56 protein-coding genes and 1 pseudogene (2 of these 57 only partly in view) are annotated in these 55,199 nt (G+C 71.7%); 35 read left to right on the top strand and 22 right to left on the bottom strand.

All coding sequences use genetic code 11. From position 1 onward, the window contains the following. Positions 1-536: the 3' portion of a helix-turn-helix transcriptional regulator gene (locus tag ACFYY1_RS13150; RefSeq protein ID WP_388584113.1), read on the top strand. It extends 463 nt beyond the left edge of the window; 536 of the gene's 999 nt are visible here — the last part of the coding sequence; its start codon lies off the left edge, out of view; the stop codon is at positions 534-536. A 57-nt stretch (positions 537-593) separates the two neighbouring features. Here ACFYY1_RS13150 and ACFYY1_RS13145 read toward each other — a convergent pair whose 3' ends face one another. The 3 genes from ACFYY1_RS13145 to ACFYY1_RS13135 form a co-directional block, all read right to left on the bottom strand. After that, positions 594-815 (bottom strand): helix-turn-helix domain-containing protein, encoded by a 222-nt coding sequence (locus ACFYY1_RS13145; RefSeq protein WP_388584111.1) that lies wholly within the window; start codon positions 813-815, stop codon positions 594-596. After that, positions 815-1,306: a DUF2975 domain-containing protein gene (locus tag ACFYY1_RS13140; RefSeq protein WP_388584108.1), complete on the bottom strand. Its 492-nt coding sequence runs from the start codon at positions 1,304-1,306 to the stop codon at positions 815-817. The genes ACFYY1_RS13145 and ACFYY1_RS13140 overlap by 1 nt, the downstream gene beginning before the upstream one ends. A 61-nt stretch (positions 1,307-1,367) precedes the next feature. Then, positions 1,368-2,348, bottom strand: a complete 981-nt coding sequence (locus tag ACFYY1_RS13135; RefSeq protein WP_388584106.1) for a hypothetical protein — start codon at positions 2,346-2,348, stop codon at positions 1,368-1,370. A gap of 443 nt (positions 2,349-2,791) precedes the next feature. On the opposite strand from ACFYY1_RS13135, the gene ACFYY1_RS13130 reads away from it, so the two are divergent. Continuing rightward, positions 2,792-3,535: a dienelactone hydrolase family protein gene (locus tag ACFYY1_RS13130; protein ID WP_388584102.1), complete on the top strand. Its 744-nt coding sequence runs from the start codon at positions 2,792-2,794 to the stop codon at positions 3,533-3,535. Positions 3,536-3,911: 376 nt separating this feature from the next. Next, positions 3,912-6,116 carry an MMPL family transporter gene (locus ACFYY1_RS13125; RefSeq protein ID WP_388584100.1) on the top strand — a complete coding sequence of 735 codons (2,205 nt, stop codon included), beginning with the start codon at positions 3,912-3,914 and terminating at the stop codon, positions 6,114-6,116. A gap of 47 nt (positions 6,117-6,163) precedes the next feature. Here the strand turns inward: ACFYY1_RS13125 and ACFYY1_RS13120 are convergent, their stop codons facing one another. Further along, on the bottom strand, positions 6,164-7,210 hold the full coding sequence (locus ACFYY1_RS13120; RefSeq protein ID WP_388584097.1) for an SGNH/GDSL hydrolase family protein: 1,047 nt from the start codon (positions 7,208-7,210) through the stop codon (positions 6,164-6,166). Positions 7,211-7,415: 205 nt separating this feature from the next. On the opposite strand from ACFYY1_RS13120, the gene ACFYY1_RS13115 reads away from it, so the two are divergent. Together ACFYY1_RS13115 and ACFYY1_RS13110 are read left to right on the top strand one after the other, a co-directional pair. Next, a complete protein-coding gene (locus ACFYY1_RS13115; RefSeq protein ID WP_388584094.1) occupies positions 7,416-8,669 on the top strand; it encodes a sensor histidine kinase in 1,254 nt (417 codons plus the stop codon). After that, positions 8,666-9,355 carry a response regulator gene (locus ACFYY1_RS13110; protein ID WP_388584092.1) on the top strand — a complete coding sequence of 230 codons (690 nt, stop codon included), beginning with the start codon at positions 8,666-8,668 and terminating at the stop codon, positions 9,353-9,355. Before ACFYY1_RS13115 ends, ACFYY1_RS13110 begins: the two co-directional genes overlap by 4 nt. Before the next feature lie 67 nt (positions 9,356-9,422). Here ACFYY1_RS13110 and ACFYY1_RS13105 read toward each other — a convergent pair whose 3' ends face one another. Continuing rightward, positions 9,423-9,851, bottom strand: a complete 429-nt coding sequence (locus ACFYY1_RS13105; protein WP_388584089.1) for a hypothetical protein — start codon at positions 9,849-9,851, stop codon at positions 9,423-9,425. Further along, on the bottom strand, positions 9,848-10,297 hold the full coding sequence (locus ACFYY1_RS13100) for a MarR family winged helix-turn-helix transcriptional regulator (RefSeq protein ID WP_388584086.1): 450 nt from the start codon (positions 10,295-10,297) through the stop codon (positions 9,848-9,850). Before ACFYY1_RS13100 ends, ACFYY1_RS13105 begins: the two co-directional genes overlap by 4 nt. A 179-nt stretch (positions 10,298-10,476) precedes the next feature. Here ACFYY1_RS13100 and ACFYY1_RS13095 point away from each other — a divergent pair, with 179 nt between their 5' ends. Then, positions 10,477-11,274, top strand: a complete 798-nt coding sequence (locus ACFYY1_RS13095; RefSeq protein ID WP_388584084.1) for a VOC family protein — start codon at positions 10,477-10,479, stop codon at positions 11,272-11,274. Positions 11,275-11,278: 4 nt separating this feature from the next. Here the strand turns inward: ACFYY1_RS13095 and ACFYY1_RS13090 are convergent, their stop codons facing one another. Then, positions 11,279-12,082 carry an HAD-IIA family hydrolase gene (locus ACFYY1_RS13090; protein ID WP_388584081.1) on the bottom strand — a complete coding sequence of 268 codons (804 nt, stop codon included), beginning with the start codon at positions 12,080-12,082 and terminating at the stop codon, positions 11,279-11,281. Between the two features lie 84 nt (positions 12,083-12,166). Between ACFYY1_RS13090 and ACFYY1_RS13085 the strand changes: the two are divergent. Then, positions 12,167-12,793: pseudogene (locus ACFYY1_RS13085) on the top strand (phosphoribosyltransferase); the annotation flags it as partial. Positions 12,794-12,870: 77 nt separating this feature from the next. On the opposite strand, the gene ACFYY1_RS13080 reads toward ACFYY1_RS13085, so the two are convergent. From ACFYY1_RS13080 to ACFYY1_RS13070, 3 genes are all read right to left on the bottom strand, one after another. Then, on the bottom strand, positions 12,871-14,376 hold the full coding sequence (locus ACFYY1_RS13080; protein WP_388584079.1) for an alpha/beta hydrolase: 1,506 nt from the start codon (positions 14,374-14,376) through the stop codon (positions 12,871-12,873). Between the two features lie 64 nt (positions 14,377-14,440). Then, positions 14,441-14,656 carry a DUF397 domain-containing protein gene (locus ACFYY1_RS13075; protein WP_388584076.1) on the bottom strand — a complete coding sequence of 72 codons (216 nt, stop codon included), beginning with the start codon at positions 14,654-14,656 and terminating at the stop codon, positions 14,441-14,443. After that, complete coding sequence (locus ACFYY1_RS13070) at positions 14,653-15,489, bottom strand: helix-turn-helix domain-containing protein (RefSeq protein WP_388584074.1); 837 nt, start codon at positions 15,487-15,489, stop codon at positions 14,653-14,655. The genes ACFYY1_RS13075 and ACFYY1_RS13070 overlap by 4 nt, the downstream gene beginning before the upstream one ends. 107 nt (positions 15,490-15,596) lie before the next feature. Between ACFYY1_RS13070 and ACFYY1_RS13065 the strand changes: the two genes are divergently transcribed. The 8 genes from ACFYY1_RS13065 (at position 15,597) to ACFYY1_RS13030 (ending at position 19,654) form a co-directional block, all read left to right on the top strand. Continuing rightward, positions 15,597-15,770: a hypothetical protein gene (locus tag ACFYY1_RS13065; RefSeq protein ID WP_388584071.1), complete on the top strand. Its 174-nt coding sequence runs from the start codon at positions 15,597-15,599 to the stop codon at positions 15,768-15,770. Further along, positions 15,767-15,958 (top strand): hypothetical protein, encoded by a 192-nt coding sequence (locus tag ACFYY1_RS13060; RefSeq protein WP_388584068.1) that lies wholly within the window; start codon positions 15,767-15,769, stop codon positions 15,956-15,958. Before ACFYY1_RS13065 ends, ACFYY1_RS13060 begins: the two co-directional genes overlap by 4 nt. Positions 15,959-16,257: 299 nt before the next feature. Beyond that, the gene (locus ACFYY1_RS13055) at positions 16,258-16,461 is read left to right on the top strand and encodes an EF-hand domain-containing protein (protein ID WP_388584701.1); all 204 of its coding nucleotides are present in this window, start codon (positions 16,258-16,260) and stop codon (positions 16,459-16,461) included. Positions 16,462-16,841: 380 nt separating this feature from the next. Next, a complete protein-coding gene (locus tag ACFYY1_RS13050; RefSeq protein ID WP_388584065.1) occupies positions 16,842-17,297 on the top strand; it encodes a carboxymuconolactone decarboxylase family protein in 456 nt (151 codons plus the stop codon). Between the two features lie 72 nt (positions 17,298-17,369). Continuing rightward, entirely contained in the window at positions 17,370-17,780 is a 411-nt protein-coding gene (gene crcB, locus ACFYY1_RS13045) for a fluoride efflux transporter CrcB (RefSeq protein ID WP_388584062.1), read from the top strand. Then, on the top strand, positions 17,777-18,145 hold the full coding sequence (locus ACFYY1_RS13040) for a DUF190 domain-containing protein (protein WP_388584060.1): 369 nt from the start codon (positions 17,777-17,779) through the stop codon (positions 18,143-18,145). Before crcB (ACFYY1_RS13045) ends, ACFYY1_RS13040 begins: the two co-directional genes overlap by 4 nt. Next, on the top strand, positions 18,142-18,516 hold the full coding sequence (crcB, locus tag ACFYY1_RS13035) for a fluoride efflux transporter CrcB (protein WP_388584057.1): 375 nt from the start codon (positions 18,142-18,144) through the stop codon (positions 18,514-18,516). The genes ACFYY1_RS13040 and crcB (ACFYY1_RS13035) overlap by 4 nt, the downstream gene beginning before the upstream one ends. Before the next feature lie 373 nt (positions 18,517-18,889). Continuing rightward, positions 18,890-19,654: an SDR family NAD(P)-dependent oxidoreductase gene (locus ACFYY1_RS13030; RefSeq protein WP_388584054.1), complete on the top strand. Its 765-nt coding sequence runs from the start codon at positions 18,890-18,892 to the stop codon at positions 19,652-19,654. 164 nt (positions 19,655-19,818) lie between these two features. On the opposite strand, the gene ACFYY1_RS13025 is transcribed toward ACFYY1_RS13030, so the two are convergent. Both ACFYY1_RS13025 and ACFYY1_RS13020 read right to left on the bottom strand, forming a co-directional pair. After that, complete coding sequence (locus tag ACFYY1_RS13025; protein WP_388584052.1) at positions 19,819-21,273, bottom strand: DEAD/DEAH box helicase; 1,455 nt, start codon at positions 21,271-21,273, stop codon at positions 19,819-19,821. A gap of 266 nt (positions 21,274-21,539) precedes the next feature. After that, positions 21,540-21,743: a cold-shock protein gene (locus ACFYY1_RS13020; RefSeq protein ID WP_093547863.1), complete on the bottom strand. Its 204-nt coding sequence runs from the start codon at positions 21,741-21,743 to the stop codon at positions 21,540-21,542. Between the two features lie 759 nt (positions 21,744-22,502). Between ACFYY1_RS13020 and ACFYY1_RS13015 the strand changes: the two genes are divergently transcribed. From ACFYY1_RS13015 to ACFYY1_RS12995, 5 genes are read left to right on the top strand one after another with little or no spacing between them, the layout of a single operon-like run. Then, positions 22,503-22,964 carry a hypothetical protein gene (locus ACFYY1_RS13015; RefSeq protein WP_351254155.1) on the top strand — a complete coding sequence of 154 codons (462 nt, stop codon included), beginning with the start codon at positions 22,503-22,505 and terminating at the stop codon, positions 22,962-22,964. 6 nt (positions 22,965-22,970) lie between these two features. Then, positions 22,971-23,582: a toxin gene (locus tag ACFYY1_RS13010; RefSeq protein WP_388584049.1), complete on the top strand. Its 612-nt coding sequence runs from the start codon at positions 22,971-22,973 to the stop codon at positions 23,580-23,582. A gap of 53 nt (positions 23,583-23,635) precedes the next feature. After that, a complete protein-coding gene (locus ACFYY1_RS13005; protein ID WP_388584047.1) occupies positions 23,636-24,946 on the top strand; it encodes an MAB_1171c family putative transporter in 1,311 nt (436 codons plus the stop codon). After that, entirely contained in the window at positions 24,943-25,551 is a 609-nt protein-coding gene (locus ACFYY1_RS13000; protein ID WP_388584045.1) for a hypothetical protein, read from the top strand. The genes ACFYY1_RS13005 and ACFYY1_RS13000 overlap by 4 nt, the downstream gene beginning before the upstream one ends. A gap of 42 nt (positions 25,552-25,593) precedes the next feature. Next, a complete protein-coding gene (locus tag ACFYY1_RS12995; RefSeq protein ID WP_388584043.1) occupies positions 25,594-26,442 on the top strand; it encodes a GNAT family N-acetyltransferase in 849 nt (282 codons plus the stop codon). 21 nt (positions 26,443-26,463) lie between these two features. Here the strand turns inward: ACFYY1_RS12995 and ACFYY1_RS12990 are convergent, their stop codons facing one another. From ACFYY1_RS12990 to ACFYY1_RS12980, 3 genes are all read right to left on the bottom strand, one after another. Continuing rightward, positions 26,464-28,278 carry a SpoIIE family protein phosphatase gene (locus ACFYY1_RS12990; protein ID WP_388584041.1) on the bottom strand — a complete coding sequence of 605 codons (1,815 nt, stop codon included), beginning with the start codon at positions 28,276-28,278 and terminating at the stop codon, positions 26,464-26,466. A gap of 101 nt (positions 28,279-28,379) precedes the next feature. Beyond that, positions 28,380-28,652, bottom strand: coding sequence for a DUF1876 domain-containing protein (locus ACFYY1_RS12985; RefSeq protein ID WP_388584038.1), 273 nt, complete (start codon positions 28,650-28,652; stop codon positions 28,380-28,382). An 82-nt stretch (positions 28,653-28,734) separates the two neighbouring features. Continuing rightward, the gene (locus ACFYY1_RS12980) at positions 28,735-29,445 is read right to left on the bottom strand and encodes an alpha/beta hydrolase (protein ID WP_388584036.1); all 711 of its coding nucleotides are present in this window, start codon (positions 29,443-29,445) and stop codon (positions 28,735-28,737) included. Between the two features lie 98 nt (positions 29,446-29,543). Here ACFYY1_RS12980 and ACFYY1_RS12975 point away from each other — a divergent pair, with 98 nt between their 5' ends. From ACFYY1_RS12975 to ACFYY1_RS12965, 3 genes are all read left to right on the top strand, one after another. Next, positions 29,544-30,047, top strand: a complete 504-nt coding sequence (locus tag ACFYY1_RS12975) for a peroxiredoxin family protein (protein WP_388584033.1) — start codon at positions 29,544-29,546, stop codon at positions 30,045-30,047. A 145-nt stretch (positions 30,048-30,192) separates the two neighbouring features. Then, entirely contained in the window at positions 30,193-30,702 is a 510-nt protein-coding gene (locus tag ACFYY1_RS12970) for a hypothetical protein (RefSeq protein ID WP_388584031.1), read from the top strand. A gap of 91 nt (positions 30,703-30,793) precedes the next feature. After that, the gene (locus ACFYY1_RS12965; protein ID WP_388584030.1) at positions 30,794-32,290 is read left to right on the top strand and encodes a flotillin family protein; all 1,497 of its coding nucleotides are present in this window, start codon (positions 30,794-30,796) and stop codon (positions 32,288-32,290) included. Positions 32,291-32,349: 59 nt separating this feature from the next. Here the strand turns inward: ACFYY1_RS12965 and ACFYY1_RS12960 are convergent, their stop codons facing one another. Further along, positions 32,350-32,745 carry a nitroreductase/quinone reductase family protein gene (locus ACFYY1_RS12960; RefSeq protein ID WP_388584028.1) on the bottom strand — a complete coding sequence of 132 codons (396 nt, stop codon included), beginning with the start codon at positions 32,743-32,745 and terminating at the stop codon, positions 32,350-32,352. Positions 32,746-33,033: 288 nt separating this feature from the next. Between ACFYY1_RS12960 and ACFYY1_RS12955 the strand changes: the two genes are divergently transcribed. Together ACFYY1_RS12955 and ACFYY1_RS12950 are read left to right on the top strand one after the other, a co-directional pair. Beyond that, on the top strand, positions 33,034-33,816 hold the full coding sequence (locus ACFYY1_RS12955; protein WP_388584025.1) for a polysaccharide deacetylase family protein: 783 nt from the start codon (positions 33,034-33,036) through the stop codon (positions 33,814-33,816). A 192-nt stretch (positions 33,817-34,008) separates the two neighbouring features. Next, positions 34,009-34,545, top strand: a complete 537-nt coding sequence (locus tag ACFYY1_RS12950; protein ID WP_388584022.1) for a hypothetical protein — start codon at positions 34,009-34,011, stop codon at positions 34,543-34,545. A gap of 298 nt (positions 34,546-34,843) precedes the next feature. Here the strand turns inward: ACFYY1_RS12950 and ACFYY1_RS12945 are convergent, their stop codons facing one another. Next, positions 34,844-35,356 carry a DinB family protein gene (locus ACFYY1_RS12945; protein WP_388584020.1) on the bottom strand — a complete coding sequence of 171 codons (513 nt, stop codon included), beginning with the start codon at positions 35,354-35,356 and terminating at the stop codon, positions 34,844-34,846. A gap of 245 nt (positions 35,357-35,601) precedes the next feature. On the opposite strand from ACFYY1_RS12945, the gene ACFYY1_RS12940 reads away from it, so the two are divergent. From ACFYY1_RS12940 to ACFYY1_RS12930, 3 genes are all read left to right on the top strand, one after another. Next, positions 35,602-36,072: a cation:proton antiporter regulatory subunit gene (locus ACFYY1_RS12940; protein WP_018553765.1), complete on the top strand. Its 471-nt coding sequence runs from the start codon at positions 35,602-35,604 to the stop codon at positions 36,070-36,072. A gap of 2 nt (positions 36,073-36,074) precedes the next feature. Beyond that, on the top strand, positions 36,075-37,358 hold the full coding sequence (locus ACFYY1_RS12935) for a cation:proton antiporter (protein ID WP_388584019.1): 1,284 nt from the start codon (positions 36,075-36,077) through the stop codon (positions 37,356-37,358). Positions 37,359-37,490: 132 nt separating this feature from the next. After that, positions 37,491-38,036: a nitroreductase family deazaflavin-dependent oxidoreductase gene (locus tag ACFYY1_RS12930; RefSeq protein ID WP_388584016.1), complete on the top strand. Its 546-nt coding sequence runs from the start codon at positions 37,491-37,493 to the stop codon at positions 38,034-38,036. Here the strand turns inward: ACFYY1_RS12930 and ACFYY1_RS12925 are convergent. Both ACFYY1_RS12925 and ACFYY1_RS12920 read right to left on the bottom strand, forming a co-directional pair. After that, a complete protein-coding gene (locus ACFYY1_RS12925; RefSeq protein ID WP_388584014.1) occupies positions 37,984-38,931 on the bottom strand; it encodes a M56 family metallopeptidase in 948 nt (315 codons plus the stop codon). The two genes, ACFYY1_RS12930 and ACFYY1_RS12925, sit on opposite strands and share 53 nt — an antisense overlap. 7 nt (positions 38,932-38,938) lie before the next feature. Next, entirely contained in the window at positions 38,939-39,415 is a 477-nt protein-coding gene (locus tag ACFYY1_RS12920; protein ID WP_388584012.1) for a BlaI/MecI/CopY family transcriptional regulator, read from the bottom strand. A gap of 169 nt (positions 39,416-39,584) precedes the next feature. Between ACFYY1_RS12920 and ACFYY1_RS12915 the strand changes: the two genes are divergently transcribed. After that, entirely contained in the window at positions 39,585-40,040 is a 456-nt protein-coding gene (locus ACFYY1_RS12915; RefSeq protein ID WP_388584009.1) for a tellurite resistance TerB family protein, read from the top strand. 260 nt (positions 40,041-40,300) lie between these two features. On the opposite strand, the gene ACFYY1_RS12910 is transcribed toward ACFYY1_RS12915, so the two are convergent. Continuing rightward, positions 40,301-41,371, bottom strand: coding sequence for a PucR family transcriptional regulator (locus ACFYY1_RS12910; protein ID WP_388584007.1), 1,071 nt, complete (start codon positions 41,369-41,371; stop codon positions 40,301-40,303). A gap of 273 nt (positions 41,372-41,644) precedes the next feature. Between ACFYY1_RS12910 and ACFYY1_RS12905 the strand changes: the two genes are divergently transcribed. From ACFYY1_RS12905 to ACFYY1_RS12890, 4 genes are all read left to right on the top strand, one after another. Next, a complete protein-coding gene (locus tag ACFYY1_RS12905; RefSeq protein ID WP_388584006.1) occupies positions 41,645-42,310 on the top strand; it encodes a hypothetical protein in 666 nt (221 codons plus the stop codon). Positions 42,311-42,481: 171 nt separating this feature from the next. Beyond that, positions 42,482-44,659 (top strand): flotillin family protein, encoded by a 2,178-nt coding sequence (locus tag ACFYY1_RS12900; RefSeq protein ID WP_388584005.1) that lies wholly within the window; start codon positions 42,482-42,484, stop codon positions 44,657-44,659. Between the two features lie 99 nt (positions 44,660-44,758). Then, positions 44,759-49,798 (top strand): DNA repair ATPase, encoded by a 5,040-nt coding sequence (locus ACFYY1_RS12895; protein ID WP_388584003.1) that lies wholly within the window; start codon positions 44,759-44,761, stop codon positions 49,796-49,798. A gap of 28 nt (positions 49,799-49,826) precedes the next feature. Next, positions 49,827-51,818: a potassium channel family protein gene (locus tag ACFYY1_RS12890; protein WP_388584002.1), complete on the top strand. Its 1,992-nt coding sequence runs from the start codon at positions 49,827-49,829 to the stop codon at positions 51,816-51,818. Between the two features lie 15 nt (positions 51,819-51,833). On the opposite strand, the gene ACFYY1_RS12885 is transcribed toward ACFYY1_RS12890, so the two are convergent. Next, complete coding sequence (locus tag ACFYY1_RS12885) at positions 51,834-52,073, bottom strand: hypothetical protein (protein WP_388583999.1); 240 nt, start codon at positions 52,071-52,073, stop codon at positions 51,834-51,836. Between the two features lie 168 nt (positions 52,074-52,241). On the opposite strand from ACFYY1_RS12885, the gene ACFYY1_RS12880 reads away from it, so the two are divergent. Continuing rightward, complete coding sequence (locus ACFYY1_RS12880; protein ID WP_388583997.1) at positions 52,242-52,850, top strand: exonuclease domain-containing protein; 609 nt, start codon at positions 52,242-52,244, stop codon at positions 52,848-52,850. A gap of 94 nt (positions 52,851-52,944) precedes the next feature. Here ACFYY1_RS12880 and ACFYY1_RS12875 read toward each other — a convergent pair whose 3' ends face one another. Continuing rightward, positions 52,945-53,661, bottom strand: a complete 717-nt coding sequence (locus ACFYY1_RS12875) for a TetR/AcrR family transcriptional regulator (protein ID WP_388583995.1) — start codon at positions 53,659-53,661, stop codon at positions 52,945-52,947. Positions 53,662-53,853: 192 nt separating this feature from the next. On the opposite strand from ACFYY1_RS12875, the gene ACFYY1_RS12870 reads away from it, so the two are divergent. Next, positions 53,854-55,199: the 5' portion of a CocE/NonD family hydrolase gene (locus ACFYY1_RS12870; protein ID WP_388584698.1), read on the top strand. 262 nt of this gene lie beyond the right edge of the window; 1,346 of the gene's 1,608 nt are visible here — the first part of the coding sequence; it begins with the start codon at positions 53,854-53,856; its stop codon lies beyond the right edge, outside the window.

Genomic DNA, 55,199 nt, shown 5'->3' with positions numbered 1-55,199 from the left:
CGTGCCGCGACGAGGTCGAGGCGGGCTTCGCCTACCCGTCCGGGGGCGAGGTGCGACAGCGGCGGGTCGAGCCCTACCGCCTGGTCGCCTCCGACCGGCGCTGGTACCTCTTCGCGTACGACCTCGATCGCGCCGACTGGCGCACCTTCCGCGTCGACCGGATGACCGAGGTCTCCGCACGGACCTGGTGCTTTTGCCCACGCGCGGCACCCGACGCGGCGACGTACGTGCAGGAGGGCGTGGCGAGCCGGGCCTACCCGCAGCGGGCGCGCTTCCTCGTGCACGCGTCGGCCGACACGGTGCGCGCGCAGGTTCCGGCGTCGGCGGCCGTCGTACGGGAGCGCGGGAGCGATCGCTGCGAGGTGCTCAGTGGTGCCGAACGCCTCGACGCCATGCTCATGCACGTACTCCTGCTGGGACACGACTTCGAGGTACTCGACCCGCCGGAACTCAGGGCGCGCTGCCACGCGCTGGCGCAGCAGCTGGCGTCGGCCGGCGCGGCGAGCTCACCGGCGCCGGACGCTCAGGAGCGATGAGCCGCGACCGCGCCGTCCGTCCCCTTCTGCGGCGGCGGCGCGTCGGCAGGCACGGGTTCATTCGTCCTCGGTGTCCTCGGCCTCCCAGCGGAGCAGGTCGCCCGGCTGGCACTCAAGTACCTCGCAGAGCGCGGCGAGCGTCGCGAAGCGCACCGCCTTGGCGCGGCCGTTCTTGAGTACCGCCAGGTTGGCGGGCGTGATCCCCACGCGGTCCGCGAGTTCGCCCACGGACATCTTCCGCCTGGCCAGCATCACGTCGATGTCGACGGCGATCGGCATCAGATCACCTCGTCCAACTCGGCCTGCATCCGGGCTGCTTCGACATCGCGGGCGACGGCCTGGGCGAGCAGCGCCCGCAGTACGAGCACGATGAGCGCGACTCCCAGGATGGCCAGGCCCACCCCGCCCATGATGAGGGTGACGCCCGGGTCGTCCCGCTGGCCGGGCGCGTTCAGGGCCGTGACCGTGAACCACACGAGAGCAGCCGCGACGATCGCGCCGATGATGCCGTCCACGTACCGGAAGGCGGCGTGGGAGAACACGGTTCCGCGTCGCACCATCGTCACCAGTCGCCATACACAGACCAGGGCGACCTGGGCCGTCCCGATGCCCAGGATCGTGATCAGGCGCAGCGGGGTCAGCGGGAGCGACCCGTCCTCCGGGTCACTGCCGCTGGCCAGCGCCCACACCATCAATGCCTGTACGCACACGGTGCCGGTGAGCACCACCACGAGCACGGCGCGCAGCGCGCGCACTGTCAGCTTTCCCACGCCTCATCCTCCCATCGAGCTACGATAAGAATCTATCGAATCTCGATAGGTGAGGCAAGGGTCAGGTCTCAACCCGTGCAGCCGCCGGTGTGCCGTTGATCCTGGCGACGCGTTCGCGCCAGGAGATGGGTTCGGGCTCGGGTTCGTGTTCTGCGGCGGCAGCGATGCGGCAGGAGGGGCATTCGGTTTCGTCGAACAGGGGGCGGAAGGTGTGCGGGTCGCCGGGGCCCGTGCATTCGACGAGTTCGGGGAGGGGCGGGCGTTCGTGGGGCCGGTGCCGGACCGGAGGTTCGGGGAGCTTGTGCACGAGGCGGTAGCGCAGGAAGCCGACGGCCGATCGGACACCGTCCTGGGGGCGTTCGGCGAGCAGGGCATGGCGGAGGTCCGATTCACTCAGGCCGCGTTCGAGCCACTTGACGGCCTCCACGGCGAGGGAGCGGGCCTCGCGTACACCCAGGTGCAGTTCGCGGCGGGCGTGGCGCAGGGAGAGCAGGACCCGTTCGGCGCGGGCGAGTCGGGCGGAGTCCGCCTCGCTGACCACCCCGCCGACCGTCCCGCCGGCCACCTCGCGACCTGTCTCGGCCTCAGCTTCGGGGGGTGGGTGGGGAGTTGTCTTATCACTGAGATCTTCTGCGGGTTTATAGCCACCGACCGTCCGAGGGGCCGGTTGGCCGACCGCCGGAAACCGCGTACTCGGCGGCGGGGTTACGGGCGGGGCTCCGCGTAAGTGACCTGCCTGCTCACCCGTCAGCGGGTTGTTCGCGACGAGCTGCTCGGTCAGCCAGCGGCCGCCCTCGCCCTGGCTCCGCCACTCGTGCACGTAGCCGTTCTCGACCAGTTGCCCCTTCGCCTTCTGGTACGCGCGGCCCTTGATGCCCGCCTTGCGGGCGAGTTCGCTCAACGGCTTGCACACGGCATCGCCCGGGAGGCTCTGGACGTAGAGAAGCAGGATCTTCGCGTCGCTGTTCAGACGCGGATGGCGGATGACATCGTTCGATGCCTTCGTATAGCGCACGGACGGCGCGATAACATGACGCAACATTTCCGGTGGTGCCTTCCGGTGAGCCACTGGTGGTGTAGGCCCTCGGAGTTGGTGTTGACGGCACCGCCGAGGGCCGCCCCATGCGCGCGTGAACACACGGAGCGTGATGACGCGGTCACGGTAGCGCACTTTCTTCATCTCCCGCCACGCGAACGGAACTTCACCCCGGCCGCAGGATTGAAACGTATCAATCACTCACTGCGGCGACCGAGGCGCGAGGAATTCATCCATGACCGGGGGACGGACGTCACCACCCCGGCGGCAAAAACCCGTTGGCGGACCACGGCGGCCACCTGCTAGCTTTCTGGCGGCCGTGCGAGAGAACGAGGAGGTGGTACCCGTGAACGCAGTATCGACATGGGTGCTCCCCTCCGGGGTCACGGTCGGGCGATAGGCAGGTCGTCCGGGAGCGCCGTCCACGCGCACTCCCGAAAGGCACGACCATGCACTTCACTTCCGAACAGCGCCTCGACGACAACAACGTCCTCGAACGCGAATTCACCCTCGGTGAGATCCCCGGCATCCTCTGGACGCCTGAATCCGCTTCCTCATCCGCACCGGCGCCGCTGATCCTGCTCGGCCACCCTCCCCTCGGGCTGGGCAAGATGTACCCCCGGCTGGTGGCCCGGGCCCTGCACTCCGCGGCGGACGGCTTCGCCGCGGCCACCATCGAACTCCCCGGAAGCGGTGACCGGCCCCGTTTGCCCGTCGTCGATCAGGCCCGCGCCGACCTGCGCCGGGCGCTGGAGGCGGGCGAGCCGGTCGGCGACGAGATCGTGGACCGGCTCGTCCTCCCGCTGGTCGACAAGGCGGTCCCGGAATGGCAGGCCGCCCTGGACGCCCTCCTCGCGCTGCCCGAGATCGTCGGCCCGGTCGGGTACTCGGGGGGACTGATCTCCATCGGGACCCGGCTGGCGGTGGTCGAGCCGCGCATCTCGGCCGCCGTTCTGTTCGCCGGGAGTCTCGTGCCTCGCACCATCTTCGACGAGGCCCGGCAGGTCACCATTCCGCTGCACGTCCTGTTGCAGTGGGACGACGAGGGGAACGAGCGACAGCAGGCCCTGGACCTGTTCGACGCCTTCGGCTCCGAGGAGAAGACGCTGCACGCCAACATGGGTGGGCACACCGGCGTCCCGCAGTTCGCGGGTGAGGCCGCGGCCCGGTTCTTCACCCGGCATCTGAGCTAGCGCGCGAAGGGGCGGCACCCTCGCAGGAGTGCCGCCCCTTCGTTCATGTGCCCCGGCTGCGTCAGGGAGTGTGGACCACGTTGAGCTCGGTCACCTTCGCGCAGATCGCGAACGCCTGGAGCGTGCCCCGGACACGAGGCCGAGGCCGCCTGCTCACCGGCGCGCGCCGCTTCGTCGTCGTTTTCATCCTTGCGGCTCCGAGGTCCTGTTCAGGGGGCAGGCGGGACCGGCCGCGTACTGCAGCGGCAGTACGTACGACTCCATGCAGCCGCACGACGACGATGACGCCCCCGTTCGCGAAGGATCGAGGCATTCCTCCGAGAGATCCGAGAGACCCGGGGGATCCAAGAGACCCGAGAAACTGGAGCGCCTCCTCGTGGCTGTTTTCCTTTACCGGCTGGGCCGCTTCTCCTTCCGGAGACGCCGGCTCGTCGCCCTGCTCTGGGTGGTGGTCCTGGCCGCGTGCGCCTTCGCCGCGGCCAAGGCCCCGGCCGCCCCCGAGGACGGGTTCTCGATGCCCGGGACGGAGTCGCAGAAGGCGTTCGACCTGCTGGACGAGCGCTTCCCCGGCGGCAACTCCAACGCCGCCGACGCCCGGATCGTCTTCGTCGCACCCGAGGGCCAGAAGGTCACGGCGGGCCCGAACAAGGCGGCCATCGAGGAGATCGTCGCGGACGTGGCGGGCGGCGACCAGGTCAAGGGCGCCCTCGACCCGTTCAAGATGGCCGGGGCGGTGAGCAAGGACGGCACCACCGCGTACTCCACCGTCTCGTACGACGTACAGAGCATCGATCTCACCGATGCCACCACCGAGGCGCTGGAGGACGCCGCCGAGAAGGGGCGGGACGCGGGGCTGACCGTGGAGCTCGGCGGATCGGCCCTGGTGCCGGAGGGCGAGCTGGGCGGTACGACGGAACTCGTCGGCGTCGCCGCCGCCGCGCTCGTCCTGCTCATCACCTTCGGTTCGCTCGCCGCGGCGGGCCTCCCGCTGCTCACCGCGATCGTCGGCATCGGCATCGGGGTGGCCTCGATCGTCGCCATCGGGATGTCCACGACGACGACCACGCTGGCCCTGATGCTGGGGCTCGCGGTCGGCATCGACTACGCCCTGTTCATCGTCTCGCGCTACCGGACCGAGCGCGCCGAGGGCCACGACGCCGAGGAGGCCGTGGCACGGGCCGTGGGCACGGCGGGCTCCGCCGTCGTCTTCGCCGGTCTCACCGTCGTCATCGCGCTGGCGGGCCTGTCCGTGGTCGGCATCCCTGTCCTGACCAAGATGGGTCTCGCGGCGGCGTCCACCGTCGTGATCGCCGTCCTGGTCGCGATGACCCTGCTGCCCGCGCTGCTCGGCTTCTTCCGCGATGCCGTCCTGCCGCGCACCCGGCGCAAGGGGCTCAAGGCTCGCGGCGGGCGGCGTGCCGGGGACGGCCGTCCCCAGCTCGGCACCCGCTGGGCGCGCTTCGTGATCCGCCGGCCGCTCGCGGTCCTGGTGCTCGGCGTCCTCGGCCTCGGCCTGATCTCCGTACCGATGCTCGATCTCCAGCTCGGCATGCCGGGCGACGAGTCGAAGTCCACCTCGACCACCCAGCGCCGCGCCTACGACGCCCTGGCCGACGGCTTCGGCCCCGGCTTCAACGGACCGCTGACCGTCGTCGTCGACGCGAAGACCGCCGAGGACCCGAAGGCCGCCGCGGCACGGGCCGCGAAGCAGCTCACCGCCACCGACGGCATCGTCGCCACGACTCCCCCCGCCTTCAACGAGGCCGGCGACACCGCGGTGCTCACCGCCGTACCCACCACCGGGCCGAGCTCCGCGAAGACCACGGACCTCGTCCACACCATCCGCGACGAGGCCCGCGGCCTGAAGTCCGAGACCGGCGCGAAGCTGCTCGTCACCGGCGCGACCGCGGTGAACATCGACGTGTCGCAGAAGGTCAACGACGCGCTGCTGCCCTATCTCGCGCTCGTCGTCGGCCTGGCGTTCCTGCTCCTGATGGTCGTCTTCCGCTCGCTGCTGGTCCCGCTCAAGGCGGCGCTCGGCTTCCTGCTGTCGGTGGCGGCGGCCTTCGGCACGATCGTCGCGGTCTTCCAGTGGGGCTGGCTCGCCGATGCCCTCGGCGTCGAGCAGACCGGGCCGGTGATGAGCATGACGCCGATCCTCCTGATCGGTGTGGTCTTCGGCCTGGCCATGGACTACGAGGTCTTCCTCGTGACCCGGATGCGGGAGGCGTACGTCCACGGGGCGCGGCCCGGCGAGGCGATCGTCACCGGGTTCCGGCACAGCGCCCGGGTGGTCGGCGCCGCGGCCGTCATCATGATCGCGGTGTTCGCCGGGTTCATCGGGATGAGCGAGTCGATGATCAAGATGATGGGTCTCGGCCTCGCCTCGGCCGTCTTCTTCGACGCCTTCGTCGTCCGGATGACGATCGTCCCGGCCGTGCTCGCCCTGCTGGGCGACCGGGCGTGGTGGCTGCCGAAGTGGCTGGCGCGGGTCGTGCCCCAGGTGGACGTCGAGGGCGAGAGGCTGAACCACGGCGGGCCGTCGGCGCCGGAGCCCGCGCCCGATCCCGTACGCGCGTGAGTCGCGCGCAGGACTCATGCGCGCGACTCACGGGGCGGGGGTCCCCCCTACTGGTTGAGGACCTGCTCGACCCTGTCGGCCACCTGCTCGGCCTGGATGTCGCGGCCCTTCTCATTGGGGTGCGCGTACCAGGGGAGCTTGTAGTCGCCGAGCTTGACCTGGGATTCCTCCAGCAGGCCGCCGATGCCCCGGTCGGCGCCGTCGCACGCGGTGTTGCTGCCGGTGCTGGCGTAGAGGTCCACGAAGTCGGCGCCGCCGTCGGCGTCGGCGACGGCCTTCTTCATGACGTCGTCCAGCCGCTTCTGGACCTGGTCCAGGACCGGCAGGGCGTCCTGCGGGATGTCGGCGAGCGGCAGCTCCGTCTGACCGGGCGCCGCGGTCAGGCACTTGGTGGTGTCCTCGGGCACGAGCCGGGGGTAGCCGACCAGGACGCGCTTGGCGTCGGGGGCGAAGTAGCCGATGCGGTCGAGCAGCTCCTCCAGTTCCCAGCCGACCTGCTCGAACTGACCGTCCAGCCACGCCTTGCCGTCCCCGGACTCGAAGAACTCACCGCACTTGGCGGCCGGCTCGTCCCCGTCCACCGGCTCTCCCGGCAGCAGAGCGCCCTCCGTCCGGAGCTTGTCGGAACACTGCTTCAGGATGCGGTTGAAGCCCACCGTGTTGCCGCCCATGCTTCCCACGGTCAGCTGGGTGTCCTGCTTGAGCGCGTCCTGCTGCGGCGGGAGCTTGCCGAGGCCGAAGGGAAGCTCCTGTTCCTGCCAGAAGTGGTGGGTGAGTGCGCCGCCGCAGGAGACGTCCGACTGGACGTCGAGCGTGATGCCCTTGTCCGCGAGGCGCCGGGTGGCGACGGCGGGATAGTTCTCCTTCGCCTGGAAGCAGAAGAACTTTTCGCTGCCTTCGTGGTTGACGGGAGCGATACCGAAGTTGGCGGTGTAGGAGTCGCCGAAGAAGACGGTCGGCACGGGGTCGGTGGGCGCCGCGACGACGCTTCCCGCCGGGCCGGCGAGCGCCAGGCAGCTGCCCAGCGCGATGGCCGCGGCGGCCAGCCGCCGTGCCACCGGAGTTTTCGTCGTCTTGCGCATGGCCGAAGACATGGCTGTGCCCTTTCGTCGAGGCCCGCGAGGAGAGGTGAGCGAGCTGGAACGCTCCGTATTCACTCACACACGGAACGTAATGTTCCAGTTGACGTGAGCCTCAACCGGGCGGTTTTGGACAGCACCCAGGGACCATGGATGGCAGGACCGAGACTTTTCGGAAGTGTCGGAAGCGCCGGAAGAGTCGAAGAGGAAGAGAGACCCCGTGTTCGCCGACTGGTGGCAGTGGGCCCGACGCCACCCCAGGGCCGTCGACGTGGCGATCGCCGTGGTGCTGTGGGCCGCCGCGGTCTTCTCCAGCACCCTGACCGGCGCCCGGATCGTCCGCGTCCCGACGCTCGACTTCTCCCTGGTCGCCGTCGTGCCCTCCGCCGTTCTGCTGCTGGGGCAGCGCAGGTTCCCGCGCACGGTGGTCGCGGTGACGACGGTGTGCGGTGGCGTCCTGGGCGTCATGGGTGGCCGCATCGGGTTCGACCCCAGCCCCAGCGTCGTCGGCGCCGCCCTGGTCGCCCTCTACCTCCTGGCCCTGCACACAGACCTGCGCACGACCATCACGTACACGGCCGGGATGGCCGTCGCCCTCACCTTCGTCTCCGTCGGCTGGGGCCACGGCGCGCTGCTGCGGCCCGACCAGATCGGCACCCTCTCGTGCGTGCTGCTGGCAGGCGCCGTCGGTGAGTCGGTACGGAACCGGCGCGACCATCTCGCCGCCGTGGAGGCACGGGCCGAACTGGCGGAACACACCCGCGAGGAAGAAGCGCGCCGCCGGGTGAGCGAGGAACGGACCAGGATCGCCCGCGAGCTCCACGACATCGTCGCGCATCACATCGCCCTCGCCCACGCCCAGGCGGCCACCGCCGCGTACCTGCTGCGCAGCCGCCCCGAGCAGGCGCAGGACATGATGGACCAGCTCGCCGGAACCACCTCCTCCGCCCTGCGCGAGCTCAAGGCGACCGTGGGCCTGCTGCGCCGCGAGGGCGACCCCGAGACGCCGCTGGAGCCCTCCCCCGGCCTGGCCCAGCTCCCGGAGCTGGTCGCCTCGTTCGAGCGGACGGGGCTCGTCGTCTCGGTGTCGGTGGAGGGGGAGGAGCGGGCCCTGTCGTCGGGCACGGACCTGACCGCGTACCGGATCGTGCAGGAGGCACTGACCAATGTCACCAAACACGCGGGCTCCGCGACGGCCTCGGTCCGGCTCCGCTACACCCGCCGGCTGCTCTCCCTCACCATCACCGACGACGGACACCAGCCGCGCACGGCGGGCGAGCCGGGCTACGGCCTCATCGGCATGCGCGAACGGGCCCTGTCCGCGGGCGGCTGGCTGGCCGCCGGGCACCGGGCGAGCGGCGGTTTCGAAGTGACCACGGAACTTCCCCTGGAGACCCCGGGGACGGCGGAACCCGACCCCCACCAGGCCGGACCCGACTCCCACCAGGACGACGAGGAGAGGACGGCGCGGTGACCATCCGGGTACTGCTGGCCGATGACCAGGCGCTGCTGGCCGGGACCTTCCGGCTGCTGATCGACTCGAACGACGACATGGAGGTGGTCGGTGTCGCGGCGGACGGCCGGGAGGCGGTGGAGCAGGCCCGCGCCACCGCGCCGGACGTGGTCGTGATGGACATCCGCATGCCGGGCATGGACGGGCTGGCGGCCACCAAGGCGATCTGCCGCGACGAGGCACTGCAGCAGACCCGCATCCTCATCCTCACCACGTTCGAGATCGACGACTACGTGGCCGGCGCCCTGCGCGCGGGCGCCAGCGGCTTCCTCGGCAAGGACGTCGGCCCGCAGGAGCTCCTGGACGCGATCCGGACGGTGGCCGCGGGCGACACGCTCCTGTCCCCGACCGCCACCCGGGCCCTCATCACCCGCTACCTGGCCCGCCCGGAGGGCGGTGTCGCCGCGCCCGAGTCCCTGGACGTGCTGACCGCCCGCGAGCGCGAGGTCATGGCGCAGGCCGCCGAGGGTCTGTCGAACGACGAGATCGCCGCCCGGATGCACGTCAGCCCGCTGACCGTACGCACCCACGTGGGCCGTGCGATGACGAAGCTGGGCGCCCGGCACCGGGCCCAGCTGGTCGCCATGGCCTACCAGTCGGGCCTGGTACGGGTGGACCCGCCGCAGGGCCGGGGCACACCCGGGTAGCCCCGGGGCGCATGTGCCTGAGCAGCCGGCCGGGCTGCTCAGGCAGAAGAACGTATGGCCCTTGTGGTCACTGCGGGTGGTGGTCGGAGCCCTGCCACGGGAACGGTGCGAGGTCGGGTTCGACCCAGCCGGTTCTCGCCTGTGAGCCGGCCAGCGTGGCCGGACGGTAGAAGCGGGTCAGAAGGCGCTTGTCGAGCAGGACGGGGTTGCGGTCGGCGAACGCGGTGAAGTCCTCGTCGCCGCCACCGCGTTCGGCCGCGTGGTGGCCCACCAGTTCCACCCACGCCCGGCTGACCGTCGCGTGGTACTTCTGGGGCGCTCCCGCATAGCGGGCGGTGCGCTGGATGCCGTCGCTGACCAGACCGACCGCCGCATGCGTGCCGAACCGTCGCACGGCCAGCCACGTCAGGTGCACGTGCTCCCGGTGGCCGAACTTCCCTGCGGCGGCGGTCACTTCGGCCATCAGTGCGTCGAAGTCGGTGGGCTGGGTGGTCACGAGGACACCTCGGTCAGGGCCTGCAGGGCGGCTCGCAGGCCGGCGATCGCATCGGCCGGCAGGCCGTCGAGTGCACGGTGTTCCAGGTCGGTGATGGCCTGGCGGATCGTGGCGGCGGCCACTCGGCCGGAGGCGGTGAGTTCGATGAGCACCGCGCGGCGGTCTCCCGGACGGGTGCCGCGGGTGATGTGACCGCGGCGTTCCAGGCGGTCCAGCACGCTCGTCAGCGTGGTGGGGCGGGTGCCCACGGCCACGCCGAGCTCGGACACGGTCCGGCCTTGGCCGTCGGCGAGGTTGGCCAGCGCGTTGATCTCGGAGGGGGTCAGGTCCAGGTCGACGAGCTCTGCGGCGAGCACTTGCAGGGTGGCGTGGGTGGCCCGCTGCAGTGCGAGCAGGGCCGACCACTCAGATGGAACGGATTCGGACTTCACGGATTCGGACTTCACGATTTCGGACTATACGGTTTCGTATGACCTCCGGCAAATCGCACCCACCGCAGCCGGCTCGATCGATCGTTCCCCGGGTCGCCGCCCCCGGGCCCGCGTTCCCGGCGCGCGGGAAGGCTGTCCGCTGGCTAGCGTGAAAAGCCGGACCACCCCCCACCGAGCGCGAAGGAGTCAGGGTCATGGCTGTACAACCGGAGGGCACACCGTGCTGGGCCGACGCGATGTTCGCCGACCTGGAGGGCGCGAAGAGCTTCTACGGTGATGTGCTGGGCTGGACGTTCGGCGAGTCCGCGGCCGAGTTCGGCAACTACACGCAGGCGTACGCCGACGGCAAGGCGGTCGCCGCGGTGGTGCCCCCGATGCCCGGCCAGGAGGGCCACTCGGCCTGGTGTCTGTACCTGGCCTCGCCGGACGCCGAGGCCACCGCCGCGAAGATCCGCGACAACGGCGGCCAGACCCTGATGGACCCGATGCAGGTCGGCGACTTCGGCACGATGCTGCTGGCCCGCGACCCCAGCGGCGTCACCTTCGGCGTGTGGCAGGCCGGCACCCACGAGGGCTTCGAGGCGCAGGCGGTGCCCGGCGCGTTCTGCTGGGCCGAGGTGTTCACCCGGGAGCCCGAGAAGTCCGACGCGTTCTTCCCCGCCGTCTTCCCGTACTCGATGGTGGAGATGGCGGACGAGCACGTCGACTTCCGGATGTACAACCTCGGCGACAAGACCGTCATGGGGCGGATGAAGATGGGCGACGAGTTCCCGCCCGAGGTCCCGCCGCACCTGAACGTGTACTTCACCGTCGCCGACTGCGACGCGGCGGTCGCGAAGGCCACCGAGCGCGGCGGCGTCCTGCGGTTCGGGCCGATGACCATGCCGTTCGGCCGGTTCGCCGCACTGACGGACCCGCAGGGTGCGGCGTTCTCCGTCATCGACGTCAACACGACCGAGGGCGAGATCCCCAAGACGAAGCCGGTTTCCTGAGCCCTCAGGTCCGCTGCTCCAGCAACTCGGGCAGGTCGGCGAAGGAGTCGATCACGTGGTCCGGGGTGCCCTCGGCCGCGCGGTGCGTCTCGGGGAGGTACTTGCCGGTCCTGACGAGTACGCCGGTGAGCCCCGCGGCCTGGGCCGCCAGCACGTCGGAATCGATGTCGTCTCCCACCATCAGGGCCTCGGACGCGGTGACGCCGAGGTGGGCCAGGGCCGCGGCGAAGAACGATCCGGCCGGTTTGCCGGTGATCTCCGCCTCGGTCCGGGCCGCCCGCTCCAGCCCCAGCAGGAAGGCCCCGGTGTCCAGGTCGAGCCCGGTGGCCGTGCGCCAGTACAGATTCCGGTGCATGGCCACGAGCCGGGCGCCGCGCTGCAGATGGCGGAAGGCGCGGTTCAGCTCGGCGTAGCCGAAGGCGTCCCCGGCCCCGCCGATGACGACGACATCCGGCGCCTCCCCCTCGCCGCCATCCGCGCCCTCATCGACCAGGGTCACGCCCGGCAGATCGTCCCGGATGTCCCCGGAGTTGATCAGCAGACAGCGGGCGCCGGGGTGGTGTTCGCGCAGGTGCGCCGCGGTGGCGGCGGGGGCGGTGAGGATGTCCTCGGCCGTGACGGGGAAGCCCTGGCCCGCCAGTTTCGCGGCGATCGAGGCGCGGGTGCGGGAGGTCGTGTTGGTGACCAGGACCAGCGGGACACCCGCCTCGCGCAGGCGCCGCATCGCCGCGACGGTGCCGGGCAGCGGTTTCCACGCCACCGTGAGCACTCCGTCGATGTCGATCAGAACCGCTCCGATTCGTCTCATACAACCGACCTTGCCCGAGTTGCGGAGGTGCCGCACATGGGGTTGTTTCGAAGGTAGGGAAGCCTGCTTGGGGGTGAAACCACCGTGCTGTTCGCCGACCGCGAGGACGCGGGCCAGCAGCTGGCCGAGGCACTGCGCCACCTCGAACGGGAGAACCCCGTCGTACTGGGACTGCCCCGTGGCGGAGTCCCGGTGGCCTTCCAGGTGGCCCAGACGCTCGGTGCCGAGCTCGATGTGATCGTCGTCCGCAAGCTCGGCGTGCCGCACCACGAGGAGGTGGCGTTCGGCGCCATCGGCGAGGGCGGGGTCCGGGTCATCAACGACGACATCGCCTTCCGGCTGCGGTCCGGGAAGCAGGACCTCGCGGCGGTCGAACGGGTCGAGGAGGCGGAGCTCGTACGGCGGGCGCAGGTGTACCGGGCCGGCCGGGCACGTACCCCGCTCGCCGGCCGGACGGTGATCGTCGTGGACGACGGCATCGCGACCGGCGCCACCGCCGAGGCGGCCTGCCTGGTGGTACGGGCACAGCAGCCGGCGCGGGTGGTGGCGGCCGTTCCGGTGGCACCGCCGGACGCGGTCGTGCGGCTGCGCCGGAGCGCGGACGAGGTGGTGTGCCTGTCGGTGCCGCGCCTGTTCTACGCGGTCGGCGAGTGGTACCGGGACTTCACGCAGACCTCCGACGAGGAGGTCGTCTCCCTGCTGGCGCAGGCCAGGAACAGCGGACATGTGACACCGGGCTGCGACTGAGCGGGGGCACTCGCTCGGCCTGCCGCAACCCGGCATCGCGGTCAGTCCGCGCAGTACGCGTCCCGCTCCGGCCGGATCCCGGTGTTCAGGAACGTGGTGACCGCGCCGTCGCCGCAGGCGTTCCCGTTGCCCAGGTACATGCCGTGCCCACCGTGGTCGACGGCGACCATACGGGCCCGGTCCCCGAAGGCCGCCCGCATCTTCAGCGCGCCGGAGTACGGCGTCGACGGGTCGCGCAGGCCCTGGATCATCAGGACGTTGGACGGTCCCTGGTCCGTGATCCTGGTCGGCTCCTCGGCGGGGGCGTCCTTCCAGAAGGCGCACGGGGTGACGTTCACCGGAATCCCGGCGGTCAGCGGATGCTTGGCGCGGTCGGCGGCGACGGCGCGCCGGTACGAGGGGACGGTGCCCTGCCAGCGCACGTCGTTGCAGACCACGGCCATCGAGACCGCCGCGTCCGCGTCCGGCAGCGGCCCGGCCAGGGCGGCAGGCAGCACGGGCTTCGCCGAGGTGCTCCGGGCCGCCTGGACGAGCCCGGCAAACTCGGCGAAGGCGTCGTCGCTGTACATGGCCATCTGGAGCGCCTGACGCAGCCGGTTGCCGGTCAACGGGCGGCCCGGTGTGGTGGACTCCCTCGGTGCCCGGTCCAGCCGCGCCGCCAGCTCCAGCACCAGCGGCCGCACGTCCTCGGCCCGCTCCGCGAGCCGCAGCCCCGCCGCCTCCCTGGCCGGATCCGAGGCCCACCGCGCGAAGTCCGGGAAACGGTCCTCCGCCGCCACCGCCATGTTCGCCATCCAGCCCTGCGCGACGCGCGAAGGATCCGGGTCGCCGCTGCTGTCCAGCACCCAACGGTCCGTGTGCTGCGGGTACTTCTGCGCGTACACGGCGCCGACGTAGGTGCCGTACGAGATCCCCCAGGCCGACAGCTTCTCCTCGCCGAGCGCCTGCCGGAAGCGGTCGATGTCGCGCACCTCGTTGGCCGTGGTGAGGCTCCGCAGCACCGCTCCGCCGTTGCGCGCGCAGGCCGCGGCGATGCGCCGGGAGCGCGTCACGTTCTCGGTGATCGAGCCGTCGGCGTCGGGCCAGGACCGCATGTTCACCAGCTCCCGGTCCTCCGGGTCGAGCCCGCAGCCCGCCTTCGTGCTGCCGCCGACCCCGCGCGGGTCGAGGCTCACGATGTCGTACCGCCCCTGCGTCGCCTGCCGCAGCCGCTCCCCCTTCTCCGTCACCCGCTGCACCCCGGAGGTCCCCGGACCCCCGGCGATCACCACGAGCGTCCCGCGCCGCGCGGCGGGCCGGTCGCTGCGGACCCGGGTCACCGCGAGCGAGAGCTGCGGGCCGTCCGGGTCCCGGTAGTCCAGCGGCACGGGCAACTCGGCACACTCCCGCCCGACGGGCCCGCCGGCCGTGTCGCAGGGCCGCCAGGAGAGCACGGGCGCGGTGTTGGCCGACGCGGCGGCTCGCGGGGTCGCGGCCCCGGTGAGAACGGTGGCGACGGCGGTGACGGACAGGGCGACGAAGGCGGCGGATTTTCCGTAAGTCCTCATGCCACAAGGCTGGTTGAGCGCGCCCTCTCAACCCATCCGGGAGGCATGACGGTGTGCGGTGGGGTTAGCCCCCGGCGAACTCTCCGGCTTTCACGCCCGCCACGAAGGAGGAGAACGAGGCGGCGGAGGCGTTCAGCACCGGGCCGCCGGGGTTCTTCGAGTCACGGACGGGGACCACGCCGCGCGAGACGACGAGGTTGGCGGCGACCTCGATGCAGTTGCCGCCGTTGGAGCTGTACGAAGACTTGAACCAGCGGGGAGACTCGGTCGTGGTCGTCACGGGGTGCCCTTTCGCGCTTCGTTGATCATGGCCACTGATGCCGCCTGGGACAGCGCTTCGGCCTGTAGCTGATGGTAGGACGCCAGCAGGGGGAGCACCAAGGTCGTATCGCGTTCCAGATGGCCCCGCATCTGGGACTCCGCGTACGCGACGGCGGACAGGTCCGACAGCGTCAACAGGTTGATCGGGAGGTTGAACGGGCGGCGCTCCACCATGTCGAACGGGGCAACCTGGAGCACGGTGTTCGGCAGCGCGGCAAACTCCAGCAGCCGGTCGAGCTGAGCAGCCATGACCCCGTCCCCGCCGACCCGCCTGCGGATGCAGCTCTCGTCCATCACCACCAGCATCGTGGGAGGCCGGAACCGCACCAGCATTGCTTGACGCTCCGCCAGGAACGAGACACGGTCGCCTGCTTGCTCGGGCGTGATCGAACCGCGCCACACATCGCCTTCCGCCAACGCCCGTGCGTACTCCGGTGTCTGCAACAGCCCGGGAATGATCCCGACTTCGTACAGTCGGATCTCAGCCGCGCGCCCTTCGTAGCCCACGTACTGCGGGAAGCCCTCCAACAGCGATCCGTGCCGGATCTCGCGGTACTGGCGTTCGAACGTGTCTGCTGTTTCTCCGGTGCCGAAAATCTGATCCGCACTGCGCGAGAACCGAAGAGTCGGAAGCTTGCGACCAGTTTCGACGGCGGAGATGTGTGTGCCGGAGTAGCCCATTCGTTCGGCCAACTCCTCCTGCTTCCATCCGCGTTCCTCCCGCAGGCTGCGGATGCGCGCGCCGAAGGCTGCTTCCGGACTGCTCTCGGGGTCCAACTCCTTGCGGTTCAACGGCTGTCACCTGACTTTTCGCTCGCGCCCAACAAGTTGAAGCACCCCTGACTCTAAGCCAATCTGAACTCGCTTGGTAGCGGAACGACTACGGAGAGGAGTTATCTGTGTTCGCCGAGAACAGGCGGGAAACAGAAGGCTGTTGTCCCGAGTGCCAGAAGCTCCGGCTGGCCGAGGCCCTCGCCAATGATCAGTGCGACTACAGCGGGGCGACCGACTGCCGGGTACTGCTCCGGCGCCACCGCGAGGCGGCGGACTGCACGGAACCGGGGTCGGCATGAGCGAGCAAGTGCCGGCGCCCGAACCCGACTTGCCCGAGCTCAACCCGCTGCGCTGGCCACCCTGCGAGTGCGCGCGGTGCCGCGCCGGCGGGGGCGGCGAGGCTGCGGACTCCGGACTGATACGGCAGCTCCGGGCCAAGGTGACCGAGGAGAACGGGCTGCGCAGCTCGCTCCGGCGGGCGCGGTGAGGACACCCCCCGATGTAGTGAATTTTCTGGGCCTCCCATGACGCACCGCTTGGAGTGTGCCCTCCAGGCGTCCGGGTGTTCTTGTTGATCGTTCTCGCAGCTCCGCGCCGCCCTCGCCCTGGAGCGGTCGGCCCGTCCCGGGGAGCGCGAGGCCGCAGTACACGGCGCGGACGGAACAGGAAGGACCTTCAGCGGAACGAAGATGGGGCGTTGCGGCAGCGAGGCCGGGCAGCGGCCCCGTCACCTGCCAAGACGTCATTCCCCCGGTACACGAACTGCAGGAGGACCAAGTGGGCAAGATGACCGAGGCCGAGGCCGAGGCCGTGTTCGCGGAGATCGACACGGACGGGAGCGGAGAGATCCGACTGCGCGAATTGAGGGACTACGGCATGGCCAACGACGGCACCCTCGACGGAGTGAAGCTCGCGGACTTCGTCCGAGAGGCCGACACCGACGGCGACAGGCGCATCAGCCGCGCCGAGTTCAAGAAGTACTTCGCCTGACCCTCCACCCCGCCGCACCCGGCGCCGACGGGCGGCGCATCCACTCCGCCTCCGGGCACCAGTGGCACCGCCCGCCGGCAGCCTGGCTTTCAGGCGGGTTCCGGATACTGCTGACGATCTCGTCACGGCCGGTTGGCGTGGCGGTGTTGCGCCCTGTGTGACCAGCGGCTCTTCGAAGACGACGGCGGCCCCGCAGTGGCCGGCACGGCCGGAGCCCCTCGGTACCGCACCCTCGAACGGGCTGCGCAGCTCGCTCCGGCGGGCGCGGTGAGAATCCCGGACGCCGCTCCCGTCACACTTCCGCTCCGCCATCCGTCAGTGCAGTGAGGGCGCGGCGCGAACGCCACCGCGACCGTGACGGACAGCGAAGGAGAGACATCATGCAGGCACGCATCGAGAACCCGGCCGAGATCATCCCCGAGGCCCTGCCGCCCGTACTGGGCCTGGTCAAGGCCATCAGCAAGGGCGGGGTGCCGGAGACCACGCTCGAACTGGTCGGACTTCGGGTCAGCCAGATCAACGGCTGCACCTTCTGCGTCGACGGGCACGTACGCAACGCCAGGAAGGCCGGGGAGAGCGACGAGCGGCTGTTCGCCGTGTCGGCCTGGAGCGACGCGCCGTACTTCACCGACGCCGAGCGGGCCGCGCTGGCGCTCGCGGAGCACGCGACCCGGCTCAGCGACCGCTCCGACCCGGTGCCGGACGCCGTCTGGGACGAGGCCGCCCGCCACTTCAGCGAGAAGCAGCTCTCCGCGCTGGTCCTCGCGATCGGTCTGACGAACCTGTTCAACCGCATCAACGTCACCACCAAGCAGCCCCCGGGCAAGACCTGGTAGGCCACGCCTCGGCACCCCCGGAGCAATGACCGGCGATAGCCTGGGGGTGCAGCAGGCAGGAGAGAAGTGCCCATGGGAACCCCGAACCCCCAAGGTTCCGTCGTCGCGGTGGTCGCGCTCGGCGGTGCGATCGGGGCGTCCGCCCGCTACGGGGCCGCGCTGATCTGGCCCACCGCCCCGGGCGGCTTCCCGTGGACGACGCTGGTCGTGAACGCCGTCGGATGTGCGGTGATCGGCGTCTTCATGGTGGTGATCAGCGAGGCGTGGACCGCACACCGGCTGGTGCGGCCGTTCTTCGGTACGGGGGTGCTCGGCGGGTTCACCACGTTCTCGACGTACGCGGTGGACATCCAGCGCCTGCTCGACGGCGGCCGGCTCCGTGCCGGTCTGGGGTATCTGGGACTGACGCTGTTCGCGGCTCTCGCGGCGGTGTGGAGTGCGGTGTGGGCGACCCGCCGCGTGCTGGCCTGGAGGCAGTCATGACGACGCCGGGGACGGAACGGGGCCTGCGCCTCACGGTTCTCGTGGGCGAGTCCGACGGGTGGCACCACCGGCCGGTCTTCACGGAGATCGTGCACCGGGCACACCTGGCCGGGCTGTCCGGCGCCAGTGTGTTCCGGGGCATCGAGGGCTTCGGCACCTCGTCGATGATCCACACGCAGCGGCTGCTCTCGCTGAGCGAGGACCTTCCGGTGGCGGTCGTGATCGTGGACACCGAGGCACGGATCAGGGCGTTCCTGCCGCTCATCGGGGAACTGGTCGCGGGTGGCGGAGTGGCCTTCCTGGACGAGTGCGAGATCGTGCGCTTCGGCGACGAAGGGGAGCAGGGGCGGGAGCGGGGCCGTTGAACTGGCTGCTGGTGATCGTCGGGGCGGCGGTCGGGGCGCCGCTGCGGTATCTGACCGACCGGGCGGTGCAGTCCCGGCACGACAGCGTCTTCCCGTGGGGGACGTTCACGATCAATGTCTCGGGTTCGCTGATCCTGGGCCTGCTGACCGGCGCGGTGGCGGCCGGCGCCGCCTCCTCGCATCTGCAGCTGCTGATCGGCACGGGGCTGTGCGGGGCGCTCACCACGTACTCGACGTTCAGCTACGAGACGCTGCGGCTGGCGGAGGACGGTGCGAAGTCCTACGCGGTGGCCAATGTCGTGGGGAGTGTGGCGGCGGGGCTGGGCGCGGCGTTCGCCGGGGTCGCGCTGGCGCGGGCGCTCTGGGCGTAACGGCGCTGGGCGCGGCGTTCGCCGGGGCCGTACTGGCGCGGGCGCTCTGGTCGTAACGGCCGTGGCCTGCGGCCGGCGTCCCCTGCCACCGCAATGCGAGACGGTGGCAGGGGAACGCCGTTGGGGAGGAACCGTCACCGAGCGCCGGGCGATTCAACCCGTTCCGCGCCGACAGCGGCCCGTCAGACGCCGACGCTAGGCAACCGCCGGCGCCCCGCGCCGGGCACCACGCCGGTGCCGGCACCCGGCGCCACTCCAACAGCAGGCACCGCGCCGCACCCCGGCCCCGACAACGCCCTTGATCCACCGGCGCCCTCGGTGATTCGCTGCGTGAAGCACCGCATGATCCGCGAGCGAAGTGAGAGGCCCTCCCGTGCCGGACAGCAGCACCACCGTTCCGCCTCGCCCCGTCACCGTCGTCACCGGCGGCAGCCGGGGGATCGGCGCCGCGACCTGTATCCGTCTGGCGAGGGACGGGCACGACCTCGCCCTGGGCTTCCTGAGCAACGCCGAGGCCGCCGAGCGGACCGCAACGGCGGTACGGGCCGCGGGGGCGCGCTGCGTCACCGTGCGGGTGGACACCGCCGAGGAGGCCGGGGTGGAACGGCTCTTCGACACGGCGGCCGAGCAGCTGGGACCCGTGACCGGGCTGGTCAACAACGCGGGGGTGACGGGCCCGCTCGGGCGGCTCGCCGACACCTCCGCCGAGACGCTGCGCCGCGTCGTGGACGTGAACCTCCTCGGCTACCTGCTGTGCTGCCGCCGGGCCGCGAAGGACATGGCGGCCGGCGGGGCGGGCGCGATCGTCAATGTCTCCTCGGTCGCCGCCACCCTCGGCTCCCCCGGTGACTTCGTCCACTACGCCGCCACGAAGGCGGCGACGGACGCGCTGACGGTCGGGCTCTCCAAGGAGCTGGGGCCCGACGGCATCCGGGTCAACGCGGTCGCCCCCGGCATGATCGACACCGATATGCACGCCACGGCGGGCGATCCCGGCCGCGCCGAGGCGGCCGTGCCCGGGATCCCGCTCGGCCGCGTCGGCTCCGCCCCGGAGATCGCGGCCGCCATCGCCTGGCTGCTGTCGGGCGAGGCGTCCTACGTGACCGGGACGGTCCTGCGGGTCTCGGGCGGCCGGTAGCGGGGCGCGGGGCGGGACGCGGGCGGCCGGTAGCAGGACGCGGGGCGGGACGCGGGCGGCCGGTAGCAGGACGCGGGGCGGGACGCGGGCGGCCGGTAGCGGGGCGCCCGGGGCATCGCGCGTTGCCCGCCGCCCCGGGCGCCCCGGACGTCCCGGCCGGCGCGCTATCCGCCGCGGTTGGCGCGGCGCTGCTTCGCGGCGGCGCGTGCCTGCGCGTCGGGCAGGTCGGAGCGGCGGGACCGGCCTGCCTTCGAGGGGGCGCTGCCCCGGCCCCGGAAGGGCACACTCCGCGGGCGCTCCGTCGCCGTCGGCGCGCTGCCGTCGACGGGCACGCCCGAGGGCTTCCGCGCGCCGGTGATCCGGCTCAGTTCGGCCTCGCCCGAGCGGACCTGGGCGATCTTCGGGGTGATCCCGGCGTCGGCCATCAGCCGGGTCATCTCCCGGCGCTGGCCCGGCAGCACCAGCGTGACGACGCTGCCGGACTCCCCGGCACGGGCGGTACGGCCGCCGCGGTGCAGGTAGTCCTTGTGGTCGCTCGGCGGATCGACGTTGACGACCAGGTCCAGGTCGTCGATGTGGATGCCGCGCGCCGCGACGTTTGTCGCGACCAGCACCGTGACCTGCCCGCTCTTGAACCGGTCCAGGGTGCGGGTGCGCTGCGGCTGGGACTTTCCGCCGTGCAGCGCGGCGGCCCGCACCCCGCTGCCGAGCAGGTGGTCGGTGAGCTTGTCCACGGCGTGCTTGGTGTCCAGGAACATGAGCACCCGGCCGTCGCGGGCCGCGATCTCGGTCGTGGTGGCGTACTTGTCCGCGCCCTGCACGTAGAGGACGTGATGCTCCATCGTCGTCACGGCACCGGCCGCCGGGTCGACCGAGTGGACGACCGGGTCGTGCAGGTAGTTGCGTACGAGCAGGTCGACGTTGCGGTCCAGGGTCGCCGAGAAAAGCATCCGCTGGCCCTGCGGCAGCACCTGGTCGAGCAGTTCGGTGACCTGCGGCATGAACCCCATGTCGCACATCTGGTCGGCCTCGTCGAGAACGGTGACGGAGACCCGGTCCAGCTTGCAGTCGCGGCGCTCGACGAGATCCTTGAGCCGGCCCGGGGTGGCGACGACGACCTCGGCGCCGCCGCGCAGCGCGGTGGCCTGCCGGCCGATCGACATGCCGCCGACGACGGTGGCCATCCGCAGCTTCAGCGCGCGGGCGTACGGGGTGAGCGCGTCGGTGACCTGCTGGGCCAGTTCCCGGGTGGGGACGAGGACCAGGGCCAGCGGGCGGCGGGCGTCGGCCCGGTTGCCCGCGATCCGGGCCAGCAGGGCCAGGCCGAAGGCGAGCGTCTTGCCGGAGCCGGTCCGGCCGCGGCCCAGCACGTCGCGCCCCGCGAGGGAATTCGGCAGGGTGGCCGCCTGGATCGGGAACGGCGTGGTGACGCCCTCGGCGGCGAGCGCCGACCGCAGTGCCTCGGGCAGGTCCAGCTCGGCGAAGGCCGAAATTGCGGGCAGCGCCGGGGTGATGGTCTTCGGCGCCGCGAACTCCCCCTGCACGGGGGCGGGCCTGCGGCTGCCGGAACGGGGACGGGAATTTCGGTCGTTCGAACGTGCTGTGCGGTTGCGGTCCATACGGTACGGAACCCTTCCTCGACGGGGCGCGTATCGAGGAATTCGCTGCGGCGTCGGGTGGCGCAGGAATCGCAAGAACGGGCCATTGACAAGCCTGGACGAAGCCCGGACGGATCCCGGCTGCGAAAAACGAGCCGCGGCGGAGTGGCCCGGACGGCTCGGGCGGGCGCCGGACGGCGCGACGACAGCGAACCGGGGCCCGCACCCTCAGGTGCGGGCCCCGATCGTGCAAGTCGTCACAGCGCGTCGGCGCCGGAGCGGCGGGATCAGGCCGGGGTGATGTTCTCCGCCTGCGGGCCCTTCTGGCCCTGCGTGACATCGAAGTTGACCCGCTGGCCTTCCTGGAGCTCACGGAAACCGGTGGCCGCGATGTTCGAGTAGTGGGCGAAGACATCGGGGCCTCCGCCGTCCTGCTCGATGAAACCGAAGCCCTTTTCCGCGTTGAACCACTTGACGGTGCCAGTAGCCATATTTTGTCTCCTTCATGGGGGGCAGTTCTCGGGGATCCGCGTGGCGCGGACCCCACGTCGCCGCGATGATTACCCCATCCGGAAAAAGCACCGGAAAACACAGCAGGACAACCCTCGGCACATTGAGCCGAGGGTTGCACTTGGAGTCTTCGGGAACCACAACTGCAACTGCTTCCAGAATAACACGGCGGCAGCAGGCGCACAGAAAAAGTAATTCCGATCCGCCAGTTCGAATTAAATTTGAATCAAACTCGCGTGAAATTCTTTTCCGCCTCGAATCGGAATTCACGCGACCGGCCCGGAATCCCGCGATCCCGCCGCCGGACACCCCGCACCGACCCCTCCCCCGGCCCCGCTCCCACCCCCTGCCCCGACCCCTGTCCTGGACACGCCGCTCCGGAGGACAGTTGATGACGGCCTGACCAGCAGTCATAATGCACGGGTAGCCCTTCACGCATCCCCCGTCGTGAAGGGCTACACCTATGTCCGCACATCATGTATGTGCGTCATGCACCTTTTGTCCGTGGTGAATTCACACGGAACCCGTCGATTTCACGAGCAGGGGACTCCCCTCGTGGTCCCCTGCTCGTGTTTTTTCGAGTTAACAGTGACGTTGCGTGTTTACGCAAGCCCGTTCCCGTACCGCGCCCACCGCACTGAGAACGACGCGTCAGGGTTCGTTACAGTACGAGCCCGTTGACCGAATCGACGACCGTGAAGAACCTCGATCGCACGGGGAGCGGATACGTGGGGGGCCGGATGGACAGCGCCGAGGAACGCACGCCGGAGCTGCGGACGTTGCAGCAGAAGGTCGAGTACATGGTGGAGAAGACCTTCCCCGGCCAGAAGATCTCGGGGCGTTTCTTTGCCGACCTGGTCAAGGAACGCGGCGGCTCCCTCTCGCACAGCTACTTCTCCAACATCCTGGCCGGCAAGGTCACCCAGCCCTCCGAGGACATCCTCAAGGCGCTCGGTCTGGGCTTCGGCGTGGACTGGCGGTTCTTCAAGGAGGAGTCCGAGGTGGTCGACGACGTGGTCGCCGGGCTCCAGTTCCTCGCGATGCGGCGTACGGGGGAGATCAGCGGAGTGGCCGGGCGCGGCCTCGACGAGGACGGTCTCCCGCCGGAGCTGCTGCAGTTCGCGCTCTCGCTGCTGGAGGACGCCAAGGGCCGCCAGGGTGCGGCCGAAGGCGGCGGCGTCCATGGCGAGCCGGAGAAGTAGATCTCCATGTCGCTGCGCGAACTACGGAAGGAGTGCGAGGCCGGGCTGGCCGACCTGCCCATCCCCGCGCCCTTCTCCATCGACGCACTGGTGGCCAACATGGAGGCGGCCCGCGGCCGCACCATCGTGCTGCACGAGATGCCCGACCGGCTGGCCCGCGTCAACGCCGCCTGCGGGCTGCGGCTGAAGACCGGCGGGACCAGCTTCGTGCTCTACCGCCGCCGGCCGACCGCGTACCAGACCCAGCACGTCATCCTGCACGAGCTGTGCCACGAGTGGTTCGACCACGGCACCTCCCTGGACGCGGAGCAACTGCGGCGGCTGCTGCCGGTCTTCGACACCTCGCTGATCACCCGGGTCCTCGGGACCGAGCCCCCGCCGCCCCCGCCGTCACCGGTCGCCGCCGAGATCGTGGACGCGCTCCGGTCGGGGGACGGCACCGTGCAGGCCCGCGCGCAGTACGACACCCACGACGAGCGCATGGCCGAGTTCGGCGCCTCGCTCATTCCCCGCATGGCCATGGACGTGACGAGCGACGACATGGTGGGCCGGCTGGCCAACTCCCTGTCCCGCCCGGTCGCCACCAACCGCCGTCGCGGCCTGTTCCGCCGTTCCTGAACACCGCGCACTCCCCGTCCCTCTCCCCCACCCCCCACCCCGAGGAATCCGCCGTGACCCCGCTCGACCTCGCCGGCTATCTCGTGGCCGTCCTGATGACGGCCGTCGCCCTGTGGCGCATGCCCGCCGCCCTGTGGGGCGACGAAGAAGACAAGCGCCGCCGGGCCCTGTGGGGCTGCTACGCCGGCTTCGCCGCCGCCCTGTGGACCAAGACCCGGGCCGTACGCATCGCGCTCAACGACAGCGCCGTCACCGACCTCGCCGTCCTGATCAAGCACTACACGGCGACGATCGCGATCCTGGCGATCCTCAGCTACATCGTCGCGATCTACGGCCAGTACCCCGAAGGCGGGACCGTCCCGCGCCACGTACGGTTCGCCCGCGCCATCCAGCAGGTGGCGGCCAAGGCGTCGATCGCCACGCTGATCCTGCTGACGGTGCTGTTCTTCACGGTCGTCGACCGCTCCGTCCCCTCGGACCGCTTCGTCGCCGACCACGCGGGACAGTGGGGGGCCACGCTGTACATGAGCGTGTTCTACCTCTACCTCGGTGCCGCGTCCGCAGTCTGCGCGTACCAGTGGGCGCTGGCCACCGCCAATGCCGGGCTGCGCCATCTGCGGGTGGGCCTCGGGATGATGACGTTCGCCATGTTCATCGGGGTCGGCTACACCGTCAGCCGAACCCTGTTCCTGTGGGTCAGCGTCATCGACACCCCGAGCGAGTCCTTCGCGCTCCGCTTCGACCAGATCACCGAGGCCGCGCAGGTGGTGCTGTTCGCCTTCTTCGCCGTGGGCGCCTCCATCCCCGCCCTCAGCAAGGGGCAGCGCCGCGCGAAGCTCTGGCGGGCCCAGGTCAAGCTGCACGGCCTCTGGCGCGAGCTGATGACCGCGTTCCCCGAGCAGCCCTTCGACCCCCCGGCCTCACTGGCCCGCGAACTCACCCGCTTCGGCACCCCCGCGGACCTGCGCATCGACCGCTGGGCCGCCGACATCGCGGACGCGGTGGAGAAGCTGCGCCACTACGTGCCCGACGCCCTGCTCCCGGCCGCGAAGGACGCCGCCGCCGCGGACGGCGGCACGGACGCGGAGCGGGCGGGACCGCTCGCCGAGGCGTACTGGATCAAGGCGGCGCTCACCGCGAAGAACGGCGGGGCGACCGCCTCCACCGCCGCGGCGGTCGAGACCCAGCACGCCACCGACCAGGACGGCGAGGTGGCCTGGCTGGTCCGGGTCGCCACCGCCTACCGGACGGTCCCGCAGGACCGGGCCGCACGGGTACTGGCCGCCGCCCTGCCCGCCGCCGTAACCGGCCCGTCCACCGCGACCGCAGCACGCCGCACGGCCTCCACCGAGGAGACAGCATGACCGCCACCGACACCACCCCCGGCACCCCCGCGACACCGGACAACACCGCCGCGCGCACCGTCACCGACGTCTTCCAGCCCCGCAACGTCCTGCTGATCGGCATGCTCGGCATCGGTCTGGCCGCCGCCGGACACTGGACCGGCCTGCTCTGGGGATTCCTCGGCGCCCTGTGCGCGGGCCTCATACCCGCCGGATACATCGAATGGGAGCGCGGACGCGGCACCTGGGGCGACCGCCATGTCGTCGACCGCACCAAGCGGGCCCCGATCTTCTTCGTCATCCTCGGCTCCATCGGCACCGGTTCGCTGGTGATGGTGCTCGGCAACGCCCCCACCGGGATCCTCGCGGCGATGCTCGCCCTCTGGGCGATGACCGTGGTCCTGCTGGCCGTCAACACGGTCTGGAAGATCTCGGTGGACGCCGCGGTCGCCTCGGCCGTCGTCGCGCTGCTCGCCGCGGTCCACTCGCCGTGGTGGCTGCTCGGCTACGTGATGACGGTCGCCGTGTGCTGGTCGCGGGTCGCGCTCGGGTACCACTCGGTGGCCCAGACGGTCGCCGGGGGGTCGCTGGGGGCCGCGACGGCGTGCGCGTTCCTGTTTGTCTGATTCCTCCGTTGGAACGGTGGATCAGGCGGGTACAGGTGCCCCGTGCCGAACTTCGAGATCACCCACGCAAGCGCCGACGACCTCACGATGCTGGCCGAATGGGCCCACGAGGAGAGCTGGAACCCCGGGCTGACCGACCGTCACGCCTTCTTCGCCGCCGATCCGCGCGGCTTCCTGATCGGCCGGCTCGACGGGGAACCGGTCTCCTGCGTCTCCGTGGTCCGTTACGGCACCGGCTTCGGCTTCCTCGGCTTCTACCTCACCCGCCCGCACCTGCGCGGCCAGGGGTACGGCATCCGGCTCTGGCGGGCCGGTATGGCACGGCTGGAGGGGCGCAACGTCGGCCTCGACGGGGTGGTGGCCCAGCAGCCCAACTACCGCAAGTCCGGCTTCCGTTCCGTGTGGACGAACATGCGCTACGAGGGCCTGCCGCCCGCCGGTCTGCCCGCCCCGGCCGGTACGGAGCTCGTCGACGGCCGCTCCGTACCCTTCGACCGGCTCGCCGCCTACGACCGCCGCTTCTTCCCGGCCGACCGCGACAGTTTCCTCGCGCCGTGGATCGCCCACCCCACCCGTGTCTCGCTCGCCGCCGTCCGCGACGGGGAGCTGTGCGGCCTGGCCGTGCTGCGGCCCTGCCGTACGTCGTCCCGGATCGGCCCCGTGTACGCCACATCGCCCGAGGTGGCCGGAGCCCTGGTCAGCGCGCTGGCGGCGGCCGACCCCGGTGTGCCGGTCGCGATCGACGTGCCGGACGTCAACCCGGCGGCCGTGCGCCTGGCCGAACAGCTGGGCCTCACCCCGTCGTTCGAGACCGCCCGGATGTACACGGGAGCGGCGCCGGACATCGACCACGGCGGACTCTTCGGCATCACCAGCCTGGAACTGGGCTGACCGCGGCCCGTCCGAACGGCGTCAGGAGGTACCGAGCAGATCCGGCTCCGGTTCCGGACCCGGTTCCGCTTCCGGCTTCCGGTCCGGGCCGGTGCCGGATGCTTGCGGCCTCGACCTCCGGTCCGGGGCCGGGTCCGGCTCCGGCTTCGAGGGCCGGGAGCGGGAGGCCAGTACCGCTATGTCGTCCTCGGCCCCCGGACCGAACCGTTCGAGGACCTCGTCCAGCAGGTCCTCCAGGCTGCCGCCGACCGGCAGGGTCAGCTCCTTGAGGCGGCCGACCGAGGCGTCGATGTCCTCCCCGCGCCGCTCGACCAGCCCGTCCGTGTACAGGAACAGCACCGTGCCCGGATCGAACTCCACCTGCGTCGTCCGGTACCCGCCGAACCCGGTGCCGAGCGGCGGCCCCACCGTCATCTCGTCGCACACCCTGGTGCCCGCCCGCGGATCGATCAGCACCGGCGGCAGATGCCCGGCGCTGGCCACCTCGCACGCCCCGCCGAACCGGTCGACGACGGCCAGCAGACAGGTCGCCGCCCGGTCCAGACCGGACCGCTCGACCAGCCGGTCCAGGCGTTCCAGGAGGCGGTGCGGCGGCAGATCGTCGTCGGCGAACATCCGCAGCAGGGAGCGGTAGTGGCTCATGGCGACCGCCGCCTCCACCCCGTGCCCCATCACGTCGCCCATCGCCTTGAGATGCCGCCCGTCCCGCAGCGGGATGACGTCGAACCAGTCGCCGCCGACCATCACGCTCCGGTCGGCCGGCAGGTAGCGGGTGGCGATCTCGATGTGCGGGTGCGGCGGGCGCGGCTCGGACAGCAGGGAGCGCTGGAGCTCCAGGGCGATGGTGTGTTCATGGGCGTACCGGCGGGCGTGGTCGAGATCGACGGCGGCCCGGCCGGCGAGCTCCCGGGCGATCACCACGTCCTCGTCCGTGAAGACCGGTGAGTCGCCCGCCCGGATCAGGCCGAGGATGCCGAGCGGGCCGCTGCGCACGGTGACGGGCACGATGACCGCCGAGTGCATCCCGAGGGCCCGGTAGGCGGCGAGCCGTTCCGGGCCGGGGGCCGAGCGGACGAGCTGTTCGTCGGTGGTGAGGTTCTCCACCACCGGCTGGTTGGTCGCCAGGCAGCGCTGTACGGCCGCACCCTCCTGGTAGTCGATGTACTCGCCGCTCAGCCCGAAACCGTCCAGCTCGTCGCGGAGCGCGGGCACGGACCGCTGCGCCGCCCGCCGCAGCCTCAGCACACCGGGCGGTGCGGGCCGGACCGGCGCGGCGACATCGGGCGGGAACACCTCGACCGTCGCGATGTCCGCCAGCCCCGGCACGACGAGTTCGGCCAGTTCGGCACAGGTGGTGTCCATGTCGAGCGTGGTGCCGATCCGGGCCGCGGCGGTGTCGAGCATCGTCAGATGGCGCCGGGCCTGCTCCAGCTCGCGCTGCTCCTGGTCCGAGGCCAGTACCTCCAGCAGGATCCCGGCCAGCCCCACGACCCGCCCGTCGGACTCCAGCCGGTGGAACGCCCCGCGCCAGTGGCGCCGGGCCATGGCGTCCCCGGCGGTGACTCCGCTGATGGTGATCTCGCGGGATTTCCCGTCGGCGAGCACCGCCCGCATCATGTCCTCGCGCGCGTCGACCCCGGGCAGCACCTCGGAGACGGTGCGCCCGAGGTGCTCGGCGGCCGGGATGCCGTTGATCCGTTCGAGGGCAGGGTTGACGTAGAGGTAGCGCAGCCCGGTGTCGAGCACGCCCACCCCGGCCATCGTGCCGTCGACCAGGGCGGCCAGGGCCCGGGAGTCGAACGGCGCGGGGCCGTCGGCGTACGTATCGGCCTGCACGTCAACCTCCTGGACGGGCGCGGAACACCCGCGGCCCGGCCCTCAATCGTCGGCCGCCCGGCCGCGCCGCGCATCCGCAGTCCGGGGCCGACGGCCCCGCGTCAGGTGAGCGGGTGCGAGATCCGGCCGGAAGCCTCGTCGATCTCGTCGTGCGCCTTCGTCAGCATCTTCATCGCCAGTTCGTTGAGCGCTCTGGCTCCCGCGATCTCCTCGCCCACTCTCGGCTGGTTCTTGTCGGAAGGATGGCGGCTCGCGTATCCGTGGGCCCGCACCTCGGTCCCGTCCGGAAGCCGCACCATGGCGGCCGCGCGGGTGCGGTGGGTGTCCTCGTCGAATTCGAGCTCGATGTGCCACCCGACGGTTGTCATCACCATGACGATCACCTCCCTACCAGGGTGCGCCCGTTCCCCCGCCCTTGCACCACGGCGCCGCGGACGTGTCCGCGGGCAGGCCCCGTCACGCCCCCAGCAGGTCCAGATCGAGGGTGCCGTCCACCGCCGGGGCGTCCGGCGGCAGCGCGAGGGCGGCCCCGACCGGCACGGGGAGCGGGCCCAGCTCCAGCAGCCCGGCGACGATCCGGGCCGTCAGCGCGTGCCACTGCCCGGCGCGCCGGAGCATCGCGTGGTCGCTGCCCCGGATCGCGACCAGGCAGGAGCGGGCACCGGCCGGCCGGGCGCGGGCGGTGAGGCGCTGGGAGGCGCGGGGGCTGGTGATCCGGTCCCGGGTGCTGTGCAGCAGGACGACGTCGCGGCCCGCCAGCTGGTCGACCGGGTCGTCGTCCGGACACCACGGGGCGAGGCCGACCACCCCGCGCACCAGCGGATGACCGGCCGCGCGGAGGGCGGCGCGGGCACCCATCGAGTGGCCGACCAGGACCACCGGGATCTCCCCCGCCTCGCGGCGCAGCGCTTCCAGGGCGCGTACGGCGTCGTGCAGCGGGTCCTCGCGGGGTCCGTTCCACCCGCGGTGGGCGTAGCGGGCGGTACGTACGAGAACGCCGCCATCGCCGCTGCCCGTCGCCCCGGCGATGGACCGGGCGAACGGGCGCATCCGTACGGCGGGCAGGTTCAGCGGACCGGGCGGCGGCGCGGCCAGGCCCGTCTCCGCCCCACCGTGCAGCAGGAGCACGGCCGCGGACGGACGGCGCGCGGACGACGGTCGTGCCATTTCCTACCTCCTGGTGCGGGAGCCGGCCCCGTACCGAGCATGCTGTACGGAGACACTCACGGAAAAACCCGGCAGCGCCGGACCACGGAGGAAACGACATGGGATCGTCACCACAACTCGGACTGCCCGCCCCGGACTTCACCCTTCCGGGCGGCCTGCTCACCGGTGCGGAGGGCACGGGGAGCGAGGATTTCGAACGCCGCGACTACACCCTCTCCGAGGCACGCGGCCGGTCCGTGGTCCTCGCGTTCTACCCGGGCGACAACACGGCCGTCTGCACCAAGCAGCTCTGCTCGTACTCCTCGGGCCTGGAGGCCTTCGGCGAGCTCGACGCGGAGGTCTGGGCAATCAGTCCACAGGGTGTGGACAGTCATGAGTCGTTCGCCCGCGCCCACGGTCTGCGGATGCCGCTGCTCGCGGACACCGGACGGGAGACCGCCCGCGCGTACGGCGTCGCGGCGCCCGGGATCGGGGTGCGCCGCTCGGTGTTCCTCATCGGGCCCGACGGGGTGCTGCGCTGGAAGCACGTCGCGCTGCTCGGCGCCACGTTCCAGTCGGCGGCCAAGCTGACCGAACAGCTCTCCGGCATCAAGAGCGCGTAAAGATTGCCGGAACCCGGCAGTGTCCGTGGGCCGGTATGTATGGGACCATCCAGCCAGTTCGACGGAAATGTTCGGGGCATTTCGAGCATCGGGGATCGGGATCTCGGAGATCTCAGGGATCTCAGGGATCGGGGAGGGTGACCAGGTGACCTTGTTTCTCGGTCTCGGCATCGCGGGAATCGTTCTGCTCGCACTGTCCCTGATCTTCGACGGCGTCCTCGAAGGCCTCTTCGGCGGCGTGCTGGACGGCCTCTTCGACGGCCTGCTGTCCCTCCCGGTCATCGCCGGGTTCCTCTCGATGCTCGGCTTCGGCGGAGCGATCGTGCTCGGCACCACCGGCGCCGGAACGGTCGTCGCGACCGCCGCAGGAGTGCTGGCCGGGCTCGTCGCGGCCTGGCTGACCTGGAAGTTCAGCCGGGCCCTGATGCGGGACCAGACCAGCGTCACCCCGCGCAGCGACGATCTCGTCGGCACCTCCGGGTCGGTCGTCACGGCCATCCCGGCCGGCGGATACGGCGAGGTCCTGCTGCAACTCGCGGGCCAGAACGTGAAGTTGGCGGCGAAGAGCGCGGCGCCGGTCGAACGCGGCACCGAGATCTGGGTGGAGGCCGCGCTGTCGGCCACCTCGGTCGCGGTCCGCCCCGTCGAACGCTGACCACCGCCCGAGCCAGGGCGCCGTGCCGCGTGGCGACACGGCGCCCGAAAAACAAACTGCCGTCCCCGCAGGGAGGCAGGGGGGACACTCCATGAGCCCAGTCGTGACCGCAGTCGCCGGAGTAGTCGTACTCCTGGTGCTGCTCGCACTCGTCGTCATCACCCGCTACAAGGTCGCCGGGCCCAGCGAGGCGTTCATCATCACCGGCCGCCGCGGCAAGAAGTCCACCGACCCGGTGACCGGCCGCACCAGCATCGACAACAGTGGCCAGAAGGTCGTGGTCGGCGGCGGCGTCTTCGTCGTCCCGTTCGTCCAGCAGAAGTTCACCCTGGACCTCTCCAGCCGGCACATCCCGGTCGCGGTGCGCGGCGCCGTCACCCTGCGCGGCGTGAAGTCCAACCTGGAGGGCGTCGCGATCGTCAAGGTCGGCGGCAGCGAGGAAGCGATCCGGGCCGCGGCCCAGCGCTTCCTCCAGCAGCAGGACGGCATCGTCGGCTTCACCCAGGAAGTGCTCTCCGGCGCGCTGCGCGCCATCGTCGGCCGGATGTCGGTCGAGGACATCATCCGGGACCGGGCCGCGTTCGCCGGCCAGGTCGCGGAGGAGGCGGAGGCCAGCCTCTCCGGCCAGGGCCTGATCCTGGACGCCTTCCAGATCCAGGACATCACCACCGAGGGCTCCTACCTGGAGGACCTCGGCCGCCCGGAGGCCGCCCGCGCCAAGCAGGAGGCGGACATCGCCGAGGCGATCGCCAAGCGGGCCTCCGAGCAGGCCCGGCTGAAGGCCGCCGAGGAGATCGCCATCGCCGAGCGGACCTTCTACCTCAAGCAGGCCGAGATCAAGGCCGAGACGGAAGCCGCCGCGGCCAAGGCCAACGCGGCGGGCCCGCTCGCCGAGGCGGCCCGCCAGCAGGAAGTCCTCGCCGAGCAGGAGAAGGTCGCCGAGCGCCAGGCCGCGCTGACCGACCGCGAGCTCGACACCAAGGTCCGCAAGCCCGCCGACGCCGCCCGCTACCAGGCCGAGCAGGAGGCCGAGGCCCGCCGGATCGCCCAGGTCAAGGAGGCCGAGGCGGACGCCGAGCGCTCCCGGCTGACCGGTCAGGGCGAGAAGCTGCACCGCTCGGCGCTCGCCGACGCCGTACGCATCGAGGGCGAGGCGGAGGCCGCGGCCATCGCGGCGAAGGGTGCGGCCGAGGCCGAGGCCATGCAGAAGAAGGCGGACGCCTTCGCGCAGTACGGCGACGCGGCCGTGCTCCAGATGCTGGTCGAGGTGCTGCCGCAGGTCGTCGCCAAGGCGTCCGAGCCGCTGAGCGCCGTCGACAAGATGACCGTGATCTCGACGGACGGCGCGAGCCGGCTGTCGCGTACGGTCACCGACAACGTCGCCCAGGGCATGGAACTCCTCAGCTCCACCACGGGCGTCGACCTCGCCGCCCTGCTGAAGAACCTGAAGGGCTCGGTCCCCGGGGCGGAGGTCCCCGCCCAGCCGGAGCCCACCGCCGCGAACACCGCCGCGAACACCGCCGCGAACACCTCCGCGAACACCTCTCCGGGCAGCGACCGGAACGGCAGGATCGAGATCACCGACTGATCCGACAGCCCGCCTTCGCGTGCCCGGATGGTTCATGGCCACCCGGGCACGCGAGGGGCTCAGCCCTCAAGATCCACCCGCACCGTCAGCAACTCCGCACCCACCGCCCGCACGACGGCGCTGTTGTAACGCGGCAGCGTCCTGAGCCGGGCGCGGGCGTCGTCCTGGGGCAGCGGATGCGCGATCCCGTCGTACCAGCGCCCCGCGAGGCGGACCCGGACCCGGGGGTCGGCCCGGATGTTGCGGATGTACTGCGACTTCTCGCCGAACTCCGAGACCAGCCAGAACTCCTGCCCCACCCGCCGCCCGCCGACCGGCGTACGGCGCGGCAGCCCGGAGGTCCGCCCCGTCGTCTCCAGCAGGATCTGCGACCTCGACCGTCTCGCGAGCGGGTTCACGACATGCCGCTGGAGCGACGTGACCGCCCGGAACTTCAGATCTCGAAAGCCCGCCACCGCGCGCCCCTTCCGCCCGTAGCCGCTGACGACGATGCCCGCGACCCTACGAAGCTACGCCCCCGCTTCCCCGCTGGCCCTCGTTCCCGCCCCGACCCGCTCCCGGTGATCGCCACGATCCGACCCTGACTCCGGCACTGTCTCGCGCCCGTTGCACCCCCCTCCATCTGTCGCCGATCTTCTGCGGAATCGTCCGCGATCAGTAACAGAGGCATCCCGTACGGGCGTTCGTATGTCTGAATGGATGCACGGCATCGACGGAGACAGCAAAAAAAGGGGCGGGCGGACATGGCGAAGCACAAGGGAAGGGGATGGCACAGCCGACTCATGGGGGCTGCGCTCGGGGTGACGGCGCTGGCCGCTGCCACCTCCGTGTGGACCGCGCAGGCCGACACCGCCGCAGGCCAGAAGCCGCAAGCCTCCGCCTCGGTGCCCGACGCCCGGCATCAGGAACAGCCCGTGACCAAGGTGGCGGAGGAGATCGCCCACGCCTCGGACCGCGGCGCCCGCGGCGTCAACATCACCATCGACGACGGACCGGACCCGAACTGGACGCCGCAGGTGCTGCAGCTGCTGAAGGACAACGGCGTGAAGGCCACGTTCTGCATGGTGGGCACGCAGGCCCAGGCATACCCCGACCTCGTCAAGGCGGTCGTGGCGGACGGGCACCGGCTGTGCAACCACACGGTCTCGCACGACACCGCCATGGACTCCAAGTCCGAGGCGTACCAGCGTCAGCAGATCCTGGACGCCGAACGCATGATCACCAAGGCATCCGGCGGCGTCCGTCCCCAGTACTACCGCGCCCCGGGCGGCGCCTTCACCCCGTACAGCCGCCACCTCGCCGCGTCCCGGGGGATGCGCCCGCTGGGCTGGAACGTCGACTCCAGGGACTTCGAGCGCCCCGGTGTGGACACCATGGTCGCCACCGTCAAGCGCGAGATCCCCAACGGCCCGACCGTCCTCTTCCACGACGCGGGCGGCGACCGCTCCCAGACCCTGGCCACCCTGCGCGAGATCCTGCCCTGGCTGAAGCAGGAGGGATACTCCTACGGCTTCCCGGTGCGGTGAGCGGGGCTCGTCCGCAGGTGATCGGCTTCTCTGCGAACGAGCGGTGTGCGTGGCGAAATGCCACACGGAAAAAGGGGCATTCACGGCGTACCCCTGCGGGCCCCGGCGGTTGTCGAGTATGCCGACGGCGGTGTCCGCTGCCCTTGCCGCGCTCCGCGAATCCCACCCGGCCCCACCCCAAGGAGCACCTCCATGCGCAAAACCTCCCGCACCTTCGCCACCATGGCGATCGCCACCATGGCACTCGGCGCCACCACCCTCGCCACAGCGGGCACGGCCTCCGCCGACACCAGCTATCACTGCAGGACCAGCAGCCACTCCGTGGACAACCCCACCTACGGCGGCATATACGGCGACAACTTCGACTTCGACGTCAAACTGTGCGCCAAGCGGTCCGGTGGCTACATCTCGACCTACGCCTCCGTGAAGTGGGACGGGCCCGCCTGGTTCGTGGACGGGCCGGAGGAGTTCGACGCCGCTCGCTTCCACCTCCAGGTGAAGAAGTCCAAGAGCGGCGCCGACCCGGTGGTGAAGTGGGCCAACTACACGGGCATCAAGAGCAAGCTCGAACACGGCAACATCAACGGCAACGGCAGCTACACCACCGGAGTCCTCAAGTACAAGGCGGGCAGCGGCCGATACCTCGCCGACGGCTTCATCCAGCTGGACTGGGACGGGGACGGCAAGGGCTACCGGAACACCTACTTCGCCGCCTCCCCGACGGTCTGACCCGACCCACCGGTCCGACCCGACCCACCGGTCCGACCCGACCCGCCGGTCCCCGCGCAGCGCGGCAGCCGCACGGCCGCCCAGGCGCCCGGACCCCGGTGGCGCGCACAACGTGAAACAACGACTGACGCCGGTACCGAGAGCACTCTCGGTACCGGCGTCAGTCCGTTGAGATGCCCGCCGGGGATTCGGTGGTCGTGCTGCGCAGCGGTGGACCGAGGGCCGCCGCCCACGGCGTCCATGGCGGCGTTCTCGTCACCCGTCACTCACAGCAGGGCGGACGGGACCTGATCCGGCGTCATACGCCGGTGGTGCCGTCGACGCGCTCCCGGACCAGGTCGGCGTGGCCGTTGTGGCGGGCGTACTCCTCGATCATGTGGACGTAGATCCAGCGGAGATTGACGTCCTGCTCCATGAAGCGGCCCGTGTCGGTCAGAGCACGGCCGGCGCAGAGCTCGCGGGCGCGGGCGATCTCCGCCTGCCAGGTGGCGAGGGCGTCGTGCAGTGTGGCGCCCTCGGCCAGTTCGAAGCCGCCGTCGGGAGCGGACGGGTCGGCCTGCGGGTCGTGGATGGGCGGGGCCTGCTCTCCGGCGAACACTCGGCGGAACCAGTTCCGCTCCACCTCTGCCATGTGCTGGACGAGGCCGGTCAAGGTGAAGCCGGACGGTGGCACGGACGCGACGGCGGCCTGCCCGTCGTCCAGGCCCTCGCACTTCATGGCGAGGGTGGCGCGGTGGAAGTCGAGCCAGCTTTCGAGGGTGGTGCGCTCGTCGGCGTTCAGGGGCGGCAAAGGACGTTCGATGGCGCTCATCGGTCGATTATCGCCAGCGGCCGAAGCCCTCGACCGGCAGGGCCTTCGACAGTGCGCCTCGTGCGCGCGGAGTCCGACGGGTCGGCGCCGCCGTGGTCCCCGGCGGGATCACGGCGATCCGGGAGTGCCGGATGCGAGGCCGGAAGCCCGCACACCAAAGGCGGCGGAACCCTCCCGATAAGGTAATGCGCAGATAAAGAGATCACCAAGTGCGTCAAGAGCCGCCGCACCCTCGGGAGGAAGTCATGGGAACCCACCGCACCACGCTGCCCGGAGTCGGTGTGCAGTACGACTACACGACCGAGTCGGGCCAGCACATCTCCGTCGTCGTCCACCACGACGGGCGGCGGTTCATCGGCTTCTACGACCAGGACGACCCTGATTCGTGCCGGCTCTCGGTACCCCTGACACCGCAGGAGGCCACCGGCCTCGCGCACCTCATCGACTCGGCGCCCATCGACGCCGTACGCACCGATGGCATCGACCTGGTCACCGAGCACATCCCGCTCGGGAGCCGCTCCCCGTACGGCGGACGGCTGCTCGGGGACACGAAGGCGCGGACCCGGACGGGGGCCTCGATCGTGGCGGTGCTGCGGACGCACAGTGCGCATCCGTCCCCGGGGCCGGACTTCCGGCTGGCCATCGGCGACACCCTGGTCGCCGTCGGAACGCGTGAGGGCGTCGACACGCTCTCCGAGATCATCGCGGAGGGCTGACCGTGCACGACACGACCGCACTGCTGGTGGAGCTCGGCTCCGTCATTCTGGGACTGGGCATCATCGGCCGCTTCGCCGGGCGCATAGGGCTCTCGCCGATCCCGCTGTACCTGCTGGCCGGGCTCGCGTTCGGCGAGGGCGGGCTGCTACCGCTCGGGGCCAGTGAGGAATTCACCGCCGTCGGCGCCGAGATCGGCGTCATCCTGCTGCTGCTCCTGCTCGGACTGGAGTACAGCGCCTCGGAACTGGTGACCAGCCTCAAGACCCAATACCCCTCCGGAGCCGTGGACTTCGTACTCAACGCGACCCCGGGAGCCGTCGCCGCACTGCTGCTCGGCTGGGGGCCCGTGGGAGCGGTCGCGCTGGCCGGGGTCACCTGGATCTCCTCGTCCGGGGTCATCGCGAAGGTGCTCACCGACCTCGGACGGCTGGGCAACCGGGAGACACCCGTCATCCTCGGCGTACTCGTCATCGAGGACCTCTCGATGGCCGTCTACCTGCCGCTGCTCACCGCGATGCTCGCGGGCGTCGGCCTCGCCGGGGGCAGCATGGCCCTGCTCATCGCGCTCGGCACCGTCGGGTTCGTCCTCTACCTGGCGCTGCGGCACGGCCGGCTGATCAGCCGGGCCGTTTCCTCGGACAACCCGGAGATGCTGCTCCTGGTCGTCCTCGGGCTGACCGTCCTGGTGGCGGGCGTGGCCCAGGAACTGCAGGTCTCCGCCGCCGTCGGCGCGTTCCTGGTCGGGATCGCGCTCTCGGGCGAGGTCGCCGAGGGTGCGCGCAAGCTGCTGACGCCGCTGCGGGACCTGTTCGCCGCCGTCTTCTTCGTGTTCTTCGGGCTCTCCACCAACCCGGCCGAGATCCCGCCGGTGCTGCTCCCCGCGGCGCTGCTGGCGATCGTCACCGTCTTCACCAAGATAGCCACCGGCTGGTACGCGGCCCGGCGCGCCGGAATCGGTTCGCGCGGGCGGTGGCGGGCCGGTGGGACGCTCGTCGCACGCGGCGAGTTCTCCATCGTCATCGCCGGACTGGCCGTGGCGACCGAGCCCCGGATCGGGCCGATCGCCACCGCGTACGTCCTCATCCTCGTCATCGTCGGACCGCTCACCGCCCGCTGGACCCAGCCCGTCGTCGCCAGGATCCAGGCGTGGCGCGGCCGGGACGGCAAGGGCGGCGGCGGCAAGGGTGGCAGCGGTGAGGTTCCCGCGGCGCGTACGGAGTCCGTGGCGCCCGCCGATCCCGCGGCGCCCGCCGCTCAGGAGGAGTTCGCCTCCTCCGCCGACTGAGGCGCGGTCAGGGAAGTTCCGGCTTCCAGCCCAGCGGGTACGCGTCCGTGCCGTCCTCCGGCACGGACCCGTACCCGGGGTGCCCCGCAGCGCCGGACGGTGGCGCAAATGTTTGGTCTATGCAACGTTTGCATGGTGACACCTCAGCTCCCCGACCCTGCCGAACCGCACCGCCCACTCCTGCCGACAGGCTGGCGGCGCACGGCCGCCCGGCTGCCGTCGCATCTCTTCCGGATGGGGCTCGGACCGCTGTTCCGGGGGCGGCGGCTGCTGCTCGTCCACACCGGCCGGGTCACCGGGCTCGCCCGGCGCACCACGGTCGAGGTCGTCGAGTCGGCGGTGGCGGACGGGCGGCGCTGCTGGACCGTCGCGTCCGGGTTCGGCCCCGGGGCCGACTGGTACCGGAACCTGGTCCGTACCCCACAGGCCACCGTGCAGGCGGGCCGCCGGTTCCACGTGGTGACCGCGCAGTTCGTGGCGGCCGAGGAGGGCGGCGAGCTGATGGCACGGTACGCGGCACGGCACCCCGCTCCCGCGCACCGGCTCTGCGCGCACCTGGGGCACGAGCCCGACGGGAGCGCGGACGGCTACCGGCGGGCCGGCGAGTCCATCCCCTTCGTACGGCTCATAGCGGGGTCGTCGCGCGCAGGATCCCCACCAGCGTCACGGCCGCGTTGAGCGACGACAGCGCCGAGGCCGCCGTGCCCACCGCTGCGACCAACGCCGCGAAGGCGACGTGCGCCGACGACGGCGGCCACAGCCGGACCGTGGGCACCGGGGCGAGCAGCGCCGCGACCCTGCGCGGCACGGGGCCCGCCGGGGCCGCGAAGGCCGCGAGACCGGCCGAGACGTCCGGCGCCCGGTGCGAGTACAGCGCCGCCTTGCCGACCGCGACCGCCACCACCCGCCGGTCGCCGACCGCGCACGCGGCCTCCTCGTCCGCCCACCGCTCGGTGCTGAACGACACCGCGGTACGCAGCGGCAGCAGGAACGGGTTGGCACGCGCCGCGAGTTGGGCGGCCAGCAGGTAGCGGTGGTGCCGGCCGGCCAGATGGGCCCGCTCATGGGCGATCAGGGCCCGCCGCTCACGGGCGTCCAGACACTCGGTCATCGCGGTCGAGACGACGACCCGGCCCGGACTTCCGGGCAGCGCGTAGGCGTACGGCTCCGGATCCGGGAGCAACGCGACGTCGCCGGAGACGACGGAAGGCGCGGCGGCCAGCGCACGGCCCGCGCGGACCCGCAGCCGGACGTGGCGGAACACCGTCCAGCCGCACGCCCCGAGCACCGCCGCCAGCGCCCCGATCGCGACGATGCCCGCCTTCACCTCGTACGGCACCGCGTCCCGTACCTCCGGGTCCGACCAGCTGTCCGGCAGCGGGTTGCCGGGGAGTTGTGCGGTGCCCACCACCATCAGCAGGCCCAGGCAGAGCGTGCTGCACAGGGCGAGCAGCGCGCCGACGACGGCGAGCAGCCGGGTCGCGCTGCGGGGGTGCAGATGCTGTTCGGCCAGGCGCGCGATCGGCAGCGCGGTCAGCGGCAGCACGAGCGGCAGACAGACGAAGACACCCATCGGCGGGCTACAGGCCTTCCGTGTCGCGGGGGTCGACCGGATCGTCCGGGGCGTCGGCACGTGCCAGCAGGGCGCGCAGGCGTTCCTCGTCACCGGGGGAGAGGGCCGAGATGAAGCGGGCGAGCACGGCGTCCCGGTCGCGTTCGCCGTCCAGCACCCGGCGCATCCGCAGGGCGGCGAGACCCGCCTCGTCGGAGGCCGAGGTCCAGGTGTAGGAGCGGCCTTCGCGGGTGCGGGTCACGGCCTTCTTCGCGTAGAGACGGGAGAGGATCGTGATGACGGTGGTGTACGCGAGGTCGCCTTCGAGGTGCTCCTGGACCCAGCCGGCCGTCGCGGGGCCGTTCGCCGAGCGCAGCACGGCGAGGACCTGGGCCTCCAGTTCGCCCTGCCCGCGCCTGCGCAGCCGCGGGCTTTCCGCGGGGGCGGGCACTCCGCCGCGCGGTGGTTCGTTGTCCGGGTGGTGGCCGGGCCTGGCCGAGACCATCGGGGGTCCGCCCTTCTGCGATGCCGCGTCGGCCGCGGCGTCGCAGCATCCTACTTACCGCCGTTTCCGGAACACAGCGGGCGCCCCTGCTGCTAACTTCTACACGTCTGTAGAGTTGGGCTTCATCCGGCAACGCAAGGCAAGCACGCAAGCAACGTATGGAGACGTCATGGCACTGTGGGATCGGATCAAGGAATCCGCCTCGTCGATGCAGTCGCAGCTGGAAGCCAAGAAGAACGACCTGAAGAGCGGGGCGTTCCGCGACGCGAGCATGGCGATGTGCGCCCTGGTCGCCGCCGCCGACGGTTCCATCGACCCGTCCGAGCGCCAGCGCGTCGCCTCGCTGATCGCCTCCAACGACGTCCTGCAGAACTTCCCGGCGGACGACCTCCAGCGCCGCTTCAACGACTACGTGAACAAGCTCACCGCCGACTTCGCCTTCGGCAAGGTCAGCGTGCTCCAGGAGATCGGCAAGGCGAAGAAGAAGCCCGCCGAGGCGCGTGCCGTCATCCAGATCGGCATCGTCATCGGCGGCGCCGACGGCGACTTCGACAAGTCGGAGCAGGCCGTCGTGCGCGAGGCGTGCTTCGCGCTCGACCTCCCGCCGCACGAGTTCGACCTGTAGAACCGTTTGAAACCGCTCGAACGTTCGTCCTGCGGGACCATTCGAGCGTCCGCCGCACCGGCTCGCCCGGTACGGCGCCCCGAACCGCCGGAACAAGCGCTGCCGACTGACCACCGGTGGCGCCCGGCAGGCCGGGGGTGCGCGACTCCCCCTTGCGCACCCCCGGCCACTTTGTTCCCCGGCCACCCTTTCCCCGGCCGCCCCTTTTCCCGGCCACCCCTTTTCCCGGGCCCCACAGCTCTCCGGCCCGCGCGGCCGGGTCAGATCTCCTTGGCCGGCCAGTCCAGCAGCTGTGCGCCTATGACCGCCGTCTGCAGGGTGTAGCGGTGCATCGGGTCGGACGGATCGGAACCGGTCAGCTGATGGATCCGCTCCAGCCGGTAGGTCAGCGCCCGCACGCTCAGCGACAGCCGGCGGGCCGTCTCCGCGGCCACACAGCCCGCGTCGAAGTAGGCGGCGAGTGTCTTCAGCAGGGGTTCGGCGCCACCGCGGGCCTGCTGGAGCGGGCCCAGCTGGCTGCGGACCAGATCGGCCATCGCCTGCCGGTCACGGGTCAGCACCGGATAGACCAGCAGATCGGCCGCGTACAGCACCGGATCGTCCAGATCCATCCGCTCCGCCAGGTCCAGCGCCTCCAGCGCCTCGTCGTAGGAGTGGACCACGCCGCCGGGCCCGTGGTGCGGCCGGCCCACCGCGACGCGGCCGCCGTCCGTCGCCGCGTGCGCCTGCTTGGCGAAGTACCGCAGGACGTCGGGCTGGCTGCCGGGGGCGATGCAGACGAGCCGCCCGTCCTTCGTCGTGAGCAGGATCTTCCGGCCGCTGAACCGGGCGAGCAGCGCCGCCTCGACCGTGCGCGGCACGGAGTCGGTCTCCGTGTACGCCTCCGGGCCCGTCGCCACCGCGACCGCGTGCGCGCGGGAGAGCCGCAGCCCGAACCGGGTGGCTCGCTCGGCGAGCCGGCCCAGATCGCTGCGCCCGTACAGCAGGTCGTCGATGAACTCGCGGCGCGCCGCCTCCTCGCGGCGCACGGTCATCCGCTGGGCCCGTTCGAAGCCGTCCGCGAAGGCGTCCACGGCCTGCTCGACGGCGGCCAGCACCGAATCCGTGGCCGCACCGTCGGCCACGGCGCCGAGCGGCCAGGCGGCACGGGTCTCCGCGATGTGCCGGACGACCAGGGCACGCAGCTGGAACCCGGACTCGGCGGCCTCCCGGCCCAGGAGGCGGCGGTCGTCCAGCTCATCACGGGTGAGCCGGCGGCCGGTGGCGGCCACATCGGTCAGAATGCGGTCGTATCCCGCCAGAAGCTCATCGGGGATCTCCGGCTCCGACACACGTTCTCCTCACAGTCCTGGCAATCCTGACGCGACGTTGACACTCACCCAACGCTTACCGGCCGATGCCGGTGCCCGGCATCAAGGACGGGTAAAGATTGCCGGATTCCGGCAGTGCGGCGTCATGCCCCTTAATGACACGATCCGGGCAGCACCAACCGGGGGAAACACGGGGGGACACGGGGGAACGACCCGGCTGCTGCGGCACCGCGCCACGCGGTGCCGCAGTACCGGAGTCACCACCGTCCGCCCAGCAGGGGAAAGGGCGGACGGATGCAGGAGTTCCTGAGCGCAGCGACCGCCTTTCCCGCCGTTCTCTTCGGCGCGGCGCTGGCCGTCGTCGTCCTCTTCTGGCTCCTGGTGCTGGTCGGTGCGGCCGACCACCACTCCTTCGACGGCGACCTCGACACCGACCTGGCCGGGATCGGCGGGGTGCCGGTCACCGTCTCGGTGTCCGTGATGGTCGTCGTCGGCTGGTTCACCAGCCTCACCGGTACGGTCCTGGTGCACCGAAGCGGTACCACCGGCCTCACCCGGGCCGCGTTGGCCTGCGCCGTGTTCGCCGGGGCACTGCTGCTCGGCCGATTCGTGCTGCGGGTCCTGGTGCGCTGCTTCCGCCACCGCTTCCCGGACGAGCCGCCTCCGTCGCGGCAGGACTTCCTGGGCCGGGTCTGCACGGTCCGTACCGGTTCCGTCAGCTCCGACTTCGGCCAGGCCGAGGTCACCGCGGACGACGGTTCCACCGCGATCGTCCAGGTCAGGCTGCTCGCTCCGGCGGACGGCCCGGTCCTCACCGCGGGCAGTGCGGGGCTCCTGTACGCGTACGACGACGAGGGCGAGTTCTTCTGGGTCTCGCCCTACGACAAGGCGCTGGACCCGGGCCCGCCGACGCCACGACCACGCACGGGTGCGCGCCGCACCCCACGCCGCACCGGCTGACCACACCCGGACCGCTCGGACTGCTCGGACGGGCCAGCGCCACCGGACCGTCCGGACCGCCCGTCGCGTCGCTGCCGTGCGACGTGCCGCCCGCCCTCGGGTCACCCGCTGCCGGAACCGCCGCACCCTCCTCTTCCTTCACCACCTTCCTCACCAGCCGCAAGGACTGTCATGGATGCCATCACCCTGGGCTTCGGTGTGCTCGTAGCCGTTGTTCTGCTCATCGCCGTCGCCCTGCTCCTCGTCATCAGCCGGCTCTTCCGCAAGGTCGAGCAGGGCAAGGCGCTGATCATCTCCAAGACCAAGAAGGTCGATGTCACCTTCACCGGGGCCGTCGTCCTGCCGGTCCTGCACAAGGCCGAGACCATGGACATCTCGGTGAAGACCATCGAGATCCGCCGTACCGGGCGCGAGGGCCTGATCTGCCAGGACAACATCCGCGCCGACATCCACATCAACTTCTTCGTGCGGGTCAACAAGACCGTCGAGGACGTCATCAAGGTCGCCCAGTCCATCGGGACCGAGCGGGCCAGCGACAAGGTGGCGATCCAGGAGTTCTTCGGCGCGAAGTTCGCCGAGGCGCTCAAGACCGTCGGCAAGCAGCTGGACTTCGTCGACCTGTACACCAAGCGCGAGGAGTTCCGGGACCGGATCATCCGGGTCATCGGCACCGACCTGAACGGCTACCACCTCGACGACGCCGCGATCGACTTCCTTGAGCAGACGCCGATGACGCAGCTCGACGGCGCCAACATCCTCGACGCGCAGGGCATCCGCAAGATCACCGAGCTGACGGCGATCGAGCACGTACGCACCAACGAGTTCCAGCGCACCGAGCAGAAGGAGATCACCCGGCAGGACGTCGACGCCCGGGAGACCATCCTGGAGCTGGAGCGCCGGCAGGCCGAGGCCGAGATCAAGCAGCGCCGCGAGGTCGAGACGCTGCGGGCCCGCGAGGAGGCCGCCACCGCCAAGGTCCAGGAGGAGGAGCGGCTCGGCGCCCAGGCCGCGTTCATCCGTACCGAGGAGCAGCTCGGCATCCAGCGCGAGAACCAGGCCCGGGAGATCGCCGTCGCGCAGAAGAACCGTGAGCGGGTCATCGCGGTGGAGAACGAGCGCATCGAGAAGGACCGGCTGATCGAGGTCATCGGGCGCGAGCGGCAGACCGAGCTGAACCGGATCGCCGCGACGAAGGAGGTCGAGGCCGAGCGCCGCGAGGTCGCCGACGTGATCCGGGAGCGGATCGCGGTGGACCGTACGGTCGCCGAGCAGGAGGAATCGATCAAGACGCTGCGAGCAGTCGAAGAGTCGGAGCGCACCCGCAGGTCGGTCATCATCGCCGCCGAGGCGGAGGCCCAGGAGAAGCTGGTCAAGGACATCAAGGCCGCCGAGGCGGCCGAGGCCGCGGCCACCCACCTGGCCGCCGAGCAGCTGACCCTCGCCGAGGCCCGGCTGAAGACCGCGGACCTGGACGCCCAGGCGAAGCTGCGGCTGGCCGAGGGCATCCAGGCGGAGTCCGCGGCGCCCGGCCTCGCGGAGGTCCAGGTGCAGGACGCGGAGGCCGACGTCATCGAGAAGAAGGGCCGCGCCGAGGCCGAGGCCGCTTCCGCCCGGCTCAGGGCCGAGGCGGAGGGGGCCAGGCTCAAGGCGCTCGCCACGGCGGAGGGCACCCAGGCCCAGGCGACGGCCGACGCGGCGATGATCGGCGAGAAGCTGAAGGCCGAGGCGGCGGGCCTCACCGAGAAGGCGGCCGCGATGGCGGCGCTGGACGACGCCTCGCGCGGACACGAGGAGTACCGGCTGCGGCTCGCCGCGGAGAAGGAGATCCGGCTGGCCGGTCTCGACGTGCAGCGGCAGGTCGCCGAGGCGCAGGCCACGGTGCTGGCCACCGGCCTGGAGAACGCCGACATCGACATCGTCGGCGGGGAGTCGGCCTTCTTCGACCGGCTGGTCTCGGCCGTCTCCATGGGCAAGAGCTTCGACGGGTTCGTGCAGAACTCGCACACCGCGCAGGCACTGGCGGGTCCGTGGCTGAACGGCACCTCGTCGTTCACGGAGGACCTGACCCGGGTGCTCGGGTCGGTGTCCACCGGCGATGTGCAGAACCTGACGGTGTCCGCGCTGCTGATGCGGATGATGAAGGCACCGGGAGCCGGGATCTCCTCGGGGCAGATCCAGCAGCTGCTGGCCGCCGCGAAGGAACTGGGCCTCGCCGACCAGCCGGTCTCCGTCCTGACCGGGCCGAGCGTCCCCGCGGCGACGGGGGCGGATGTCTCCTCGGCGACGGGGGCGGTGGCGGACGCCACCGCCGTACCCGTCTCGCGGAACGGGTCCGCGCCGGTCGCGTAGGACGCAACCGGACCGTCCGGCGACAGCCCCACCACCCGCCGGACGGTCCGCACCATCCGCACCACCGCCCCGTAACACCTCGCAGAGAGAGTCGTACGCATGGACACCGACACCACGACCGCAGCGCCCACCGGCGGCCCCGTGGACGCGGGGACGTACGACGAAGGGACTTACGACGCGGGGACGTACGACGTGCTGCGCCGTCGGCTCGGCGACCGGGCCGCCGAACTCGCGCGCCGCGCCGAGGAGCTGAACGCGCGCCGCACCGAGGAGTTCGGTTCGACCGAGCTCCGGCTCACCGGCACCGAGCAGATCCGCACCGGCCACGCGGCGGTCCCCCGCGACCTGGTGGCCGTCGGCGGGCAGCTGCTGTTCGGCTTCGAGCGGGGCCCGGGGGCGGCGGACCCGGCCGAGCTGTCCGACGTACTCGCCCTGTACGGGCCGGAGTTGGGGGACCCCGTCGCGGGCGGCCTGCTGGCCGACGAGGAGTTCGTACGCGAGTTCACCGCGCTGCACCGCTACTACCGCGACGCCCGGCTGCTGCGGCTGCGCCTGGTGGACGGGAAGCTGCTCGCCGTCTTCCGTACCGGCGAGAGCGCGGACGGCATCCGGGTGCTGCGCTGGGCGCTCGCCCCGGACGGGTTGCCGGGCGCGTTCCTCGACGCGCGCGGCGACCGCGACCACGTCTTCCCGCCCTCGCACGACTTCACCTGGACCGCCGCCGGGCGCGAGTCGCACGTGCTGGGCCGGCACCCGCACATCGCGGTGGGCGGGGACGGGCCGGACAACGCCGCGCTCTACGTCGACACGCTCGGCGGCACCCTCACCGTCAAGACGGTCAACGACACCGACACCCCGGACGGGATCTACCGGGAGCCGGTCGCCGAACCCCTCCAGTCGCTCGCCGACGCGGAGGTCGAGCACGCCGCGATCGGGCCACTGGTCCTGCTCCGCGTCCGCCCTTACAACGAGGAGTCCTGGCGGTACCTGGTCTTCAACTCGCTGCTCGGCAGCGTGCTGCGGCTCGACGGCATCGGACCGGCCTGCCACCGGCTCCCGGAGGACCAGGGGATCATCTTCCCCGGCGGCTACTACCTCACCACCGGCACCGCCAAGACCTTCGACATCGCCGAGCCGCTGACCGGCCCGGTCTTCGAGGGCGCGGTCCGCTCCCCGAACGGCGAGGACGTCCTCTACGTCTTCCGCTCCCCCGACGACGGCCGCGCACTGCTCCTGCCCTACAACCTGATCCGGCAGGAGGTCGCCACCCCGCTCCAGGGCCGGGGCCACGCCCTGCTCGACGACGGCACCCTCGTCCTGCTGCGCACCACCGCCACCGGCGACGAACCGGCCCGGGTCCACCCCCTGCAGCGTTGGCGGACCCCGTACGTCTCCGACACCCACGCGGCCTCCCGCCCGGTCGGCACCGGCCCGCTGGCCCGGGTCGGCAACGCCGATCTGGTACGCGGGATCTCCGACTGCCTGGCGCTCGCGCACAGCGCCGCCGAGACCACCCCGACCGCCGCCGTGTACGCGCAGCTGGTCGCGGACTGCACCCGGGCCACCGACCGCTACCACTGGCTCACCGACACCGAACTCGGCGAACTCGCCGCCCCGCTGGCGGAACTGAAGGCCACCGCCGAGCAGGTCCTGACCGAGTTCGAGACCGTGCGGGAGCTGACCCGGCAGGCCGCCGAAGCGCTCGACGGGACGGCCGACCGGCTCACCGCGCTCGTCCGCCGCATCCGTGGCGAGGCCCCCCGCTCGGCCGCCGCCTGGGTGGACCAGCTCACCGAACTGCGCCGCGCCCACGGCCACTTGGCGACGCTGGCCGAGATGCGGTACGCGGACACCGAGCGGATCGCCGAACTCTCCGCCGCGACCACCGCCGACCTCGAATCGGCCGCCCAGCGCGCCGTCGCCTTCCTCGGCCGGGACGACGCCTTCACCGGCTACCACGAGTCCATCGCCGCCCTCACCACCGCCTCGTCCGAACTCGCCACCGTCGCGGACGCGGCGGCGCTCGGCGAGCGGCTGACCGGGATGACGGACGGGCTGAGCACCGTCACGGACGTCGTCGCCGGTCTCGACATCGGGGACACGACGGTCCGCACCTCGATCCTGGAGCGGATCGCCGAGGTCCTCGGCGGGGTCAACCGGGCCCGCGCCACGCTCGAAGCCCGCCGCCGCGAACTCCTCGACCACGAGGGACGCGCCGAGTTCGCCGCCGAGTTCGCCCTGCTCGGCCAGGCCGTCACGGGGGCGATCGCCGCCGCGGACACCCCGGACGCCTGCGACGATCAACTTGCCAAGTTGTTGCTCCAGCTGGAAAACCTGGAGTCGCGGTTCGCGGAGTTCGACGACTTCCTCGCCGAGCTGGCCGAGCGCCGGACGGAGGTGTACGAGGCGTTCTCGGCCCGCAAGCAGACCCTCCAGGACGCCCGCGCCCGGCGCGCCGAGCGGCTGGCCCAGTCGGCGGCCCGGGTCCTGGAGACGGTGTCCCGGCGGCTGACCGCACTGCCGGACCTGGACGCCGTGAACACCTTCCTGGCCTCCGACCCGATGGCCGCGAAAATCCGCCGCACCGCCGATGAGCTGCGCGAACTCGGCGATCCGGTACGCGCCGAGGAGCTCGACGGGCAGTTGCTGGCCGCCCGCCAGGAGGCCGGACGGGCGCTGCGCGACCGCAGTGAGCTGTACGCGGACGGCGGCGCGGTGATCCGGCTGGGCCGGCACCGCTTCGCGGTGAACACCCAGCCCTTCGACCTGACGCTCGTCCCGCACGGCGACCGCCTCGCCTTCGCGCTCACCGGCACGGACTACCGGGCACCGGTCACCGACCCGGAGTTCGAGGCGACCCGCCCGTACTGGGAGCAGACCCTCCCCTCCGAGTCCCCGCAGGTCTACCGGGCCGAGCACCTGGCCGCCCGGCTTCTCGACGAGCGCGGCGCGGACGCCCTGACCGCCCTGGATCCCGCCGAACTCGCCACACTGGTCCGGGAGTCGGCCGCCGCCGCATACGACGAGGGCCACCAGCGCGGCGTCCACGACGAGGACGCCACCGCGATCCTCACCGCCCTGCTGCGGCTGCACGCCGGGGCCGGCCTGCTGCGCTGCCCGCCCACCGTCCGGGCAACCGCTCAACTCTTCTGGGCGTACGGCACGGACGAGGCACGGCGCACCTCGTGGACCCGACGGGCCCGCTCACTGGCCCGCGCCCGCGAGACCTTCGGCCTCTCCCCGGCCGTCGACGCCCTTCAGGAGGAGTGGGCGGCCGTCATCGGCGGCGAGGCTTCGGCGGACACGGCCGTCATCGGCGGCGAGGCCGCGGCGGACGCGACCGCGACCCCGTCCGCCGTCGCCGCGTACCTCTTCGAGGAGCTGACCAGCGGCCCGGCCGGCTTCGTGACCAGCGCCGCCGTCCGCACGTTCCTGGACAAGTTCCGCCGTACGACCGGGACTTCGGCGTACGACGAGGATCTCGCCGCCCTGTCCGACGACCTGCCGGCCCGCCGCCAGCTCGTCGAGGGCTGGCTCACCTCCTACGCCGCCGCGAGCGGCACCGTGATCGACGCCGGCGATCTCGCGGAGGCCGTCGCCGTGGAGCTCTGCCCGGAGCCGGTGCTCGACCGGTACGACTGCGAGGCCCCGCCGGCCGCACGGGTGGACGGCCTGCTCGGCACCCACCCGCGCGTCGAGAGGGGCACGCTGACCGTCCGGATCGACGAACTCCTGGCCCGCACGGCCCGGTTCCGTACCGCGACCGTCCCCGGCTTCCGCGCCTACCAGCGCCGGCGAACGGCACTGGTGAACGCCGAACGGGCCCGGCTGCGGCTGGACGACCACCGGCCGCGCGTCATGTCGGCGTTCGTCCGCAACCGGCTGCTCGACGAGGTGTACCTGCCGCTGATCGGGGACAGCCTCGCCAAGCAGCTCGGCACCGCCGACGCCGACCGGCGCACCGACTCGCAGGGCCTGCTGCTGCTCGTGTCGCCGCCCGGCTACGGCAAGACGACGCTGATGGAGTACGTCGCCGACCGGCTCGGCCTGGTCCTCGTCAAGATCAGCGGCCCGAACCTCGGCCACGACGTGATCTCGCTCGACCCGGCCCAGGCCCGCACCGCGACCGCCCGCCAGGAGATCGAAAAGATCAACTTCGCGCTGGAGTCCGGCAACAACACGCTCCTCTACCTCGACGACATCCAGCACACCTCGCCCGAACTGCTCCAGAAGTTCATCCCGCTCTGCGACGCCACCCGCCGCGTCGAGGGCGTGCGGGACGGCGAGCCGCGCAGCCACGATCTGCGGGGCAAGCGGTTCGCGGTGTGCATGGCGGGCAACCCGTACACCGAGTCGGGCGAGCGGTTCCGGATCCCCGACATGCTCGCCAACCGGGCCGACGTGTGGAACCTCGGCGAGGTGCTGAGCGGCCGCGAGGACGTCTTCGCCCTGAGCTTCGTCGAGAACGCGCTGACCGCCAACCCGGTGCTGGCCCCGCTCGCCGGGCGCTCCCGCGAGGATCTCGCCCTGTTCGTACGGCTCGCCTCCGGCGACGGCGCGGCGCGCGCGGACCGGCTGGAGCACCCGTACGCCCCCGCCGAGGTGGACCGGATCGTCGCGGTCCTGCGCCATCTGCTGACCGCCCGCGACACCGTGCTGGCCGTGAACGCCGCGTACATCGCGTCGGCCGCGCAGACCGACGCGACGCGCACCGAGCCGCCGTTCCGGCTCCAGGGCTCGTACCGCAACATGAACAAGATCGCCGAGCGGATCGTGCCGGTGATGAACGACGCGGAACTGTCCGACGTCATCGACGACCACTACACGGGCGAGGCCCAGACGCTGACCACCGGCGCGGAGTCGAACCTGCTCAAGCTCGCCGCGCTGCGCGGCCGGCTCACCCCCGAACAGTCCGCGCGCTGGTCCGCGATCACCGCCTCCTACGTCCGCACCCAGGCCCTCGGCGGCCCGGACGGCGACCCGATGACCCGGGCCGTCGCCGCGCTGGGGCTGCTCGCGGACCGGGTCGCGGCGGTCGAATCGGCGATCGTCCGGGTCGCGGACCCGCGCCACCCGCTCACCAACCCGCAGGCCCGCCACGCGGCACCCCCGCCGACCGGACCAACGGAAGATCACTGACCGCGCTCCCGGAAGAGAGGAACAAGGCATGCTGGGTCACGTGCCCCCACTTCCCCAGCAGCCCCAACGTTCCCCGTTCAGCGGACACATGGTCGTCTGCGGCGACGACGCACTGGCCCGGCGCCTCGCCGTCGAACTGCGCTACGTGTACGGGGAGCGGGTAACCCTCGTACTGCCGCCCGGCCGTGACGCACGTCGCCCCGAACTCCCGCTGACCGGGCGCGGGTTGGCGTCCGCACTGTTCGGCCGCATGTCATCGGCGATGAACCGTAACGGCGGCAACGGCGGCGGGGCCGACGCGCTCGGGGACGACACCAACGCCGGGGTCGACCCGGTCCGCATCCAGGAGGCGGCGGAGCCCTCCGACGAGGCGTTCGAGGAGGCGGGCGTCGCCTCGGCCGCCGCCCTGGCCCTGGTGTACGACGACGACGAGCGCAACATCCGCGCCGCGCTGACCGCCCGCCGCCTCAACCCCCGCCTCCGGCTGGTCATCCGGCTCTACAACCGCAAGCTGGGCCAGCACCTGGAGACGCTGCTCGACCAGGCCGCCGCCCTCGCCACCCCCGGCCTGGACCGGGCCGCCCTGGACGCCTCCACCACCGTCCTCTCCGACGCCGACACCGCCGCCCCCGCCCTCGCGGCCACCGTCCTCACCGGCTCCAGCAAGGTCATCCAGGCGGAGGGCCTGCTGCTGCGCGCCGCCGAGCGCACCCCGCCCGGGGGCGGCCAGATCGCCGACCCCGGCCTGTGCACCCTCGCCCTGCTCTCCTCCACCACCCATGACCCGGCGGGCACCGAGGGCTCCGACAGCAGCGGCGACGAGGGCCCCCGGCTGCTGCCCGACGAACGGCAGGTGGCCGCCGCGACGGGCCGGGGCACGGTGGTCCTGGAGGCGGTCAGCCAGGCCGGCCCGACCGGGCCGCCGCCCCGGATGGGCGGCCGGGGCGCACCGCTCGGCCAGGTCTTCTCGCGGCGGCTGCGCTGGTCGGCGCTGGGCGTCGGCCTGGCCGTGCTGGGCCTCGCCATCGCCTCCACGGTCACCACCGGCGACGACCCCCTGCACGCCACCTACCTGACCCTGCTCGACCTGTTCGCGATGGGCGACCCGGCGATCGGCGACAAGACGGCCCGCCAAGTCATCCAGCTCCTCTCCGGAGTGGCCGGTCTGATGCTGCTCCCGCTCCTGGTCGCGGGTGTCCTGGAGGCCTTCGGCTCGCTCCGCACGGCCTCCTCCCTGCGCCGCCCGCCGCGCGGCCTGTCCGGCCATGTGGTGCTGCTCGGCCTCGGCAAGATCGGTACCCGGGTCCTGGTCCGGCTGCGGGAACTCGGCATACCGGTGGTGTGCGTGGAGGACGACCCGGACGCGCGCGGCATCGCGGTCGCCCGCCGGCTGCACGTGCCGGTGGTCCTCGGCGACGTCACCCAGGAGGGCGTCCTGGAGGCGGCGAAGATCCAGCGCTCCCGCGCCCTCCTCGCCCTGACCAGCGCCGACACCACCAACCTGGAGGCGGCCCTCTACGCCCGCTCGGTCAAGCCCGACCTGCGGGTGGCGCTGCGGCTGTACGACGACGAGTTCGCCACCGCCGTCTACCGCACCCTGCGCACCGCCCACCCCCAGGCGGTCACCCGCTCCCGCTCCGTCTCCCACCTGGCCGCCCCCGCCTTCGCGGTCGCCATGATGGGCCGCCAGATCCTGGGCGCGATCCCGGTCGAGCGCAAGGTGATGCTGTTCGCGGCGGTCGAGGTGGCGGGCCACTGGCAGCTGGAGGGCCACACGGTGGAGCAGGCGTTCCGGGCGGGCGCCTGGCGGGTCCTCGCCCTGGACGCCACCCCGCCCGGCGACCGCCGCCCGGACCTGGCCCCGTCCTCCCCGTCCTCCCCGGACAGCCCGTCCGGCCTGGTCTGGGACCTGCACCCCGGGTACGTACTGCGCCCCGAGGACCGCGTGGTCATCGCCGCGACCCGCCGGGGCCTGGCCGAACTGCTCCGGGGACGCCGCCGGGTGGCGCCGGGGCCGTGAGGCCCCCGCACGGGCTCACGGGAAGGCGACGGCACTCCAACCGTCCGCGGGCAGGACAAATCCAACCCCACCCACGAGTTCCGCCGTCTCCGCCCCCTCCTGGCCGTACAGCTGCTCGAACTCCTCGTTCGACATGACGACGGTATGACCCTGCGGCTCCTCTCCCGCATCGTTGCCCACCGCCTGCACGGAGGGGGCAAGGCCCAGAACGCCGCCGGCCGCGAGGCAGGCACCGGCAAGAAGAACGTGACGCATGAGGGATCTCCAAGTCTCGTCGGAGCCAGGCACGTTAGGCCGTCGCCCCGCCCCCGGTGCCGCGCCACACCACGGCCCGCCCGCCCTTCACCCGACCGTGCGGGCACCGGCCCGGCCGACGACCGAAATCCGCATGCCCCGCGCCCTCTCCGCCCCTACCCTGCCCCCATGGACACCGACGCCCCCGACCTCCTCAACGTGATCGACATCGAGGCGACCTGCTGGGACGGGCAGCCGCCCCCGGGTGCGGTGAGCGAGATCATCGAGATCGGCCTGACGGTCGTCGACCTGCGCGCGGCCGGCGGGGTCTCCCCTGCTCGAACGGAGTTGAGGGCTCGGGGAAGGCTCGCCCGCCACCGGATCCTGGTCCGGCCCGCCCGGTCCACGGTCAGCGCCTTCTGCACCGAGCTGACCGGCCTCACCCAGGCCGAGGTGGACACGGGCGTGTCCTTCGCCGAGGCCTGCCGCCTGCTGGCGTCCGAGCACGCGTCGGGCACCCGCCCCTGGGCCAGCTGGGGCGACTACGACCGCAACCAGTTCACCCGCCAGTGCCGGGTCACCGGCACCCGGTACCCCTTCGGCCACCGCCACACCAACGCCAAGCTCCCCTTCACCGCCGCCCACGGCCTGCGCAAACGCCCCGGCATGGCCCAGGCCCTGAAGGTGGCGGGCCTCCCCCTGGAGGGCCGCCACCACAGCGGCGCGGACGACGCCTGGAACATCGCGGCGCTGATCCTGGACCTGGTGGCCCGAGGCGCCTGGCCCGAAACCCCCTGACGGAACGAGGGGCGAGGGGGCGAATCCCTCCGCGCCCTCCGCGTCCGCCGCGCCCCGCAGGAATGCGGACGACCGCGCCGGCGGGTGCGTGGCATCAGCCGGCGTCGAGACCGTCGATCAGGCGGCCCAGGAACCGGGCGAAGGTGGCTTCGGCGGTGAGCGGGCGTCCGGGGGCGGTGAGGACTTCGGCGAGTTCCGGGTGGCGGCCGTCGGCGGCGACAGCGGCGAGGTAGCGGGCCTCGGCCGCGACCCGGTCCGGAGACTGTGCGGCTGCGGCCTGCGTGATCTCGTGAGCGACGTGCCCGGCCACGAATGCGGTCAGCTGGGCGAAGACCTCCAGTTTGGCCGCGCCGTCCAGCCCGGTGGGCCGCAGGGCGGCGAGCGCATGCTCCAAGAAGGCCAGCGTGTTGGGTCCCGGAACGCGACGGGTGGACAGTGCGGCGGGCAGCCAGGGGTGCCGCAGCATGTGGGCGCGCTGCAGATGGGCGATCGTCTTCAGATCGGTGCGCCAGTCACCGCTGGGCGGGTCCGTGGCCGTGAGTTCGCCGGTGACGTGGTCGACCATCAGCTCCAGCAGGGTCTCCTTGTCGGGGGCGTAGCTGTAGAGCGACATGACACCGGCTCCGACCTGGGCCGCCACCCGCCGCATGGTGACCGCTTCGATGCCTTCGGCGTCCGCCATGGTGACGGCCGCCGCGACGATCCCCTCCCGACTGAAGGAGGGCTTGCGGCCCCGGCGGGGCTCGGTGGGACGCAACCAGAGCTGTTCGGGATCGACGCCCGCGGCTGCTGGCCTTTCGTCATGAGGCACGGCCTCCCGCTCCTTCCCGGCGCTGTCGAGGCGGCCCCGCTGTCGAGGCGGCTCCTGCGGGGATCATCCAAGCATCCCCTATTCTCGTACACTGTACGGAATAGAGGAGGAGCGATGCCACCACGCATGCCCGACGCCGCGGCCGGACCCGCCTGGGTGCCACCCGCCGGAAAGCCCTCGCTGTCCTCACGGATGATGAGGGCGACCTGGCGAGGACTGCCGACGAAACAGCACGAGGTCGGATGGGAACCGGGGCTGACGGTGCCGGCCGCCGACGGAAGCCCGCTGATCACGGACCACTACTTCCCGCGTGCGGAGGGCGACTTCCCCACTCTCCTGGTCCGCTCTCCTTATGGCCGTGGTCTGCCGTGGTCTCCCCAGTACGGCCTGCTCTTCGCCGAACAGGGCTTTCACGTGGTCCTGCAGAGCTGCCGCGGCACCGGTGGATCGGGAGGCGCGTTCGACCTGTGGCACAACGAGGCCGCCGACGGGCAGGCCACGGTGTCGTGGCTGCGCGAGCAGCCCTGGTTCAACGGAACACTGGGCACCGTCGGGCCAAGCTATCTGGGCTACACACAGTGGGCCCTCGCCCTGGATCCGCCGCCGGAGCTGAAGGCAATGGTGGTGCAGGTGGGCCTGCACGATCCCTACGCCCTGTTCCACACGGACGGTGTGCCACACCTGGAGAACGCCCTCGCCGTCGGTACGGGCATGACCTACCAGCACCAGGGCATGGGGCCGTTCCTCAAGGCGACGCTGCGCCTTCAGCGCCGCCTGCGCGACGTCACCACCGCACGGCCCCTGCGCGGGGCGTACGTGTCCGCCCTCGGGGGCGAGGTGCCCTGGCTGGATGCCGTGATGACGCACTCCGACCCCAAGGACACGTTCTGGCACGGCGCGTCGGCGGCGGAGTCGGCAGAGCGGCTCGGCGTGCCCACGGCCCTGATCACCGGATGGCACGACGTACTGGCCGACCAGACCTTCGAGCAGTACGACCGGCTGCGTCGGGGCGGATGCGAGACCGCCCTGCTCGTCGGCCCCTGGACCCACACCTCCGCACTGCAACAGGGCTGGCCCGAGGTGTTCGCCGAGAGCCTCGCCTGGCTGCGCGCCCACCTGTGCGCCGACCCCGCCGGCCTGCGCCCGACCTCGGTGCGCGTGCACATCGGCGGCGAGACCGCCTGGCGGGATCTCGACCAATGGCCACCGGCCGCAGCCGCAGCCTCGTGGTGCCCCGCCCCGGGCGGGCATCTCACCCGGCAGGCCCCCACGGACTCCGCGCCCCTGGCGTCATTCCGCTACGACCCGGACGACCCCACACCGTCCCTCGGCGGCCCGCTGCTCTCCCGCACCGCCGGCCCACGCGACAACAGCGCCCTGGAAGCCCGGGACGACGTCCTGACATTCACCGGCCCCCCACTGACCGAGCCGCTGGACGTCCTGGGCCCGGTCTCCGCCCGGCTGAGCGTCTCCACGGACACCGGACACGCCGATGTCTTCACCCGTCTGTGCGACGTGGACCCACAGGGCCGCTCCAT

The organism is Streptomyces sp. NPDC001890 (assembly GCF_042891445.1).
Lineage (GTDB): Bacteria > Actinomycetota > Actinomycetes > Streptomycetales > Streptomycetaceae > Streptomyces.
Note: the sequence above shows the minus strand (reverse complement) of the source record. Positions and strands in the feature narration are given on the sequence as shown.

Bases quoted from the DNA above. Each gene is read 5' to 3' on its own strand.
- ACFYY1_RS13145 (WP_388584111.1), bottom strand. From the start codon at position 815: ATGCCGATCGCCGTCGACATCGACGTGATGCTGGCCAGGCGGAAGATG.
- ACFYY1_RS13135 (WP_388584106.1), bottom strand. From the start codon at position 2,348: ATGTTGCGTCATGTTATCGCGCCGTCCGTGCGCTATACGAAGGCATCG.
- ACFYY1_RS13130 (WP_388584102.1), top strand. From the start codon at position 2,792: ATGCACTTCACTTCCGAACAGCGCCTCGACGACAACAACGTCCTCGAA.
- ACFYY1_RS13120 (WP_388584097.1), bottom strand. From the start codon at position 7,210: ATGTCTTCGGCCATGCGCAAGACGACGAAAACTCCGGTGGCACGGCGG.
- ACFYY1_RS13095 (WP_388584084.1), top strand. From the start codon at position 10,477: ATGGCTGTACAACCGGAGGGCACACCGTGCTGGGCCGACGCGATGTTC.
- ACFYY1_RS13090 (WP_388584081.1), bottom strand. From the start codon at position 12,082: ATGAGACGAATCGGAGCGGTTCTGATCGACATCGACGGAGTGCTCACG.
- ACFYY1_RS13080 (WP_388584079.1), bottom strand. From the start codon at position 14,376: ATGAGGACTTACGGAAAATCCGCCGCCTTCGTCGCCCTGTCCGTCACC.
- ACFYY1_RS13060 (WP_388584068.1), top strand. From the start codon at position 15,767: ATGAGCGAGCAAGTGCCGGCGCCCGAACCCGACTTGCCCGAGCTCAAC.
- ACFYY1_RS13055 (WP_388584701.1), top strand. From the start codon at position 16,258: ATGACCGAGGCCGAGGCCGAGGCCGTGTTCGCGGAGATCGACACGGAC.
- ACFYY1_RS13050 (WP_388584065.1), top strand. From the start codon at position 16,842: ATGCAGGCACGCATCGAGAACCCGGCCGAGATCATCCCCGAGGCCCTG.
- crcB (WP_388584062.1), top strand. From the start codon at position 17,370: ATGGGAACCCCGAACCCCCAAGGTTCCGTCGTCGCGGTGGTCGCGCTC.
- ACFYY1_RS13040 (WP_388584060.1), top strand. From the start codon at position 17,777: ATGACGACGCCGGGGACGGAACGGGGCCTGCGCCTCACGGTTCTCGTG.
- ACFYY1_RS13025 (WP_388584052.1), bottom strand. From the start codon at position 21,273: ATGGACCGCAACCGCACAGCACGTTCGAACGACCGAAATTCCCGTCCC.
- ACFYY1_RS13020 (WP_093547863.1), bottom strand. From the start codon at position 21,743: ATGGCTACTGGCACCGTCAAGTGGTTCAACGCGGAAAAGGGCTTCGGT.
- ACFYY1_RS13015 (WP_351254155.1), top strand. From the start codon at position 22,503: ATGGACAGCGCCGAGGAACGCACGCCGGAGCTGCGGACGTTGCAGCAG.
- ACFYY1_RS13010 (WP_388584049.1), top strand. From the start codon at position 22,971: ATGTCGCTGCGCGAACTACGGAAGGAGTGCGAGGCCGGGCTGGCCGAC.
- ACFYY1_RS13000 (WP_388584045.1), top strand. From the start codon at position 24,943: ATGACCGCCACCGACACCACCCCCGGCACCCCCGCGACACCGGACAAC.
- ACFYY1_RS12985 (WP_388584038.1), bottom strand. From the start codon at position 28,652: ATGGTGATGACAACCGTCGGGTGGCACATCGAGCTCGAATTCGACGAG.
- ACFYY1_RS12980 (WP_388584036.1), bottom strand. From the start codon at position 29,445: ATGGCACGACCGTCGTCCGCGCGCCGTCCGTCCGCGGCCGTGCTCCTG.
- ACFYY1_RS12975 (WP_388584033.1), top strand. From the start codon at position 29,544: ATGGGATCGTCACCACAACTCGGACTGCCCGCCCCGGACTTCACCCTT.
- ACFYY1_RS12965 (WP_388584030.1), top strand. From the start codon at position 30,794: ATGAGCCCAGTCGTGACCGCAGTCGCCGGAGTAGTCGTACTCCTGGTG.
- ACFYY1_RS12955 (WP_388584025.1), top strand. From the start codon at position 33,034: ATGGCGAAGCACAAGGGAAGGGGATGGCACAGCCGACTCATGGGGGCT.
- ACFYY1_RS12950 (WP_388584022.1), top strand. From the start codon at position 34,009: ATGCGCAAAACCTCCCGCACCTTCGCCACCATGGCGATCGCCACCATG.
- ACFYY1_RS12945 (WP_388584020.1), bottom strand. From the start codon at position 35,356: ATGAGCGCCATCGAACGTCCTTTGCCGCCCCTGAACGCCGACGAGCGC.
- ACFYY1_RS12940 (WP_018553765.1), top strand. From the start codon at position 35,602: ATGGGAACCCACCGCACCACGCTGCCCGGAGTCGGTGTGCAGTACGAC.
- ACFYY1_RS12930 (WP_388584016.1), top strand. From the start codon at position 37,491: ATGGTGACACCTCAGCTCCCCGACCCTGCCGAACCGCACCGCCCACTC.
- ACFYY1_RS12925 (WP_388584014.1), bottom strand. From the start codon at position 38,931: ATGGGTGTCTTCGTCTGTCTGCCGCTCGTGCTGCCGCTGACCGCGCTG.
- ACFYY1_RS12920 (WP_388584012.1), bottom strand. From the start codon at position 39,415: ATGGTCTCGGCCAGGCCCGGCCACCACCCGGACAACGAACCACCGCGC.
- ACFYY1_RS12915 (WP_388584009.1), top strand. From the start codon at position 39,585: ATGGCACTGTGGGATCGGATCAAGGAATCCGCCTCGTCGATGCAGTCG.
- ACFYY1_RS12905 (WP_388584006.1), top strand. From the start codon at position 41,645: ATGCAGGAGTTCCTGAGCGCAGCGACCGCCTTTCCCGCCGTTCTCTTC.
- ACFYY1_RS12900 (WP_388584005.1), top strand. From the start codon at position 42,482: ATGGATGCCATCACCCTGGGCTTCGGTGTGCTCGTAGCCGTTGTTCTG.
- ACFYY1_RS12895 (WP_388584003.1), top strand. From the start codon at position 44,759: ATGGACACCGACACCACGACCGCAGCGCCCACCGGCGGCCCCGTGGAC.
- ACFYY1_RS12890 (WP_388584002.1), top strand. From the start codon at position 49,827: ATGCTGGGTCACGTGCCCCCACTTCCCCAGCAGCCCCAACGTTCCCCG.
- ACFYY1_RS12885 (WP_388583999.1), bottom strand. From the start codon at position 52,073: ATGCGTCACGTTCTTCTTGCCGGTGCCTGCCTCGCGGCCGGCGGCGTT.
- ACFYY1_RS12880 (WP_388583997.1), top strand. From the start codon at position 52,242: ATGGACACCGACGCCCCCGACCTCCTCAACGTGATCGACATCGAGGCG.